Origin of the sequence: Palleronia abyssalis (genome assembly GCF_900302445.1) — a bacterium.
GTDB classification, from domain to species: domain Bacteria; phylum Pseudomonadota; class Alphaproteobacteria; order Rhodobacterales; family Rhodobacteraceae; genus Palleronia; species Palleronia abyssalis.
The window spans coordinates 608,023-664,117 of sequence record NZ_ONZF01000002.1 but is presented as its reverse complement, the minus strand read 5'-3'; the positions used below and the strand labels follow the sequence as shown (position 1 = coordinate 664,117).

The window sequence follows — 56,095 nt, the reverse complement described above, 5'->3', positions numbered from 1 at the left end:
GAATATGTGCCGACCGTCACATGGGTGCCGCGCCCGGTCCAGTACCACGTCCCGCGCCCCTTGCCCGGAATCTCTGCCGCACATTCGTCGCTGAGCAGGATGGTCTGCGACTTGCCCGACAGACGGCTGCCCGACGGGCCCGACGTCTCGGCATAGACTGTGCCGTCTTCGGCGACCAAGGCCCGTTCTGCATGGACCGGCCCAGCCAGAAAGGCGGCGGCGATAAGAGCTGCGAATCTTGCCTGCATATCGATGTCCTCGTGGTTTTTCCGGCACCGTTACAGCAAGTCGCTCTCGTGTCGTTAGTTCGCGCCCCGGCCGCGCCGCGATTTTGCCATCATCGTCGCGACACGATCACAGTGGCGGAACCTCGCCGAGGTCCACCTCCCGCCATGCGCCGGGGTCGAGCTTGCCCACCTCTATGCCCCCGATCGACCAGCGCACCAGCCGCAAGCAAGGCAGCCCCACGGCGGCGGTCATGCGGCGCACCTGCCGGTTGCGCCCTTCGCGTATTGTCAGGCCAAGCCACGCATCCGGCACGGATTTTCGTTCGCGGACCGGCGGATCCCGGGGCCACAACGCCGGAGGGTCCAGCCGCGAAACCTCGGCCGGTAGGGTCGGTCCGTCATTCAGATCGACGCCGGTGGTCAGAGCACGGAGCTGGTCGTCCGTGGGTGTGCCTTCGACCTGAACAAGGTAGGTCTTGGGCATCTTGTGCCTGGGATGCGTCAGCCGCGCCTGAAGTTTGCCATCATTCGTCAGAAGCAGAAGGCCTTCCGAATCGCGGTCCAGCCGCCCGGCCGGATACAGGCCTGGCAGATCCAGATGCCGCCCCAACCCAGGCCATTTCCCGTCATCGGTGAACTGCGACAGGACGTTCATCGGCTTGTTGAGCGCCACCAGCCGGGCGGGACCGGACTGTTTCGCGCGGGGGCGGGGGCGGGCTCTGGACACGGGGACAGCGTCGCGGGGGATCAGTGCGCGGCGGCCCAGTTGGGGCCCTGCCCCGCATCCGCGTCGAGCGGGACGGTCAGGTGGACGGCGGGGGCGGACGCGCTTTCCATCACCTCGCCGGCCGCGGCAATCAGGGCGTCCTCGTGGCCCGCGTCCACCTCGAACAGCAGTTCGTCGTGGACCTGAAGCAGCATGGTCGCTGGCAGGCCTTCGATGGCGGCCTCCATCCGGATCATGGCGCGACGGATGACGTCGGCGGCCGTGCCCTGGATCGGGGCGTTGATGGCCGCGCGCTTGGCGAATCCGGCGCCGGGCCCCTTGGCATTGATCTCGGGCGTGTTGATGCGCCGACCGAACAGGGTCTGGACGTAGCCGTGTTCCTTGGCGAAGGCCGTCGTCTCGGCCATGTAGTCCTTGATGCCGGGAAACCGCTCGAAATAGCGGTCTATGAAGCCCTGCGCCTCGTCGCGGGGGATGCGCAGGTTGCGGGCAAGTCCGAAGCCGCTGATCCCGTAGATGACGCCGAAATTGATCGCCTTCGCCTGGCGGCGGATGTCGGAGGTCATCTGATCAAGCGGCACGCCGAACATCTCGGACGCCGTCGTCGCATGGATGTCCTGCCCGTCCTTGAAGGCCTGCTTCAGCGCGTCGATCCCGGCGATATGGGCGAGGATGCGCAGCTCGATCTGGGAGTAGTCGAGCGACACCAGCGTCTTGCCCTCGGGCGCCACGAAGGCCTCGCGGATGCGGCGGCCTTCCTCGGTCCGGACGGGGATATTCTGCAGGTTCGGATCGGTCGAGGCGAGCCGGCCGGTGTTGGCCCCGGCAATGGAGTAGGACGTGTGGACGCGGCCCGTCACGGGGTCGATATGGTCCTGCAGCGCGTCGGTATAGGTCGATTTCAGCTTCGAGACCTGCCGCCAATCCAGGACCTTGCGCGGCAGCTCATGCTCGGTCGCGAGATCCTCGAGCACGTCGGCGCCGGTGCCGTAGGCGCCCGTCTTACCCTTCTTCCCACCCGGCAGGCCCATCCGGTCGAACAGGATGTCGCCCAACTGCTTGGGGCTGCCCACGTTGAACTCCTCGCCCGCAAGCTCGCGGATCTCGGCTTCGAGCCCGGCCATCTTCTGGGCAAAGGCGCCGGACATGCGCGACAGCGTTTCGCGGTTCACTGCGATGCCCGCCATCTCCATCCGGGCGAGGACGGGGATCAGGGGGCGTTCCAGCGTCTCGTAGACGGTGGTGACCTTGGCCCGGTGCAGGCGGGGCTTCAGCATCTCGTGCAGGCGGAAGGTGACATCGGCATCCTCGGCCGCGTAGCGCACGGCCTTGTCCACGGGGACCTTGTCGAAGGTGATCTGGCTTTTACCGGTGCCGATCAGCTCCTTTATGGGGATGCAGGTGTGGGTGAGGTAGCGTTCGGCCAGCGCGTCCATGCCGTGCCCGTGGAGCCCGGCGTGCTGCGCGTAGGAGATCAGCATCGTGTCATCCACGGGGTGCAGATCGATGCCGTTCCGGGCGAGGATCTTGTAGTCGTACTTGGCGTTTTGCAGGACCTTCAGCACACTCTCGTCCTCGAGAAGCGGCTTGAGCAGCGCCAGCGCGCGATCCATGGGCATCTGCCCTTCAGCCAGTGCGTCGGTGGCGAAGAGGTCGGCCTCGGCGTTCTCCTTATGGCCGAGCGGGATATAGCACGCCTCGCCAGGGGCGAGCGCGAGGGAGACGCCGACCAGCAGCGCCTGCATCTCGTTCAGGGCAGTGGTTTCGGTGTCGACGGCCACGATGCCCTGATCGGTCGCGCGGGCGATCCAATCCTCAAGCTCGGCTTCAGTCCGGATCCAAGTATATTCCTCGGGGAACGGCGGCTGTTCGGGGGCGTCCGGCGTGGCATCTGCCGTCGGCTCGGGCATCGCGGGGGCGTCGAACCCCAGCTCGCCCGACACGCGGCGGACGATGGACCGGAATTCCATCTGGGTCAGGAAGTCCAGAAGCGGTTCGGCCTCGGGGGGCTTCACCTCGAGGCTGTCGAGGTCATAGTCCAGCGCCATGTCGCAATCGAGCTGGACGAGCTTCTTCGACAGCTCGATCTGGGCGCGTTGCTCGATCAAAGTCTGGCGGCGCTTGGGCTGCTTGATCTCCTCGGCGCGGTCCAGAAGCTGTTCCAGGGTGCCGTATTCATTGATCAGCTGTGCGGCAGTCTTGATGCCGATTCCGGGCGCGCCGGGAATGTTGTCGACCGAGTCGCCGGCCAGCGCCTGCACGTCCACGACACGTTCCGGCCCCACGCCGAACTTCGCTTCGACCCCTTCGCGGTCGATGACGGTGTTCTTCATGGCGTCGAACATGACCACGCCGTCCCCGACGAGCTGCATCAGGTCCTTGTCCGAGCTGATGATCGTCACGCGCCCCCCGGCGTCGCGGGCCTTGCACGACAGAGTGGCGATAATGTCGTCGGCCTCGAACCCTTCCTGTTCAAGACAGGCGAGGTTGAAGGCGCGGGTGGCGTCGCGGGTCAGCGGGATCTGCGGGCGCAGATCCTGGGGCATCTCGTCCCGGTTGGCCTTGTAGAGGTCGTACATGTGATTGCGGAACGTGATCGACCCCTTGTCGAACACCACCGCCGCATGGGTCGGCGCGTCGGGGCCATTGTTGTCCTGAATCATCTTCCACAGCATGTTCACGAAGCCGGACACGGCACCGACGGGCAGCCCGTCGGACTTGCGGGTCAGAGGCGGCAACGCGTGGAACGCCCGGAAGATGAAGGCCGATCCGTCGACCAGATGCAGGTGGGATCCTTTGCCGAAGGCCATCGTCTCGATCTCCGCGGGTTGGTGCGCCGGGCTGGTGTCGCATGGAACGGCGCGGGGTTCCAGAGACGGGGAGCTTGGGGGCGCTGCCCCCGCCGCTTCGCGGCTCCCCCGGGGTATTTTTCCAAGGATGAAGGGGTCAGGCCGGGTCGCAGAGGCGTTCGCGGATGCGCGCGCCCCCTTTGCGGTCGGGCGTCAAGGGTGCGGCGCGGGGCGGCCCTTCGCCGAGGCGTTGCGCCAGGGGGATGTCCGCGACGATGTTGCCGAACTGCTGTCCGAGCTCCGGCCGACCGTCGAGGAGGGGATCCCGTGGGCCGGGCGGCAGGGGAAAGCCGAACGGGACCTCGGGGGCGATATCAGCCGTGACCACCCCGCGGGGCGGCTCTGGCGCTGGGTCTTGACGTGCGGCAAAGGTCTGGCACAGCGCAATGTCGGAGACTGCCCGCGCCATGCGATCCGGTGCGGTCAGGTCGATCAGGTGGCCCTTCTTGCGGGCGACGCCGGCGCTGAACGTCAGGGCCTCGGGCAGATCGACGACTTCGGTGTCGGGGCCGAAAAGCGTGTCTTCGCCCTGCCACTCCTCACCCATCGCGGCGTGCAGCGTGTACGTGCCGGGCGGCATCAGCAGGCGGAAGAAGCGGCCGCCTTCGATATAAGCAGTGACCGCGATCTGGCCCGAGTCGGCTGTGCGCAGGACCAGATAGACGTCCAGGCCGGAGTCGGTCTTGATCTGAAGCGGCAGGGTCAGGGGAAGACCGGTGCGGTTTTCGATCAGCCCATGGTTGGGCTGGGCCAGCACGGGCTGAGCGAGGCTGAGCAGAAAGAGAACGGCGAGGCGCAGGATCGTCATGCGATGACCTTAGACCCGGGCTTGGGACGGACCAAGGGGGGCCGCTTGACAAGACCGCGACCGCACGCACCTTTCCCGCCATGTCCATCGATCACATTCCGGCGGTGCTGACCGTCACTATGAACCCCGCGCTGGACCTTGCGACGGCGGCCGAGCGGGTCGTGCCGGGGCCGAAGCTGCGCTGCGACGTCGCGCGGGTCGATCCCGGGGGCGGCGGCATCAACGTAAGCCGCCTGGTTCAACGCCTGGGCGCCGACACCACGGCCTTCGTGGCCTTGGGCGGGGGCAACGGGCAGCGCTTGCTGAAGGCTTTGGAGCACGAGGGCATTTCGGTCCGCGTGATCCCCGTGGCAGGGGAGACCCGCGCCAGCCTTGGCGTCACGGATCGGTCCACCGGCGAGCAGTACCGGTTCGTCCTGCCGGGGCCGGACCTGTCCGAGAAGGAGTGCGAGGGTGCCATTTCCGCGCTGCTGGAAGAGGCGGCGCCGGGAGATTTCGTGGTTCTGTCAGGCTCTCTCCCGGCAACGGCCGTCCCTGGCTTTCCCCGCGACCTGGCATACGCCTTGAGGGAGGGAGGCACGAAGCTGGTGATCGACACGTCCGGCGCAGCGCTGGCCGACCTGCTGGCCCGCCCCGACCCCGATCACCGTCCAGAAGTTCTGCGCTTCGATCATCTGGAGGCGCAGGAAGCCGCAGGCCGCGCCCTGCCCACCCGGGATGATACCGCCCGGTTTGCCGCAGACATCGTTGCATCAGGGGCAGCGCGGTTCGTTGTCGTGGGGCGCGAGGCCGAAGGGAACCTGCTGGCTTCAGGCGACGGCGTGTGGTTCGCGCGCGCGGCGAAGGTTGAGAAGGTGGTCTCCACCACGGGCGCGGGCGACAGCTTTCTGGGCGCGTTGACCTATGCGCTGGCGATCGGTACGTCCGCGCCCGAGGCGTTGCAATGGGGCACGGCCGCCGCTTCCGCGGCCGTCATGACCCCGGCCACCGATCTGTGCGATGCCGAGACGGTCGAACGGTTGCGCCCTGACTGCACGATCGAGGACGTCGCGATCTAGGCGACCATCTGCTCGGCTCGCTTGAGGTCCACGCTGACCAACTGGCTGACGCCTTGTTCACCCATAGTCACACCGAACAGGCGGTCCATCCGGGCCATAGTGACCGCGTGGTGGGTGATGATCAGAAAGCGGGTGGCGGTCTGGCGCGTCATCTCGTCCAGCAGATCGCAAAAGCGGGTGACATTCGCGTCGTCCAGCGGCGCGTCGACCTCGTCCAGCACGCAGATCGGCGCGGGGTTCGCAAGGAAGACCGCGAAGATCAGCGCCATGGCGGTCAGCGTCTGCTCTCCCCCCGACAAAAGTGACAGGGTCGACAGTTTCTTGCCCGGCGGCTGGCACAGGATTTCGAGGCCGGCATCCAACGGATCGTCGGATTCGATCAGCTCCAGCCGGGCATCGCCACCGCCGAATAGGCTGGTGAACAACATCGAGAAGTTGCGGTTCACCTCGTCGAAGGCCGTCAGAAGACGCTCGCGCCCCTCACGGTTCAGCCCGGCGATCCCTTTGCGCAGTTCGGCAATGGCGGCTTCAAGATCGGCTTTCTCGTGAATCAGTGTGCCGTGCTCGTCCTCGACCTCCTTCGCGTCTTCTTCGGCGCGCAGGTTCACCGCGCCCAAGCTGTCGCGCTGGCGACGCAGGCGGGCGATCTCTTCCTCGATTTCCCGGGCTGGGGGCAGGTTCGCGGGGTCGGTTACCGACAACCGGTCGAGCAGGGCATCGGGCGCGATCCCGAGGTCGTCCTCGATCCGGTCGGCCGCGGCAGTAACGGCGGTTTGCGCGGCCTCGGCCTGGGCCCCGGCTGCCGCGCGGGCTTCGCGCGCGTCGCCCGCCGCGCGTTCGGTCGCGCGCTCGGCCTCGGCCGCGGTGTGCAGGGCGGCCTCTCCCTGGTCCAACGCCTGTTTCGCGCGGTCACGACGGGCTGCGGCTTCGGTCAGATTGCGCCCGGCCTTCGCCTGCTTCTCGGCAATGGAGCGGGGGGCGGCTTCGGCGTCGGCCAGCTCCCGCTCTGTCCGGGTGCGGCGGCCCAGCAGATCGTCCAGCCGGCCACCCGCGCTGTCCAGACGACCGCGCCATGACGCGAGGTCCTTCGCGATGGCCTGGCGACGTTTCGCGCGCGCCTCGCCCTCGCGCTTCAGTTCGTCATGGGCGGCGCGGCGGGCCATCGTGGTCATGCGCGCCGCCTCGACGGTCGTCTTCACGTCGGCCACGCGGGCGCGCAGGCTGTCCAGGTCGGCAAGCCCGTCCATGCCCTTCTCGGCCTCGAGCAGACGTTCGCGGGCGGACCTGGCCTCGGCCTCGTGGCGCACGACGGCGTCTTCCGCGGCCTCGCGCTTGCCCTGCGCCAGGTCGCGATCGGCCTCGGCGCGCGAGAGGGCGCGCGCCAGATCGGTGACGCGGGCATCGGCTTCGCGACGGGCCGTCCGGGCAGAGCGGTCGGCCTCGGTCAGGTCGGCCAGGCGCGACTGCAGCGCGGCGTGACGGTCGGCGGCGGCCTTGGCGCGGGCCTCGGTTTCGGCCAGTTCGCGCGACAATGCCTCCAGCCGGTTGCGTTGCTGAAGGCGCAGGGCGGCCTGGCTCGGGGCGTCCTGCGGCAGGGCGCGAAAGCCGTCCCAGCGCCACAGGTGCCCTTCGACGCTGACGAGGCGCTGCCCCGGCATCAGGTCGGGCTGCATCCGGTCCCCGCCCCCGGCCCCGACAAGGCCGATCTGCGCCAGGCGGCGGGCCAAGGCTGCGGGCGCCGAGACGTACTGCGCCAGCGGCGTCGCCCCGTCGGGCAAGGGATGGGCGCTGGCGTAGTCGGGCATCGCTACCCAACCCGTGCCTCGATCCACCAAAGGGGCGCGCAGGTCGTCGGCCAAGGCAGCGCCCAATGCCGTTTCGTAGCCCGCTGTAACGTCGATCCGGTCCATCAGGCTTTCGCCCTGCCCCGCATCGCGCGACACGAGCCTTTCAAGCGCGCGGTGTTCGGCCTGAAGCGCGCCCCGCTCGCCCTCAGCCTCGGACTTCGCGGCGCGCGCCTCGGCTTCCTCGGTCTGGGCCTTTGCGCGGGCCTGTTCGGCCGCGTCGAGCGTCTGTTCGGCGCGCAGGGCCAAATCGGCGGCGGCGCTGCTTTCGGACGTGGCAGTTTCAACGCGACACTGGGCATCGGCAAGGGCGGCATCGGCCTGCTCCACGGACGCGCGTGCCGTTCGGGCAGCCGTTTCGGCGCGGTCCAAGGCCGTGCGGCAATCGTGCAGCAACCGTTCGGCCGACTGATGACGGGCGGCCAGGCGGGCGACATCCTCGGTCAGGGTGGCCAGTGCGCCCTCTCGTTCCCCCAACGTGCGCGCAGCCTCGTCTGCCGCCGCCTTCGCGCCTGCCAGATCGTCGTCGAACCCGTCCTCGGCCTTTTGCAGATCGGCGTCTTCAACCACCAGCCGGGCGATGGACTGATCCGCGTCGGCGTTCAGCGACTCCTCGCGCTCGGCATCCCGGTCAAGCTGGCGCAGACGCCCCGAAAGCCGCTGGATCCGCTCCTCGGCCTGTCGGGCCTGATCGGCCAAGGTTGCCGCCTCGACCTCGAGGCGCTGGACGAGGGTTGAGGCGATGCTGTCCTCCTCACGCAGCGCCGGGAGGGCGGATTCGGCCGCCTCGCGCGCCTCCCCTGCAGCCGCGGCGTCACGTTCCGCGCCAGCGGCTGCGGACGACCGCTCGCGCAGCGTCACGGTGGCGCGGGCCAACGTATCCTCTGCCTCGCGCCAGCGGCGATAAAGCAGCAAGCCCTCGGCCCGACGCAAGCGGTCCCCAATCTCGCGATATTTCGCGGCCTGCCGCGCCTGGCGGGCCAGCGTGGCCAGTTGCTGCGACAAAGCCTCGACCGTATCGTCGACGCGGGTCAGGTTCGCCTCGGCCGCTTTCAGCTTCAACTCGGCCTCGTGCCGGCGCTGGTACAGGCCCGAGATGCCAGCTGCCTCTTCCAGGATGCGGCGGCGGTTCTTCGGCTTGGCGTGGATCAGCTCGGAAATCTGGCCCTGCCGGACAAGTGCCGGCGATTGCGCGCCGGTCGAGGCGTCGGCGAACAGCATCTGCACGTCGCGCGCGCGGACGTCCCGCCCCTGCGCCTTGTAGGCCGAGCCTGCATCGCGGGTGATGCGGCGGACGATCTCGATCAGGTCGCCGTCGTTGAAGGCCGCGGGGGCCAGCCGTTCCGCATTGTCGATGATGAGGGAGACTTCGGCGAAATTGCGGGCAGACCGGGTCGAGGTGCCGGCGAAGATCACATCTTCCATCCCGCCCCCGCGCATCGCAGTCGGGCGACTTTCGCCCATCACCCAGCGCAACGCTTCGAGAAGGTTCGACTTGCCGCACCCGTTAGGTCCCACGACCCCGGTCAGACCATCCTGAATGACGAGGTCGGTGGGATCAACGAAGGACTTGAAGCCATTGAGGCGAAGTCGCGTGAACTGCATTCCGGTCCCGATTTGCGTGATCAAGCCGAAATGATCGTAATGACGGGCGCCTGTGTCAACGCCCGTCCTTCAATATCAGGATTTGATAACAGCCTTATCCACAAGATATGGGAAGGCGGCCTACTCCTTGCCGTCGTGGGATTCCGGGCCCCGGATCGGCTTGTCACGCCGTTCGTCGATGGCGACATCCTCGTCCGGGGTCGAGGGCTTATCGTATTTCGTCTTTCCCTTGCCCTTGTCCACCTCTTCGGCGCCACTGCGACCGAAATCGGATTTCTTGCTTTTTTCGTTGTCGTGGGACATTTCGTCATCCTTTGAGAGGTCAACAGAGAACGTCGCTATGGGGATCGAAGTTTCGCGCGCGGATGTCGCAGATGAGGGCGTGCAGGCCTGCTTGGCCGAAAGTGCTGCCCTGATGGCCGCCCTGTTCCCGCCAGAGGACAACCACGGCATCGCCCCGGGCGCCGAAGACCCGGAGTTGTGCATGTTCGCCGCCCGGGAGGGGGGACGCGTGATTGGCACGGCTGCCATGGCCCCGCGGGACGGGTACGGGGAGGTGAAGGCGATGTTCGTCTCACCCGGCCTGCAGGGGCACGGCATCGGCGCACAGCTTCTGGCGGCGGTCGAGGACGAAGCACGCGCCCGGGGGATCGATTGCCTTCGACTGGAAACCGGGGCGCCCCTCGCCGCGGCATGCCGCCTATATCGGAAGGTGGGCTATCGGGACCGCGCGGCGTTCGGGGAGTATGCCGACGGCACAACTTCGATCTTCATGGAGAAAACGCTGACGCCCCTCAGCCCACCGTGAAGACCGGTTCGATCACGCGGATCAGTTCGACATACATGGCGGCGTAAAACAGCGACGACGCGACCAGGACGAACACGTGCCAGATCGCGGTGTTGAACGGCAGCCGCTCCCACAGGAAGAAGACGACCCCAACGGTATACAGCAATCCGCCCGCAACGATCAGGCCGACGCCACCGGGCGTGAGGCCGGCGAAGATGTCCCGGCCGAACCAGACGCCCACCCATCCCATCCCGAGATAGAGCGCAAGGCCCAGCCAGCGCAGCTTGTGTGGCGCAATGATCTTCAGCGAGGATCCGCCCAGCGCCACCGCCCACAGACTGGCCAGAAGCGCCATCCCGCCCCCGCCGGTCAGGGCGACCAAGGGCGTGAACGTCCCCGCGATCTTGAGGTATATCGCCGAATGGTCCAGCCGCTTGAAAACCGGAGTGAGCCGGTTCTCGGCCGTCATGTTGTAAAGCGCGGAACACCCAAGCATGCCCAGAAGCGTCGCCCCGTATACCGACACGGCCATCACCACGCCGACTTCGCCCCGCCGTTCGACGGACAACCAGATCAAGACAGGCACCGCCGCCAGCGCGAGGGATAGGCCCACGATGTGCACGGCGGCGTCGGATAGCCGTTCGGCCCGAGCGAAGCGTCTGGGGTAATCGAAAGTCATACCTGGAAGATAGCCCGGTTCGGTTACGATTTCACCAACTTCAACGCTGCGTCGTCGAGGCTTTTCGACGGCCCGAGTGTTCTTGGATCCAGCTTCAGCTCGATAACGGCCGGCACCCGGCTTTCTTCGGCGGCGCGGAACGCTTCCGGGAACGCGGCATCGTCGGTCACCACGGCGCCGTATCCGCCATAGGCCCGCGCAAGGGCCGCGAAATCCGGATTGGCCAGGTCCGTCCCCGAAACCCGGCCCGGATAGGTCCGTTCCTGGTGAGCGCGAATGGTCCCATATCGGCCATTGTTGGCGACGATGACGATGGGGGTCGCACCGAACTGGTGGGCCGTCGACATCTCGTTCAGCGTCATCTGAAAGCACCCGTCACCGGCAAAGCAGACCACCTGCCGGTCGGGGTACGCCAGGCTGGCGGCGATGGCCGCGGGAAACCCGTACCCCATGCTTCCGCTCGTCGGGGCAAGCTGGGTTCCGAGGCGGCGCCATCGGTAATAGCGGTGAAGCCAGGCGGCATAATTCCCCGCCCCGTTCGTCACGATCGCCGTATCTTCGAGGTGTTGCGCCAACCAAGCGACCACCCTCTCCTGCCGGACATCGCCGGGGCTGGCGATGGGGCTCTGCCACGCGTCGAATGCCGCGCGCGCTTCGGCCATACCACGCCCCGCCACCGGTTCGGTGCCCGCCAACAGCAGGGCCGCGTCGTCGGCCCGGGCCACCACTGCCAGATCGGCGCGGTGGACACGCCCGATTTCATCCGGGTCCGGGTGGACATGGATCAGGCGCCCAGCCGGACGGGCGGGGTCCAGCGCCGAATAACTGCCGCTCGTGATGTCGCCTAGCCGGGTCCCAAGGGCCAGGACGACGTCCGCCTCGGATAAACGGCGGAACAGGTCGGGATTGCCGCCAACGGACAAGTCACCCGCGTAACACTGGCGATGGTTGTCGATCCGGTCCTGCCGACGGAACGAGACTGCGATCGGCAGATTGCTGGCCTCTGCCCAGTCGGCCAGGGCATCGGCGGCCTTCTGACTCCAATGAGGCCCGCCGACGACGATCAACGGCTGTGAAGCCTGCGCGAGGGCTTCGCGAATTGAACCGATGTGACCCGGCTCTGATCGCGCGCGTGCCGTGGGGCGCAGATCGGGAATCTCAGCCTTTGCCGAAAGCATGTCCTCCGGGAGGGCCAGAAGCACGGGACCGGGGCGCCCGGATTGCGCGATGTGAAAGGCACGATTGATATATTCCGGGAGGCGCGCGGTATCGCCCACTTCGGCGGCCCATTTCACCAGGCTTCCGAAAACCGCGCGGTAGTCGAGTTCCTGGAACGCTTCGCGGTCGCGGTGCCCTCTCGCAATTTGCCCTACGAAACACACAAGCGGGGTGGAATCTTGCCGCGCAACATGGAGGCCGCTGGCCGCATTCGTGGCCCCCGGACCGCGCGTGACAAACAGAACTCCGGGGCGGCCCGTCAACTTTCCCGCGGCATCGGCCATCATCGCCGCGCCGCCCTCGTGACGACATACCACATTCTGGATCCCGCTTTCGTAAAGGCCGTCCAGCGCGGCAAGAAAGCTTTCCCCCGGGACCGAGAATACACGGTCGACGCCATGAACCCTTAACGCATCGACAAGAATTTGACCGCCATGTCGCATATGACTTCAGCCCCCCGGGTTGCCGCCCAACCTCGCACGAGGGCGCGTGCACCACGCTTCGCATCCCGTCCGCCGGGGAACAAGATGCCGGTGGGACGCGGCCTAGCGCCTGAGACTGTCGCGGATATCGATCAGGACGTCCAACTGCGACGGCCCGGTGTGAACCTCCGGCGCAATATCGTCGGGTTTCTCGGCTATCGATTTGATCCTGTTTACCGTTCTTACGAGGAAGAAGACCACGAGCGCGATGATCAGGAAATTGACAACGGCGGTGAGGAAAGACCCGTAGGCGAAGATAGCCGCCCCGGCATCCCGCGCAGCGTCCAAGCCGACGCCGGTCGGCACATCACCCGATAGAACGACGTACATGGACGTAAAATCGATTCCACCCAGTATGACACCTATCAGCGGGTTGATGATGTCCCGCACCAGACTGTTGACGATGCCGGTGAACGCAGCGCCTATAATGATGCCCACCGCCAGATCGATGACATTTCCCTTGGCGATGAAGTCTCTGAATTCCTGAATCAATGGTTTGGCCCCCTGAAGACATCTGTTTGGCTGGATAGATGGCAGAGGAAGACTACGGGTGGAAGCAGTGATGGCCGTCTATTCTATGCTTCCGGCACCGGCGCTCGTACTGTGATCACCGGGTGAATTCCGGAGACCACAGTACGAGCGAACAGCTTTGTCCGACCTAGGCACTGCAAGACAAACAGCGGCCCTACTTAGAACATCCGACCTTGTCATAGCATGAAATCATCAAGGTCCTCATCCGCGACCGCCTCACTTTCGGACTGTTCAGGAAGGCCGAGAGCATCCCGATGGACGACACGTTCCTCATCCATGGTGTATGTATCATACAGCCAAGTCAGGTCTGCCGACGTGACGACTTCAGTCGAACTCGGGGGCGGAAGCGAAGTGGCCAATTCGGCAACAGAGGCGGCTTGTTCTGCAGCTGCTTCGAAGGAATGGCTTGCCGCCGCGGATGCGCCATCGAGTCTATCGGCCAAGGCCAGAAGCTTGCGGCGGACTGTTCGCACATGGTCAATGGTTTCGGATTGCCTGGCCCCCTCTGACGCGGCGGCTCCCTGTAACTCGACCAAGGTTTCGAGATCACGGTTGAGGCTGCATTCGGCCAACGCTTGCGATGTCTTCTTGATGTGCGACAAGGCCCCGGTAACGTTGTGGATCAAGGTCGAAGTCTCGTCGACAACGTCCTTGACGGAACCGGCCAAGAATTTAAGAGGCGACGTCTGGGACCCGATCCGATGCGCGACAACCGAAGCATTGTGGACAGATGTCTCCAGTTCTGCGTTCAAGCGTACCGCGGACTCCAGATTTTCCTGTGTTTCATCAATGTGCACCGCCAGCCCATGAAGCAACTTCAAGGCCGCGTCGAACTGCTCGCGTGCGCGGGCAACCGAATCAAGCATCTGCTCATTCGCTCGGCTGCTCGCGGACATCCATTCATCAGAAGGATTGGTTGCTTCGCGCCGTTCGAATATCACCGGATTTTGCTCCAGCGAGCCCTTAAGAGACAGTAGAGATTCTTTCGCCGAGGAACACACCTCCGACAGTGACTTCGACATGGCCATCAGTTGGGCCGATACGACCTTGGCAAGAGCTGGAGCCTCATCCGGAGCGGTTTTCCCCAGCGCCGCGATAGCCGTTCGCATGTGCTCGGCTCGCTGCGCGAAACTGTCAGGGAACTGAAGACAGCCTATCAGTCCTGCAACCGACCGTCGAACATCGGCGTCCAATCGATGCGCGTCATCGCGAACCCGAGCCATGTGGGCATGATGCGCCTTTTCCAACGCATCGAGTTTGGCGCTTTCTTCCATCGTACTGTCCGACAGCGCTCGGAACTCCAATCCAATCGTAGTCAGGCGGTCACGAGCCAATCCGCTCTGCCGCTGTGTTTCACGTACGAGTTCGGTGGAGCGAAGTGCCGCCTCCTGAAGCTCCACACAACGACTGTCGAGAGTTTCGGTGAATGAGTTGAGACGCGCGACGGATTCGTCGACCCCGGTCTGGGTGATCTTGGTTAGATATGAAATCGTCGTAAGCGTGACCGTGTGCTTCTTCATCTCCATCAGCGAACCGGAAATCCGAATCAAAGCTCCTTGAAACTCACGATCCGTAAGAGACCCCGCGGCACTTTCAGCCGCGCCTGCCGCAGAAGAGGCGTTGCTTAAGAAGGCCTGAAACGTTCCACCAGCGGACTCACGCGTCTCAGAGGGCGCGATAGCAGTCAAGAGCTCCTCGACCGAAGCGGCGAACTCCTTCGCGGCATCCCGAATCGTCTCCAATTCAAAAAAGGCGACCGAAAAGGCGCCCGAGATCTCGGTCGCGAGACGCTCAAGGTTGTTATCGAGCGAGACGTGCACCGTCATGGAAGCCCCCTTTCCTACTCTGACTTTCGCTTGACCTATGCCGGAAAGGTTATCCGTTGATGAAGATCCACGGCCCAGTACTTAAAAACATGCAGAGATCCCGGGAAGTCGTTTACGAATAATTTCCGTTCTCTGAGCGATAAACCTGCAAAACAAGCCGAGAGGTGAATATGCCAGCCGCCAGCCCACGCGACGAGATCGCATTCAATTTCCCACCCGATCTGGACGCAGGAAACATATCGGAGATCTATTTGGAGCTCCTTTCCATATCACAGAAGGTAGAAGGAACAGATAGTGTCGTGACTTTGGACTTCGCTGACTCCGGCGAAAAAGTCAGTCCGCTTTCAATGCAACTTTTGGTAAGCGCGCAGCGAACCTTCGCGGACGGAAACCTAAAACTTGGCCAAAATGCTGAAGCCGTTATGTCGGAAATCGGTAGGTCCCGGGAGATTTAAGATGGCGAAAACAGTTCTTAGTGTCGACGATTCGAAGAGCATCCGCGATATGATCGGATTCACTCTTGAACCAAACGGGTACGAGGTAATCGGCGCAGGCGATGGACTCGAAGGCCTAGCGGCACTCTCCGAGAACAAAGTGAGTTTGGTCGTCTGCGATCTGAATATGCCCAATATGAACGGGATCGAGATGATAAAGAAAGTCAGGGAAGACCGTCGCTTTGACGGAATTCCTGTCGTGATGCTGACCACCGAGGCTCAAAAAGAGAAAATGCTCGAGGCGAAGGAAGCTGGTGCTGCCGGATGGCTCGTCAAACCGTTCAATGAGGAAAAACTCGTCGCTGTCGTGACCAAGATGATCGGGGCGGGCCAATGAATCCGGCAGCCGAGTCCTTTATTCAAGAAGCACGTGACATTCTTGATGAGCTAGAAGGAATTCTTCTGGAGCTCGAAGCTCAACCTCGCAACCCGGAAAAAATCGACGCGGTCTTCAGAGCTCTTCATACGTTGAAGGGCTCCGGGGCTATGTTCGGCTTTGTTACGCTTTCAGAATTCACGCATCACTTTGAAAATGCGTACGAAAAAGTTCGAACAGGCGTCGCGACAGTCACTCCAAAGCTTATTCAGCTCTCGTTATCATCTCGTGACCACCTGGAACGCATGCTCAACGACGGGCCTGACGAAGATGGCACGCCATCCCTGGATGATGAAACTAATGATCTCATCAAAAAGATTGAGACCCTTTATAATGAAGAGGGTGGAGAAGAAAGTGAAGCTGACAATCTTCAACGTATTAGAATACGCTTTAAACCCGACGAATCCGCCCTGCGCAATGGAATGCGTCCTGACCTAATTCTAGAGGAACTCGCAGATTTAGGCGAGTCCTCCGTAATCATGATCTACGATGATGTTCCGAACCTGCCGTCGCTTGATCCGACAGTCTGCCATATAGCGTGGTACGTAGACCTGAAAACTAGTGCTCCACGGAATGCGGTCGAAGACGTATTTATCTTTGCTTCAGATTGGGAACTATCATTCGAGCGAATCATAGAAGAGAGAAATAAGGGGTTAGTCGACGGGAAAGCGAAAAGCGCAAACTCTGAGCCACAAGCTGACGCAGATCAACCGGTATCAAAACCGAGCAAGACGCGAGCCGGGTCTCAAATGGAATCCGTTCGGGTTCAGTCTTTTCGCCTTGACGAATTGATGGACCAACTGGGTGAACTTGTGATTGCACAGGCCCGACTGAACCGGATCTCCAGTGAGCTCGGTGACGTTGGCCTAGCAGGAACGGCCGAAGAAGTTGAGCGGCTGGTTACCGGGCTGCGCGACACCACGCTTTCGATCCGAATGCTCCCTCTTGAACTGGTCTTCGGAAAGTTTAAGCGTGTTGTGCGCGACTTGTCCAACGAACTCGGGAAAAACGTCACTTTAAAGACCGATGGCGGCGAAACAGAAGTCGACAAGAACGTTATCGATAGCCTAACGGAACCGCTCGTTCATATCATTCGGAATTCAATCGATCATGGCATTGAAAGCCCTGATTATCGCAAAGCATCCGGAAAGCCAGAACTTGCTGAGCTGACAATGGCGGCGCGACAGTCAGGTGGTGAAGTATTGATCACCGTCAGCGACGATGGGCGCGGACTTGACCCCGACGCAATCAGGAAGAGAGGACTTGAGCGCGGCCTTATACCCGGGGATTCGGATCTTACTGAAGATCAGCTCTTTAGTCTTATTTTTGAACCAGGCTTTTCCACGGCGGAGACGCTATCAAGCGTATCTGGTCGCGGCGTCGGAATGGATGCCGTGCGACGCGTCATTGATGACCTAAGGGGAAGCGTTGAAGTCAGATCGAAGAGGGGACAGGGCACAGAAGTGACGCTCCGTCTGCCGCTCACCCTGGCAATCATTGAAGGTCTTTTGGTAAGGGTCGGCCGTAATTCATTTGTACTCCCATTGTCTAATGTCGAGGAATGCGTAGAGCTTCCTCCCTGTGAGGAACTACGGAAGAGCGGTCGCACTCTCCTTCGCATTCGGGAACAGCTTGTTCCTTTCCTCAGCCTGGATACGATGTTTGGATTTCCTCGCGAAGAAAGTGACGATCGGCGTGTGGTAATTACGAATGTAGAAGGCCGTCGAACTGGCTTGATCGTGGATGAGGTAATTGGGCAGCATCAAACTGTTATCAAGCCACTCAGTGCGTACCACAGAAACATCGAAGGACTTGCCGGCTCTACTATCCTTGGGGATGGTGCAGTTGCATTGATAATAGATGCCGCCGCAATCGTACGACGCGCACAAAGTAATCAGAGGACTGCGGCATGAGCAACCCCTTAGAGACGAGTGAAATAGCCCAAGCTCTTACTTTCTCCCTAGAGGACGAAACGTTCGCGATTCCGGTTGGGAACGTCAGTGAGATCATTGACCCGCTGCCAATAACCGCAGCGCCCAATGCGAACCGATCTGTTCCCGGGTTGGTGAACGTTAGAGGGGCAATTGCCCCGGTTTTAGATTTACGCCATCGATTAGGCATGATGCCCGGAAATATCAGTGAGTCTAGTCGAATGCTAATACTTGACTTTTCCGTGGAGGGAGAAACAACGAAGGTGGCAATTTTGGTTGATGATGTAAATGATATTACTGAGTCAACGCAGCATGATCTTGAATCTATCCCGCAACTTGGAGCCAAATGGCCAGCTGAATTAATCAAGGGTGCGTTTCGAATAGATGGTAATATAGCAATTCTTCTCGACGTAAATGCCGCTCTTGCGCCTGAACTGCCCGGTATCTAGGGAATACAATATTTCGAGAAGCAAGGAAATCCGTCTGCGCCGACCTCGTAGGGAACCGAGGGATATGAGGTTGCGCAATACACCCGACCAAGAAAAATAGCAATTATTGTGCGAGGCCTAAATGTTCGATGAAAACTCTCTGAATACATTCGACGATTCCTCCGGCCTGGAGCAATCGACAACGTATTTAACGCTTGATCTTGGTGGTCAAATTCTTGGCATCGAAGTCTGCTACGTTCGGGAGATACTAGACGAACAACCCATTACCAAAATTCCGAATGCCCCAATGGACGTTTTAGGCGTAGTCGACGTTCGCGGATCGAGTGTTCCTATTGTTGACTTACAGTCACGCTTAGGAATGGCACACGGCGAGAGCCGAGATGAGGCCAGAATTATTGTACTTGAGCTAATGAGCGAGGGAGAGACCTATCCCATTGGCATGCAGGCGGACAGAGTACATGACGTCGAACAAATCCCGGCTGAATTGATCGAACCGGTTCCAAGTCGCGGGTTCGGAGATTTTGATTTCGGCACATTGAAAGGTTTGTATCGAAAGAATTCAAATCTGGTAGTTTTAGTGGACTTGGAACAATTATTCTCTAGCCCGGCAACCGAGATGTTACTCGCCTGACCATTGCATAACGTTCTGGTCACCAAACCGATACTAGCTGCCCTCTTCTATCACCCCTTATTGCCACAAAAATGATTCCGCCAGAGAGTGCCCGCGATGCTTGATAGTTTAAACATGCCTAAATCTACGCCGCTTAGTCAACGGGATAGCTCGCAGCTGGTAAGCATGGCGCGTGATCTAGTTGGCATTTCTCTTGACGAACGGAAGACTGATTTCTTATTAGGTCGCCTGAATCGAAGACTCGCCTTCAACGGCCTCAATAGCTATAGTGAATACATTGAATTGGTCAAAAAAGACGCGGCGGAGAAACTGGCTTTTGCCGAAGCATTGACGACTCATACTACCAGTTTCTTTCGCGAGAAGTTACAGTACGACTGGCTTATGAATGAGGGATTGCCCGAGCTTTGCCGCGGAACGAAAAAGTCAGATGATCTTACAGTTTGGAGCGCTGCTTGCTCGACCGGCCAAGAAGGATACAGCGCACTTTTTGTCCTTCATCAGTTCTTTGATAACACGCCCCATTGCTCAAACTTTCGCGTTATTGGAACGGACATTTCTCGACCGGTAATTCGCAGAGCCGCTACGGCAGTATACTCAGGGCGCGAGGTCGCCGATATTCCCACGGAACTACGCAGAAAATTCTTAATGGAGTCGGTAAAATCTCCGGATGTCTTCAGGATCGTGCCTGAACTTAGGAAACAGACAAAATGGAAGAAAGCGAACCTGGCCACTACTGAAGGCCTGGACGGTATCTCAGCCGATATAGTTTTTCTACGCAATGTACTTATATATTTCGACCCTGGAACACGAGAAACGATCATCGATAATATTTATCGACGCCTGCGACCCGGTGGATTCTTTTTTACCGGCCACACTGAAGCATCTCAGGTTCGGCGTGAAGGTTTGGAAGTTATCCGCCCTTCAATTTTTCGGAAAGTTTCTTAATGCAACCTCCCTTTAAAGTAAAGCGGGTACTGCTCGTCGACGATAGTGCAGTTGTTCGCCAAACCCTTTCCGAAATTATTTCGGCTCATCCTCAGCTCGAAGTTATGGCAACCGCCAATGATCCTTTTCAGGCGGCAGAGCGTTTGCGCCGTGAGGTTCCAGATGTCGTGGTACTGGACGTCGAGATGCCCCGAATGGATGGGATAACCTTCCTTCGCAAACTGATGGCGCAGCGACCTTTGCCCGTGGTGATCTGCTCAACCCTCGTAGGTGAGGGGAGCCGGAGCTTTCTTGCCGCCCTGGAAGCGGGCGCTGTCGACGTAATCAAAAAGCCGAACATATCAACTCGCCAGTTCCTGCATGAATCGTCAATACGTATTCAGGATGCTGTCCTTGCCGCCGCGCACGCCCGGCCCCGACCTGTTAAACCGGCAGATACACCGTCGAAATTCAGCGCCGACGCCATTTTGCCTCCCGCTACGCAAGCAGCTATGGTGCAGACTACTCATAAAGTTGTTGCGATCGGAGCATCAACGGGCGGAACCGAGGCATTGCGGTGCGTGCTTCAAGCTATGCCGCGAACATCGCCACCAATCTTGGTGGTCCAGCACATGCCAGAAACCTTCACTGCAAACTTTGCGCGACGATTGGATGAACTGTGCCAAATAACCGTAAAGGAGGCTTCCGATGGTGACAGTGTACTGCCCGGGGAGGCTTTGATTGCGCCAGGTGGGAAGCACATGCTGCTTACGAGGAGCGGAGCGAATTATCGCGTGCAAGTGAAGGAAGGGCCTTTGGTAAATCGTCATCGACCCTCGGTCGATGTTCTGTTTAGGTCTGTTAGTCGCATGGCTGGCCGCAACGCTGTGGGGGTCATCATGACCGGAATGGGAGACGACGGGGCTCGCGGTCTGAAGGAAATGCGCGATCAAGGAGCGCGCACTATTGGGCAGGATGAAGCTAGTTCAGTTGTATATGGCATGCCAGCCGAGGCGATGAAGCACGGAGCTGTAGAAACCCAAGTATCGCTTTCGGAAATCCCGAATTCGATCCTGCGGATGATCAACGCGTCTAGTTCCACGCGTACCAAGGCATGAGTTGCCAGCCCTGAACTCATAGCCAATAGAGGACCGGCGCAGCGAGCGTGATTGCGTAGAGTAGGACTTTGGGCACGTGTGGTATCGGGTGCCGTTCGTCGCCAATCGCTGAATGCAAGGATGCTGTTCGTACCTGCGCCGGTAATACAGAATTGGCGTCTTCCGCCGTTTGCGGACGGAGATGCAGGCGCGTGTTTACGTGTCTTTCAGGGCTTCCCGGGACCAGTTGGATTTTTGGCCGCGTTCCAAAGGCAGCCAGTCGTTATTCAGCGTGCTAACTCATTACGCCCGCGCACCGAAAAGTCCCCGACTGGTCCTGAAGTCAACGAACTGGTTGAGGGGACAGCTCTGGGTATCGATATTGGCGTCTATTTTCTGGTTGCTGTCACACGAGGAGCGTCCCGTTAGGCGGTCACGCCCCCCCATTCTGGCTCCACTACTGCGCGCTGTGCGATACACGTTAAGGTAAGTTGCGTCTACCATTTCGACCGTCGCCACTTCTTTCAAGGTAGCCATTACTGTCATCATCTTCGCGTAGACATCACCTTCACAGCTTGCTGCCGTTCACCTTCGGGACCTTCAATGCATAGTAGGTGCCTTGTAGGGGGCATACTCTTTCGACGCGCGCTGCCTGCGCGACCTATCGCGGTTGCTACTAGTTATAACACTAAAGACGCATCGGTCATCGCCTCTCGCCGCGGCGTGGGACTTTTTGAGGTTGAACTCCCGACGCACCATCGCCAGATCGCTCAGCCAGAAAAAAGAGCGCCGTTCTGTTGCAAGAACGATAATTCGTGGACTTTGGCCGAAATCGATGGTGCCTAAGCCTAGCCCGCGGCCCAGTCTTCCAGCTTTTCCACCGTATTCTTCGTAATGGATTGCAGGTCCTCGGCCCGGGCAAGATAGGGGCAGGGATCCTCCAGCCGCTCCTTCACCGCGCTCATGGTGAAGGTGTTGGCGGCTTCCAGTTTCTTCAGCTCGGGCCACTCCACCGGAACGGCAACGGGAGCACCTTCGCGGGCCCGGACGGAATAGGGGGCGATGGCGGTCTGGCCACGCTCGTTCCTGGGCCAGTCGATGAAAATGCGTCCCTTGCGCTTGGCCTTCGACATGGTGGCGACAAAGCGGTCGGGCTCGGCCTCGGCCATGACATGCGCCAGCGTCTTGGCGAAACCCTTGACCGTGTCCCATCCGTGGCTGCGGCGCAGCGGCACCCAGACATGAATACCCTTCCCGCCCGTCACCATCGCGCCCGCCGCGATACCTAGGTCGTCCAACCGGTCGCGCAGATCGAAGGCGGCGGATTTGGTGTCGTCCCAGCCCAGCCCCTCATCCGGGTCGAGGTCGAAGATCATTCGGTCGGGGCGTTCCAGCTTGTCGGTTCGGCTGCCCCATATGTGAAACTCGATCGTGCCCATTTGCGCGGCGGCGACGAAGCTTTCAGGGCGGGTGGCGTACATGTAGGTTGCGGTTTGGCTGTCCTTCTCTTCGATCTCGATGTCCTGGATGGCGTCGGGGAAACCGTCGCTGGCGTGCTTCTGGAAGAAGGTCTGCCCGGACAGGCCCTTGGGTGCGCGCAGCAGGGACAGCGGTCGGTGGCCCGCGATCTCGGTCAGGCGCTCGCCAACCCGTTCGTAGTGGCGCGCAAGGTCCAGCTTGGTGCAGCCCGAGGTCGGGAATACCTCACGCTCGGGCGAAGAAATGCGCTCGCCGGCGACCCTGCCGTCATCCTTCGCCGCGCTGGAGGTCTTGGGCGGATCGGGGTCCTGCACCTTCGGCGTCTCCAGCGAGACGTCCTCGGCGGCCTTGTCGCCCCGTGTGCCCTGATAGGCGCCGTGCCGAATATGGCCGTCGGCGGTGAATTCGGTGAACTCGACCTCGACCACCGTTTCAGGGGTGACCCATTCGGCGTCCTGGGCGATGTCGTTCGGCACGTCCGTGAAGGGGGACGTCTTGCGGCTGTTGAAGCCCGAGGACAGCGCCTTCAGATCGTCCTGGCTGAACCCGGTCCCGACCCGGCCACGATAGCGCAAGCCGCCCTCGCCATATTCGCCGACCAGAAGGGATGAGAACGGGCGGTCCTTGTCGGACGGCGAGAAGCCGCCCACGACGAACTCCTGCCGCTTGGTGCACTTAACCTTCACCCACGCCTTCGAGCGGGTCGACTTGTAGGGTGACGACAGCTTCTTCGACACGATCCCCTCGGCGCCTTGCTTGCAGGCGGCCCGAAAGATCTCGGGGCCGTGTCCGACCACCTGATCGGTGATCCGCAGGGGGCCGTTCCCTGGCACGTCCGCGAAAAGCTTTTCCAGCGCGGCGCGGCGGTCGGATTGCGGCTGGCCGGTCAGGTCCTCGCCGTCCAGCGACAGGATGTCGAAGCAGTAAAACACCAGGTCGCCGCCATTCGACAGCGCGCGCTGCAAGGACGAGAAAGGCGAGCCCTTGATCTTCGCGGCCATGACCTCGCCATCCAGAAGGCAGGCATCGCAGGGCAAGGGGTCGAAGGCCCCGGCAAGTGCAGCGAACTTTTGGGTCCAGTCCTTGCCACCGCGGGTCCAGAGGGTGACGCCCCCCTTCCCCACGGCCGCCAAGGCGCGATAGCCGTCGAACTTGGTCTCGTGCGCCCAGTCGTCGCCCTCGGGCGCGTCGTCGACCAGCGTGGCCAACTGGGGCTTGCGGAACTTCGGCGCCTTGCGGTCCCGGTCTGGGCCGCCTTCGGCCAGTTCTTCGGCCTCGGCATCATGGGCGATGGCGTCCATGTCGCGCCCGGTCTTCACGCTGGTCCGATACTCAGCGGTCAGCGCATCGGAGTCGTCCTGCGTATGGTCATCCTTCTCCTTGATCAGAAGCCAGGCCCGATCCCCGCCCTTCTTGAACCGCACCAGCGCCCAGCCGCCCTCCATCCGATCACCCGACACGTCAAATTTCAGGTTCCCCTCCTCCAGCATCTGCTCCACGTCGCCGCGCGGGGTCCAGGTGCCTCTGTCCCACAGCATGACGGTGCCGCCGCCATATTCGTCCTCGGGGATGGTTCCCTCGAAATCGCCATAATCGTAGGGGTGATCCTCGGTCCGTTGGGCCAGCCGCTTGTCGCCGGTCTTCGGGCTGGGGCCTTTTGGGACGGCCCAAGACAGAAGCACGCCGTCCCATTCCAGCCGCAGGTCGTAATGCAGGGACGACGCGTCGTGCTTCTGGACCGAGAACCACAAGTCCGAGTCGCGCGTTTGCCCGGCCTTGCCCTGCGGCTCCTTCGTTTTCCGAAAGTCGCGCTTTTCGTTATAGTCCTTCAGCTTGTCAGCCATCACGATGCCTTCTTCTTGCTCCCGCCACCCTTCTTCTTCTTCGCGGAACCGCCCTCGTCCTCATCAAGGCTCTTTTTCAGCGCGGACATCAGATCCACCACGTTGTCGCCACTTTCATCGCTATCGTCGCCTGCCAGAACGCGGTCGGTATCCTCGTCCTTCCGCTTGGCCTCGATCAGCTTTTTCAGTGCCTGGTGATAGCTATCGGAATAAGCGCCCGCATCGAAAGGCTTCGACTTCTTCGCGATCAGCTGTGTGGCCAGTTCGAGCATATCCTCATCGACCTCTTCGTCCTGGATCTCGCTGAACATCGGCTCGGCCTCGCGGATCTCGTCGGCATAGCGCAGGGTTTCCAGCAGCAATCCGTCGCCACAGGGTCGGATCGCGGCCAGATGCTCTTTCCCGCGCAGTGTGATCTGGCACAGGGCGGCCTTCTTTTCGGATCGCAGCGCGTCGCGGATCACGCGATAGGCGTCCTCGGTCCCCTCGCCATTCGGGACCATGTAATAGGGCTTTTCGTAGTAAAGCGGCGGGATCTCGTCCTGGTTCACGAACTGCACCAGTTCCAGCCGCTTGGAGGTCTCGACCTTCAGCTCGTCCAGCTCCTCGGGCTCGATCAGGATGTAATCGCCATCGTCGGTCTCGTAGCCCTTAACGATGTCGTCGCGTTCGATCGGTCCCAAGCCCTTCACCGTCTTTTCGTAATGCACCCGCTTGCCCGAGGGCTTGTGGATCTGGCGAAACGAGATGCGCGCCCCGCTGGACGTGGCGGCATAGAGCTCGACCGCGATCGAGACGAGTGACAGCCGAAGCTGTCCGGACCAGACGGCGCGCGGGGCCATGGCGTATCCTCCTGTTTACCGGGGGACAACGACTCTGGGGCGCGCAGGGTTGCCGTGCCCTGACGCAGGGGTGACGCGAGGCTGTGGGCGCTTAGGTCCTGGGTCGAGTATGAACGGAGATTCCCATGACCGACCTCAGCGACTTTCCAATCACCCGTAAATGGCCGCCCAAGGATCCGGGCGTGATCCAGCTGTATTCCTTCCCGACACCGAACGGGGTCAAGGCCTCCATCGCGCTTGAAGAGCTTGGCTTGCCTTACGAGCCGCATCTAGTCCCATTGGGTGACGAGTACGTCAAAAGCCCCGAGTTCCTGTCACTGTCGCCCAACAACAAGATCCCCGCGATGATCGACCCCGACGGGCCGGACGGAGCACCCATCGACCTGTGGGAGAGCCACACGATCCTGACATACCTGTCGGAGAAGACTGGAAAGCTGGGCGGCACGGGACGCGACCGTTGGGAGGTGCAGAAATGGCTGTCCTGGCAAGTCGCGGGTCTGGGGCCGATGTTCGGGCAGATGGGCCATTTCGTGAAGCTGGCGAAAGAAAAGGTGCCCTATGCGCAGGACCGTTACATCGGAGAGGCCAAACGCCTTCTGGGCGTAATCGACCGGCAGCTTGACGGCCGGGAATGGGTCGCGGGCGATTTTTCGATCGCGGACATCGCCATCGCGCCGTGGCTGAACGCGCTGGAGTTCTACGAGGCGAAGGAGATGATAGACTGGACGTCGCACGAGAACGCGGTGGCCTATGTCGACCGATTCTATGCCCGCCCCGCGGTTCAGAAGGGGCGGCGAATCCCCGACCCGGACGGCTGAGGCAGGTGGCGGGGTGCGGAGGGGCCCTGCCCCGCCGCGTTCCGCGGCCCCCAGGGTATTTTCCCAAGGGTGAACCTACGGTGGAGGATCAGCGGAAGGCGGAGCCGGTCCAGCGGATCGACCAGCGTCCGCCGCCATGGCCGTAGCCCGAGATCACGGGGGACCGGTCAACAGAAACCGAGACGCCCCCTCCGAGCATGTTCGTCTTCTCGACCATCAGGTCGCCATCGCGCACGAAGATGAGGACGCTGCAGACCTGCGCTCCGCAAAAGCCGGAGCGGCCGCCGGACGCACATCTGATGGCCTCATGCGAGAGGATCAGGTCGTCGCGCCCATCGCCGGTCAGATCACGCTCAATGATCCCACCGGTGTCGAAGGTGCCGGGGCCGCCGCAGGCCTGAGCGATCTCGCGATCCGCGAGCCACTGCGCCGCATTCGAACTTTGCGCAGGCGCGGGACCCGGCAGCACGAAGGCCAGCGCAAGAAAAACAAAGAGGTATCTCATGGGGCGGCTCCCTTGTCGCAGGGTCAGGGTAGCCGTCGATGGTGCTTGAGGGAAGCTTTTCTTCGCGCCCGGAACAGGGTGAAGAGGCCCGCGCCGACCACGATCGCGGCACCGAGAATGGTCATCGGCTCGAGCGTTTCGCCGAACACCAGCAGGCCGATGGCGCTGGCAAAAACCAGCTGCAGATAGGCGAAGGGCTGCACGGCGCTGGCCTCGGCCATTTCGTAGACCTTGATCAGGCAGTAAAGCGCGAACGAGGCCGAGACGCACAGGAACGCCATCCAGCCCCAGTCGGCGGGGGACATCGGCTCCCACAGCCAGAGGCCCGGGGGCGTGAGGACCACGACGCCCGCAACGCCCGTCCAGAAGAACGACGTCGCCGCGCTGTCCTCGCGCCCGACATAGCGTGTCAGAAGGCCATAGAGCGCAAAGCACAGCGCCGCGGCCAGGGGGACGAGCGCCGCGGGCGCAAAGACGTGAAAGCCGGGGCGCAAAATGACGAGGATGCCAATGAAGCCCACCGCAATGGCCGTCCAGCGCCGCCAGCCGACGGATTCGCCCAGAACGGGACCCGAGAGCGCCGCGATCAGCAGGGGATAGCAGGCGAAGACGGCATGCGCTTCGACCAAACCCAGAAGCACGAAGCCCAGCACCATGATGCAGACCTCGGCCGCCAGCAGTACGCCCCGGAAAATCTGGATGCCCAGAAGCCGGGTGCGGGCGGCGGCGCGAAGACCCCCGGCGGACCGCATCGCCACCGTGATCACGAAGGCGGCGAAGAACCAATAGCGGATCATGATGATCATGATCACGTTGTAATTGTCCGCCAGATGGCGCGACACCGCGTCCTGCACCGAGAAGATAAAGGTCGTCAGGATCATCAGTAGGATCGCGGCGCGGGTGTTCTGTTCGGTCATGGCAGCCTGCCGTCGTTGCGCGACCGACGCAGATACCAGATCACGGGCGCAGTCCAGTGGGACTGCCATGACGAAACCGGGCAACCGGGTTGCACCATGGCGATGCGTCAGTCCAGTCGCCCGCGCGTCATGTGGCGTTTGCGACCGAAGCCCGGCACCCGCTCGACCGTGAAGCCCGCGGCGGCGAGGTCACGCCGCACCTGACCCGCCGCAGTGTAGGTCGCACAGGTTCCACCCGGTGCGGTGTGCCGGGCGACCTGGGCCAACAGGTCCGTCTCCCACAGACCGGGGTTTCGTGCAGGGGCGAACCCGTCGAGGCACCAGGCGTCTGCGCGCCCTTCCCAGGCGGGCAAAGTAGTGCGAGCATCACCCACGATCACGTGCAGGTCAAAGTCCGACAGTTGCGCGCCCTGCCCGTCCCACGCCGCAAGAAAATCGGCAGCGGTGTCGGCGATCTCGGGGAAGGCTGACAGGGCCTCGGCCATCTGGGGCTGCGTCAGAGGAAATGCCTCGAACGAGGTGAAGCGCAGGCGACCCTCGGCACGGCTTTCGCGGAGCGCATGCAGCACTGTGACCGCGGTCAGACCGGTGCCGAAACCCAGCTCGGCCACGTGGAAGCCATCGCCAAACCGGGTCCGCATCGCGTTGCCGTCGATGAAGGTGTGCCGCGTCTCGGCCAGGCCATCTTGCAGCGAGTAGTAGGGATCGTCGAACCGGCCCGAGATCGGCACCCCATCGCGCCAGTCCAGGCCACCCTTGTTTCCATCGTCGCTCATGCCGTCTACCTCCGGGGGTGCAGAACCACGGGAGGGGCTGGAATGGCAAGCGACGTCACCGTCAGGGGCGCAGGGATATACGGTCTGACCATAGCTTGGAATTGTCTGTCGCGCGGCGCCCGTGTCACGGTGATCGACCCGCACGGTCCGGGCGCAGGCGCGTCTGCGAACCCCGTGGGGGCGCTGGCCCCTCACGTTCCCGAAAACTGGGACGATATGAAGGGGTTGCAGCGCGACAGCCTGATTGCGGCCGAAAGCTTCTGGGCCACGGTGGCCAAGGCCGGGGGCGGCGATCCGGGCTATGCCCGCACGGGACGTCTGCAAGCGCTTGCCGACGATGTCGCGGTCGCGCGCGCGCGGGATCGGGCGCAAGGGCCGCTGAAGCATTGGCGGGGCCACAGGTGGCAGGTGATTGCCGCACCGGACGACTGGGCACCGGTCTCGCCCTCAGGCCTTGTGGTGCATGACACGCTGACTGCACGGCTCGACCCCGCGCGGGCCGTCGATGCGCTGGTCCGCGCCATCCGTGCATCTGGCGGGCGGATCGAGACGGACGCGCCTGAGCGCGGACCAGTGATCCACGCCACGGGGGCCACGGGGCTTGAGCAGTTGAGCGCCGAACAGGGGCGCGAAGTCGGGCGACCGATCAAGGGACAGGCCGCGCGGATCGCGCTGGATCGGCGGGGGGCGCCGCAGATCTTCGCGGGCGGGCTCCACATCGTGCCCCATGCCGACGGCACCACCGGCATCGGGTCGACCACCGAGCGGGATTTCGACTCGGACGCGCCCGATGCCCTTCTCGATGACGTGCTGACGCGCGCCGCTGCCGCGGTGCCTGCCATCGCCGGGGCGCCGGTGATCGCCCGGTGGGCCGGGATGCGGCCGCGCGCGCGGTCGCGCCAGCCGATCCTGGGCGCGTGGCCGGACCGGCCGGGGAATTTCGTCGCGAATGGCGGGTTCAAGATCGGGTTCGGCACGCATATCCCAGTGGCCCGGCTGATCGTGGACCTTGCCCTGGATGGACGCGACGCCATCCCGGCGGCACTGCGCCTCTGATCCCGCCGGTTCCCCGCCGCGCCAAGCTGGGCTAGCCTTTCCGGGAAATATCGGAAGGAACGGGACGATGTGCGGATTCGTATGCCTCTGGAGGGCCGGAGACGAGGCGCTGGCCAAGCGCATGATCGGCAAGTTGGCGCACCGGGGTCCGGATGCGGGCGGCGTCACGCGACTGCCCGAAGCGGATGTCGTCATGGCCCATTGCCGCCTGTCGATCATCGGCCCCGAGGATGGCGCCCAGCCGATCCTGCAAGGCGACGACCTGCTGGTCGCGAATGGCGAGATCTACAACCACGCCGACCTGCGCGCGATCCTGGGCGAGGCTCTGTTCCGCACCGCATCCGACTCCGAAACGATCCTGCACCTGTTCCGCCGCGCCGAAAGCCGCTGGGTCGCGCGGCTGGACGGGATGTTCGCCTTCGTGCTGGCCACGCCCGACCGGATCGTCGCCGCCCGCGATCCGCTGGGGATCAAGCCCTTGTATGTCGCGCGGATGGGCGACGGGTATGCCTTCGCGTCCGAACTGAAGGCCTTCGACGGGATCGATGTCGAACACATCGACACCATCCCGCCCGGCTGCCTTTATGACAGCCGCGACGGCTGGCGGACGTGGTTCCGGATGCCGCAGGGCGCGGCCGAGCCCGAAGACACGCTGGACGAGGCGCGCACCGCCGAGGAACTGCGCCTGGTGCTGGGACAGGCGGTCGAGAAATGGATGGTCGCCGATGTCGAGGTAGGCGCGTTCCTGTCCGGGGGCCTTGATTCCTCGATCATGGCGGCCATTGCCCAGCGTCAGCGGATGCGGCGCGGGATGGGGCCGCTCAAGACCTTCTCGGTAGGGCTGGACGGCTCGCCCGATCTTCTGGCCGCGCGGCAGGTGGCGGCGCATATCGGGTCAGACCACCGCGAATACGCGTTCACCGCGCAGGATCTGGCCGACAACCTGTCCCACGTGATCTATCACCTGGAATCGGCGGACGTGGATCTGGTGCGCAGCGCGATCCCCAACCTGTTTGCCGCCCGCCTGGCCCGGCGCGAGGTGAAGGCGGTGCTGACCGGCGAAGGTGCGGACGAGCTGTTCGCGGGCTACGACTATCACCACGCCTATGTGGACGCGCCCCGTGCGCTCGCTGACGAGCTGACGCGGGCGCTGGGGACCATGCACAACATCAACCTGCAGCGCGTCGACCGGATCACCATGGCCGAAAGCCTGGAGGCGCGGACCCCGTTCCTGGACCGCGATCTGATCGACTTCGCGCAATCCATCCCGGCCACGCTGAAGCTGCGGCGGACCGACCCCAACGACGCCGAGGCGACCGGCCCCACGACCGAGAAATGGATCCTGCGCAAGGCCTGCGCCGACCTGCTGCCCGCCGCGCTGGTCTGGCGCAAGAAGGCGCAGTTCGACGAAGGTTCGGGCACGGTCGAGGCGCTGCAAGGCGCGCTCGCCACGATCCTGGGGAGCGAAGGGCCGGTGGACCGCGCGGCCGAGGGCGCCCTTTACACCCGACTGCTGCGCGAACGCTACGAAAATCCCGACCGCATCCTGGCCCACGCGGGCACCTGGACCGACGCGCGCTTGGCGGTGTGATGTCACGGTTCCTGACACTTGGCGCGGCGCAATTCGCCTCGCAGACCGGAGATATCGACGCGAACATGGCCAAACACCGGGACTTCATCGCCCAAGCCAAGGGCGCGGGCGTCGATGTACTGGTTTTCCCTGAACTGTCACTAGTCGGGCACTACGGGGCCGACCGGCTTTTGGACGTGGCGATGCCCCGCGACGACGACCGGCTTCTGGCCCTCAGCCGCGAGGCCGGGGGCATGAAGATCGTGGTGGGCTTCATCGAAGAGGCGCGCGGCGCGCAGTTCTACAACGCCGCCGCGATCCTGTCGGACGGCCGGCTGCGCTATATCCACCGCAAGATCAACATCCCCTCCTACGGGCGCCTGATCGAGACGAAATACTACGCGCAAGGCCGCTATGTCGACGCCTACGCCCTGTCCGAGGACTGGGTGCTGGGGCTGCTGATCTGCGCCGATCTCTACAACCCCGCGCTGACGCATCTGGCGTTCCTGCACGGGGCGTCGGTGCTGCTGGCGCCCATCTCCTCGGGGCGCGAGGCGGTGGGGGACGAGTTCGACAACCCGTGGTCCTGGGCCACGACGATCCAGTTCTATGCAATGATGTATGGCGCGCCAATCGCGATGGCCAACCGCACCGGACGCGAGGGAGATCTGAGCTTCTGGGGCGGGTCGCGCATTCTGGACGCGACGGGGCGCGTGCGCGCGCAGGCGGGCGCCGAGGAAGAGCTGATCTTCGCGCGCATGGACTATGCCGAGACGCGGCGCGCCCGCGCCATGCTGCCCACCGTTCGCGACAGCAACATCGCGCTGGTCCAGCAAGAGACGAACCGCCTTGTGGACCGGCTGGGCGTGCCGAACCTGATCCGCGACTAGCGCAGCGCCCGGCCCTTGACGATGGCGTCGGTCCCGAACCGCGCGCGGATCGCGTCGGCGGCGCGTTCGGCCTTGGCGCGGATCGGTGCCTGCGGGTCCAGAAGGTCGCCCGACTGGTCCGCGTTGCCCGCGTCCGTCAGTTCGGACACGCCTACCCCCAGCAGGCGGAACGGCCCCTGGTCCGCGACGGGGTCAAACAGCGACCGCGCCGTGCGATAGATGCGGTCGGCGATCTGCGTGGGCTCGGTCAGGCTCAGCCGCCGGGTCAGAAGCGTGTGGTTCGCACGTTTCAGCTTCAGCGTCACGATCCGCCCGGCGATGTCCTTGGCCTTCATCCGGCCCGACACCTTCTCGGCCATGCGCCAGATATGACCGTCCAGCACGTCCGGATCGGCGGTATCCTCGCCGAATGTCGTCTCGTTCGACACGCCCTTCACGGGGGCATTGGCGGTCACGCGCCGCACATCCTCGCCCCGCGCCAGATGCCACAGACGCGCACCCATGCCGCCGAACCGGGCCTCCAGATCGCGCTTCTCCCACCGCCGCAGGTCGGTGAAGCTGCGGATGCCCGCGCGATCGAGGCTGGCCCTCGTCACCTCGCCCACCCCCCAGATCAGCGAGACGGGCTTGTCGGCCAGGAAGTCCATCGTCTCGGCTTGCCCGATCACCGAGAACCCGCGCGGCTTTTCCAGATCCGAGGCGATCTTGGCCAGAAACTTGTTGTGCGACAACCCGATGGACCCCGTGATCCCGATTTCCTCCTGCATCCGGCGCACGAGGCGCGCCAGCATCACCGCGGGGGGCTTGCCGTGCAGCCGCGCGGTGCCGGTCAGGTCCATGAACGCTTCGTCAAGTGAAAGCGGCTCGACCACCGGGGTTAGCTCCTCCATCATCGCGCGGATCCGGCGCGAGACATCCGAGTAGACGTCGAAGCGGGGCTTCACGATCACAGCCTCGGGGCACAGCTTCAGCGCCTGGAACATCGGCATGGCCGAACGCACGCCCTTGATCCGCGCGATATAGCACGCCGTCGTCACCACCCCGCGCGACCCGCCACCCACGATCACAGGCTTGTCGCGCAGATCGGGGTTATCGCGCTTTTCGACGCTGGCATAGAACGCGTCGCAATCCATGTGGGCGATGGACAGGTCGAACAGCTCGGGGTGGGTGCGGGTGCGCGGCGACCGGCAGGCGGGGCAACGGACCCCGCCGTCATAGGTGGTCAGGCAATCGCGGCACATGGACGGCATGGCCCCAATCTAGGGGGTGCGACCGTCGGGCGACAGAGGCAAAGTCACTCGGCGGCGAGCGACTCGTCGCGGCGCCCCGTCTGGCACAAGCGCGCGACCACCGCGGTCAGGCGCGCCTTCACGTCGGCAAAGCCCGAATGTGGGGTCAGTGTGGCCTCGTCCATGTAGCAAGCCCGGTCGAGCTCGACCTGTATGACATGCCGTCCGGCACGGGGGCGCCCGTAGTGTTGCGCGACGAAAGCCCCGGCGAAGGGCGAATTGCGCGACACGACAAAGCCCTCGCGGGCGAACTCGGCCTCGATCATGTCCGTGATGTCGCGCCCGGCCGAGGCGCCGAACCGGTCGCCCAACACCACTTCGGGGCGGCGGCCCTGCACCCGAACCTGATCCAGCGCCTCGTGCGGCATCGAATGACAGTCGATCAGGATGGCCTGACCGAACGCCTCGACGCTTTCGTTCATCAGCCGGCGCAACGAGGCGTGATAGGGCTGCCAGGCATGGCGCAGGCGATCGCGCACCTCGGTCTGGCTCAGCTTTCCCGAATAGATCGGCCGCCCGCCCGAGACGACGCGGGGAATGACCCCCAGCCCGGATGCGACGCGGGGATTGTGGGCGCCGCGGCGCTGACCCTCGATCAGGGCGGGGTCCAACTCGTCCGCTGCGCGATTCACGTCGATCCATGCGCGGGGCAACCGGGCCGCCAGCAGCGGGGCGCCGTGATTCGGAACGTCATCGAACAGGCGATCCACGAACGCATCCTCGGACGAGCGAAGCTGGTGTCCCTCAAGCTGCGACCGGGACACGAAGTCGGCGGGATAGTGCCTGCCGGAATGGGGCGATGCGAAGACCAACGGCGTCAAACGCCGCCCAGGCTGCATCAGATCGTATGCGCGCATCTCGGTCTCGGGATTTTCCATCCGCCCCTCCATGATATGAAAGATGGTCTTCGGAAAGCCCTTGAACAGGTCGCAATCACCTTTTATAGACCCCGCACCGACGCGGGACTTGATGTTCCGCGCGCTGTCTTTCTGGGGCAGGGTCCGCAAGGGTCGGGACATTGGCGGAAGGGCGATTAGCTCAGCGGTAGAGCACTTCGTTGACATCGAAGGGGTCACTGGTTCGATCCCAGTATCGCCCACCACCCGCCACCGAATTCACCGCCCTGGATCATCCCGGGCAGAACCGTAACCGAAGGCGCGAGCCCCGCGCCGCGACAGATGGGAGAGAGCGATGAAGGTCCGTAACTCGCTTCGTTCGCTGAAGACCCGCCACCGCGATTGCCGCGTGGTGCGCCGCAAGGGCCGCGTCTACGTCATTAACAAGACGCAGCGCCGGTTCAAAGCCCGCCAGGGCTGAGGTTCAGCGACCTCACACGGAAATGGCCGTCCTTCGGGGCGGCTTTTTCTTTGTTCGCGGTATCGTATGGTGATCCCCGCTGACAAGGGAGCTGCCATGAAGACTGTGCGCGCGGGCGTTCTGGATATTGCCTACCTGGACCACGGGCCCGAAAACGGCCCACCGGTCGTGCTGCTGCACGGCTTTCCGTATGACGTGCGCGCCTATGACGCGGCGGTGACGCAGCTCGCAGAGGCCGGTCTGCGGTGCCTCGTGCCGTGGCTGCGCGGCTATGGCCCCACGCGATTTGCGGATGTGGGCACGATGCGCGCGGGCCAGCAGGGGGCGCTGGCGGCGGATCTTCAGGCGTTCATGGATGCGCTGGGGATCGAACGGGCGATCCTCGGCGGGTACGACTGGGGTGGACGCGCGGCGTGCATCGTCGCGGCGCTGTGGCCCGATCGCTGCGCGGGGCTGGTCAGTGCAGGCGTGGGCTACAACATCCAGAACATTCCCGGCGCGGCGAATCCTCTGCCCGCGGCGCAGGAGGCGCGGTACTGGTACCAGCACCTGTTCAACACGCCGAGAGGCCCGTCCGTCCTGTCCCAAGCCCGCCGCGACATCGCCCGGCAATGCTGGACCATGTGGTCGCCCGACTGGGCCTTCGACACCGCCACGTTCGAGGCCAGCGCCCCCGCCTTCGACAACCCCGACTTCGTGGACGTGGTGATCCATTCCTACCGCCACCGCTACTCAGGCGTTCCGGGCGATCCGGCGTATGACGCGATCGAGGACGCTCTGGAACGCCAACCCGCGATCTCGGTGCCGGCGGTCGTGCTACTGGGCGCGTCCGACGCCGTCACGCCGCCCGGCCCCGAAGACACGACCCGCGCCAAGTTCACCGGCCCCTACGAGCGGCAGATCCTGCCCTACGTCGGCCACAACGTTCCGCAAGAGGCGCCCAAGGCTTTCGCCAAGGCGGTACTTTCCCTCAACTGAAGGCGCTTTGCGCAGGATCCGTGTCGCGGCATCGAGGTCGCACCGATAGCTCCGGGGGGAACAAGCCCGGAGGCCCGCCATGTCAGCAACATCCCCCGCGATCCACGCCAGCATGTCCCGCGCCGAATGGGCCATGCTGATCGCGCTGTCGATCCTGTGGGGTGGGTCGTTCTTCTTCGTGGAAGTCGCGGTCGCCACCCTGCCAACGCTGACCATCGTTGCCCTACGGGTGGGCCTTGCCGCGCCCGTCCTGTGGGCGGTGGTCGCGCTGACCGGGCGCGCCTTGCCCCGCACCGCGCATGACTGGGGACAGCTGGCTATCATGGGCGTTCTGAACAACGTGCTGCCCTTCACGCTGATCGTCACCGGTCAGCAGCAGATCGCCTCGGGGCTTGCGTCGATCCTGAACGCCACCACGCCCCTGTTCGCGGTGATTTTCGCCGGGCTCTTCCTGATGGACGAGCGGTTTACGGCGCCACGCGTTCTGGGCGTCGCCCTGGGCTTTCTGGGTACGGTCGTGCTGATCGGACCGGGGGCGATCCTGAATGCAGGCAACCATCTGGGCGCGCAACTTGCCTGCCTCGGCGGTGCGGTGTCCTACGCCCTGGCGGGGGTGTTCGGGCGGCGGTTCCGGCGCATGGGGATCGACCCGGTGGTCGTTGCCGCGGCCCAAGTGACCACGGCCAGCCTGTTTCTGATCCCCGCCGCGATGCTGATCGACCGCCCCTTCGCGCTGCCCTTGCCGGACGCGCGAGTCGTTGCCGCGGTCGTGGCGCTGGCGGTGCTGTCCACCGCGCTGGCCTATATCCTGTATTTTCGCATCCTCGCGACGGCGGGGGCGACGAACATCCTGCTGGTGACGTTCCTCATCCCCGTCTCGGCCATCCTGCTGGGCACGCTGGTGCTGGGCGAGGCCCTCGCCCCTACACAGATCGCCGGAATGGCGCTGATCGGGGCGGGGCTTCTGGCCATCGACGGCCGGGTCTGGCGGCGCCTACAGCACAGCTGAGGGATCGACCGCGTCACGCTCCTGCGCCGCACCCACGGCGCGGTTCGTCAAGGTTCCGGCCTGCACGTTCAGCCCGGCGGCCAGGTGCGGATCCTCGCGGCAGGCCTGCTGCCACCCCTTGTCGGCCAGCGACAGCATGAAGGGCATGGTCGCGTGGCTCAGCGCCTGGGTCGAGGTGCGCGGCACCGCGCCCGGCATGTTGGCGACGCAGTAATGCATGATGCCGTCCACCTCGAAGCTGGGATCCTGGTGGGTGGTGGGTTTCGACGTCTCGAAACAACCGCCCTGGTCGATGGCCACGTCGACCAGCACCGCGCCGGGCTGCATATCCATCAGCTGCGCGCGCGAGATCAGCTTGGGCGCCTGCGCCCCGGGGATCAGCACCGCACCGATCACCATGTCTGCGCGGGCCACAAGCTCGGCCGTTCCGGTCTTGGACGCATAGCCGGTCTTGAATACGCCCCCGAACACGTCGTCCAGATAGCGCAACCGCGGCAGCGACATGTCCAGAACGGTCACATCCGCGCCCATCCCGGCGGCGATCCGCGCGGCCTGCGTACCCACGACGCCGCCGCCGATCACGACGACCCGCGCGGGGAACACGCCCGGCACGCCGCCCATCAGCACGCCACGCCCGCCATTCGCCTTTTGCAGCGTATAGGCCCCCATCTGCGGGGCCAGCCGCCCGGCAACTTCGGACATGGGCGCCAGCAAGGGCAGACCGCCCATCCGGTCGGTCACGGTCTCATACGCGATGCAGGTCGCGCCCGAGGCCAGCAGATCGTCGGTCTGCGCCCGGTCCGGCGCAAGGTGCAGGTAGGTGAACAGAAGCTGGCCTTCGGACAGCATCGCACGCTCGTTCGCCTGCGGCTCCTTCACCTTCACGATCATCTCGGCCTCGGCAAAGATCTCCTCGGCCGTCTCCACCAGACGTGCACCGGCGATTTCGTAGTCGGCATCCTCGTATCCCGCGCCGACACCAGCGCCCTTCTGGATCAGGACTTCGTGGCCATGAACGATCGCCTCGGCGGCGGCGGTGGGCGTCAGGCCCACGCGGTATTCCTGGGCCTTGATCTCGGTCGGGCATCCGATCTTCATCGCGCACTCCTGTCGGCTTTCTGTTTGGCCGAAAATAGCCGCGATGCCGGGCAAGGCGAATGCAAACTGCCTTGCCGATCCGGTGCGATCTGGCAGGATCGTGCGCGAAACCGAGGAAACGCGGAAGGCCCTTCGACATGATCGACCTAGACGAGACCGACCGCCGCATCCTGCGCCAGCTTCAGCGCACGGGGCGCCTGTCCAACGCGGAGCTTTCCGAAGCGGTCGCCCTCAGCCCTTCGGCCTGTCACCGCCGGGTCGCGCGGCTGGAACAGGCGGGGATCATCGGCGGCTATGTCGCCCTTTTGGACCGCGCCGCCCTGGGACGCCGCGCCACCGTCTTCGTCGAGATCACGCTGGCCGGCCAGACGGTCGAGGCGCTGGACTCGTTCGAGGCCGCCGTCATGCGCATTCCCGAGGTTCTGGAATGCCACCTGACCGCCGGAGGGGCCGATTACCTTCTGAAGATCGTGGTGGAGGACAGCGAGGATTTCGCCCGCCTCCACCGCCAGCACCTGTCGCGTCTGCCCGGCGTGTCGCAGATGCAGTCCAGCTTTGCGCTCAAGCGTGTGCGCGAGACCACCGAGCTACCGCTTTGACTCTCAGCGCATGGCCGCGTTCAGACCCTTGCGGGTCTCGTTCGTGGCAAGCTGGTCGTGCAGCCGCTGGAACTCGTCCCGCGCCACGGTCCGTTCGCCCGCGTTCAGATAGGCATAGGCCCTGAGGATCGCCAGATCGCGCCGGATCGAGCCGTTCAGTTTCTCCAATGCGTTGAGATAATTGATCGCGCCGCGATAGTCGTCCTTCTGATAGGCTCGCACGCCACGCTGGTCCAGGATGATGGTCTCGACCTCGATCCGCTGCTTTTCCGTCAGGTTGGTGACGCTGGCGATGCGGGCAGCATCTTCGGTCATCTGGTTTTCCAGGAAGGCCAGCGCCATGCCGAACCGCGCATCGCGCTGGACCACGGCCCCCAAGGGGGCGGTCGAGGCGACGCGGAACGCCGCCAGCGCTTCCAGCGAGCGGTCCCGGTTCATCGCACACCACGCGCGTTCGTAAAGCAGATCGACAGACCGGGGATTCGTCGACCCCGCAAGGCAGCCTGTCCAGTTCCCCGCCCGTGCGGCGGCGCGCACGGCGCTGACCCGCCCGTCGCCAGTCGCAGGCAGATTCGATGGGGCAACGGCGCGCGCGGGCGTCGCCACGGCCACCGGGGCCGGGGTTGGCGCCTGCGGTTGCGATTGGACCTGAGTTTGCGGCGCAGGTGCGGCCGCGGTCCGGGGCTGCGCGCTGGTGGTGGCACCCCCGCGCCCGGCCATCAAGCGCGTCTCGACCGCCTCGACCGAAGCCCGAAGGCCCGGATGGCTTTGCCGCGCCGCGTCGGCCAATGCCGCCAGTTGACCATCGGTCGCGACCTCGTTCGCTTTTTCCAGGGTGGCAACGACGATCGACCCGTCCCCGCAAGAGCCCAGAACGCCGCGATAGGTGGTCAGAGCGCCCTGGGTGTCGCCGACCTTCTTCTGCATCGTCGCCAACTGCCATGCGTTGTTGACCCGGTCGCACCGCAGGATTGCCGGAGACGTGCGCGCCACCTGGATCGCGGTCGCCGCATCCCCCGAAGTCACGGCGGCGTCGAACTTCGACTGCGCCTCGCCCATGGCGATCAGGCGCACCATCTCGGCCGGGGGTTCCCAATCGGGATAGGTGGCACGAAGGTGGGCCAGCCGCCCGCTGGCCGCGGTCCAGTTGCCGACCTCGATCAGCTTCCAGACTCGGTTTTCCTCCTCACCCGGGCCGGCCTTCGCCTCGGTCATGCTACGCAACGCCTCGAGGTTCACCGGCGGCGTCCAGTCCGGGTGCAGCCCCCGCAGGCGACGAATTTCGGCCTCGGCCGAGCGTCGGTCGCCCTGTTCGACGTAATAGCGCAGCGCGCGCAGTTCGGCGGCGCTCAGCTCGGCGGCGGCCACGGGCGCGGCCGCGATCAGGGACGCCGCAAGCGCGACACCCGACAGAAGAAGCGGTTTCAGAGAGGGAAGCATTCGGGTGTCACCTCGATCTGGGCCACGAAGGAAAACATGTGAAGCGTGGCGGGATAGTAGTTCTGATTGGCGTCGAAGGGCGGCATCGCCGATCCCGCCTCGCCGCTCGCCAAGCAGGTCGAGAGCGCCGAAACCGCGCGATAGCCGGCTTCGGGCGACCGCTCCAGCACCTCACCGGTGTCGTAGTCGATCACGGTCGGCGTCGCCCCGTCCTCGCTGCGGCGGGGCCCGCCCGGACCGTACAGGGCCGTCACGGCGGGGTGTTCGGGCTTGCGCGACCAGATCATCCAGAGGGGCACGCGCATCGCCTCGTAACCCGAGTTGACCGAGAACCCCTGCGACCGGCGCAGGCCGCCCGGAGCGACCTCGATCCAGTCCGGGACGGGGCCATGCCGCGCAACTTCGGCCAGAAGGACATCGCCATTGGCCGCGGCGGTGGTCAGGCGCCCGGAACCATAGGCTTGGCCAAGCTCCTCCATCGCGCGGGGCATGTAGTATGACGGGTTGATGACGTATCCGTCCTGTTTCGCAAACCCCTGCGCGCCCGGCAGGAACAGGAAGGCACCCGCGTGGCCGGGAAAGTCGACGATGCACCGCGCCTCGAGATCCGCGACGATGGCGGCGGCACGCTGGCCCAGCTCGGGGCGGCCGAAGGAGGTGGCCGCGCGCATCAGCGACCAGGCATAGAACAGATCGCCGTCGCTTGCGTTGTTCATGTCCGATACCGGGATCGGTTCGTTCGGCGTCCAGCGCCAGGCCAGCAAGGCATCGGGGCGGACGGCCAGGTTCTCCTCCGTCCATGTGAACATCAGATTGAACGCCTCTTCGTCGCCCACCCGCTCGGCCAGAGTCATGCCGTAGCCCTGCCCCTCGGAATGGCTGACGCCGTTCTGAAGCGCATCGACGACGCGCCCCGTGGGGTCCATGTGCGCGGTCTTCCAGGCGTCCCATGCGCCTCTCAGAGGATGCGTCGCGAAGACATCGCCGCGGGTGCGGGCCAGGGCCGGGGCGGCCAAGGGCACTGCTGCCAGAAGGGCCAGAACGGAACGTCGGTTCATTTTCAGGTCTCCTGACGCGTGATGACGACGAGGCGAAGGGCAATCAACGCGGCGATCAGCGCGAAGCCGAAGATGATCGCGGTGAAGGTGACGGGCGACCACGAGGCATAATTGCCCAGCACCTGCCGGAAGTTTCCAAGGGTCAAGGGCTCCATCAGCATGGGGACGCGGCCTGCATCCGCCCAGCTGCGCCAGACCCCGTCATGGCCCAGAACCGAGATTTGACCGAATGGCCCGCCGATCGTCTGCCGCGCGGCCGAGATGGCGGCCGCGACCTCGGTCAGTCGGGTGTCGGGGCCCAGCACAAGTTCGATCCCACGCGGATCGGACGGGTCCAGGTGGGTCAACACCGCCAAGCCCCGCTGCTCGGCCAGCCAGCGCTCGGCATTGGCATCGACATCCGGAAGCAGCTTGGCGCTGACGGTCTCGACGCGTGCACCCACCTGGTTGGTATTGGTATCGAAAAGGCCGGTCAGCAGGCTGTCGGCGGCGCGCAGAAGCGGCCCGCGCCCGTCGTCCAGTGGCTCGCGTTCGATGGGGCCGAACAGGTCTACCGGAAGCTCTCCGATGCGGTCCTGCGGCGCCGGACCCGGCTCGGGGATGTCGGGCTGGCGCGTCAGAACACCGGCGATGTCGCCGCGATCGATATCATAGGCCCCCATCGGCAACGCGGCCAGATTGTCGAAGCTGTAGGCCGTCAGGTGACTGGCATTCGGGATCGGCTCCCCCAGTGTCGCAACCAGGGTCAGCCGGTCGGCCGGGGGAAGCTGATCCATACCCGCCCCGTCCAGGCTGATCGCCCCGGATCGCAGCGCATAGACCGGCAGGCGCAGCCCACTCAGGCGCAGCCGCGGCGAGGGCGGCACGGTCAGCGTGCTCGTGCCGCGGATTTCGAGCTTGGGGAACTGCCCCGGCGGGCAGGGTTCGTCTTCCGGGTCGCCGGGGATCAGCGCCTCGAACTGGAGAAGGTTCGGCCCCTCGCGCAGGAGGTTCGCGTAGAACTTGATCGGGAACTGCTCGATCAGCTCGCCGCCTTCGCCGCGCAGGGGCAGCAGGCGAACCGTCTCGCCATTCACCCGGATCAGAAGCTCGGACTTCTCGGGCAGGTTGCGGGCATAGATGTAATCGAGGTGCAGCGTCGCCTTCTGCGCGGTCAGCACCAACCAGTCGCGCGGCAGCGTGAAGATCTGGTCGCGCCTGAAGTAATGGCTGGTCGTGCGCGTCGTCGGCATACCCAAGCTGTCCAGCGTGACCGGCACCCCGGCCTGCATCCGCGTGCGTGGGTCGATGCCGGTCTGCACCGTCTCGGCGTCGAAGGTGAACCGCTCGCTGAGGATATCCCGCAGAACGGTATCAAGGAACGGCCCGGCCTCGGAGGCGGGAATGCCCTCGGGCGGGATAGCGAGGACGAGGACAAGCGCCCCGTCGCCGCCGCGCCGGAACTCCGCCGTGGCGGGGCCGTAGGTCGGCACCAGTGTGACCCGCGACATCCGCAGATCCGATTGGCTATCGCTGACACCGTAAGGATCGGTCGCCACATAGGACAGGACGCGACCGCGCAGGACCTCGGTCATCCGCTTGGCCATTTCGTCCAGCACGGGCTGCGCGGCGGGGGCGAGGCCCTCGGGATCTTGCAATGCGACGGGCAGTCCGATCCCGGCATCATGGGCGATGCCGGCCAGGAAATCGATTGCCCCCGGCACCAGGGGCTTGGCGGCCAGCACGGCACCCGAACTAGTTAGGTCAATATCCGTCCAAAGGTCGAACGCCGCCTCGGGGCCGCAGAACAGCCGGTGGACCTGTTCCAGCCGAATGACGACATCATTGCGGCCCGACTGCCACAGGCCAGCGGGCACCTCGAACAGCGTCGCCTCGTCGGGGTCGAAATTGCCAAGCTCCTGCTGGCCCACGATTTCGCCGTTCAGGGTGACCTCCATCACCGACCGCTCGGGCAGGACGTCCACCCCCGAGACGTGGGCGACACGCAGCTGCCCCGGCACGGCCTCGTGCGGCAGATAGATCGAGAAGCTGGTCTTCGGGTTTTCCCCCTGCATCCGGATCGACGGGCCGGGATTGGCCCCGGCGCGGTGCGACAGAAGCGGCGCCAGTTCGGGCATGGTCAGCCGCGCTTTTTCAGCCGCGCGCGGCTCGATCCGGGTGCGCTGTTGGCTGATCTCGTCGGCAGAGAACTCCGGATTGGCCGCAGGCTCTGCACCGTCGGGGGCGCTGGCCGCGGGTGCCGTGAAGGACGGGATAAGGATCAGCGGCGCGTCACCTTCCTGAGCATGGGCCGGGGCCTGGACCGCCACCGCCATGGCGACGGCACAAAGTGCGGGAAAGATCTTCATCATGCGCATCACTCTGTTCCGGTCCTGGACATCGACGGGGGAAGAACGAAGGTCGGATCGCCCGGCACGCCCCCCGTGTCGGAAGCACGGCGCGCCCGCTCGGCACGCGCGGCCCTGATCTTGGCGGCCACGGGATCGTTGTAGTCGCCGAACGCGGTTTCTGCGACGCGGCTGTCCTCTGGCAACACGATCGGCGCCGGCCCGGGAACGTTCGTCTTGCCACGGCGCCGGGCAGGCTCGGCCGCAAGGGCGCGGGCGGTGCGAACGACCCCCTGCCCGGACAGCTTGCACACATAGACCAAGCCGCCGATCAAACCCATTTCCTGGAAATAGCTCTCACGCACCTTGGCCCAGCGGGTGGAGCGGCCGTAGATCAGGTGTCCCACGGTCTCGGCGATGATCCAGGGTTGATCCCGGGCGATCTCGATCCCGATCAGGATCTCGGCCCCGTCGCGGCGGCTCCAGCGGACGGTGCCCTTGATCGGATGCGCCAGCGTCGGGGCGTCCTCCAACAGTGGGCGGAACGCGATGGGCGCGCCCAGAACGACCTGGCCCGGCCGGATGTCCTGCCCCATCGGCAGCGTCACGCACACGCCCGAGTTCGAGGCGTCGACGATCCGGCCGCGCATCAGCCGTTCGGGATTGCCGGCCAGCGCCACGTCGGCGGGTTCGGTCATCCGCACGCGCGGGGTGCCCCGGCGCTGCTGCTTCTCATGGATGCACTGCAACGACGCACCGACGAGGATCAGGTTGAACACCGCCCAGCCGCCGACAATTTGCAGAACCTCGCGGTCACCGGGGAACATGACGTACCGCATCCCGGCGACGGCGACGCCCACCGCCAGAAGCCCGAACACGGCCAGAAGCGGCCCCGCGATGGGCGAGATCAGATCCTCGTCCAGCGTCTCGTCCTTGGCCGTCACGTTGAACTTAGCCCCGCGCGGCTTGACCAGCGTCTTCATGACCGCGCCCGCCAGGTAAGGCGCCTGCGCCGTCTCGTAGAGCTCGGACATCAGCGGCCATCTGGAGCGGTTGAACAGGGCGTTCTGGACGATGAAGTTCACCAGGACATAGGTGACCATGTAGGCGATCACCTCGGAATAGGTGGCCACGAAGATCTCGAGCCCGAAGAACAGGTACAAAAGTGGCGCCATCAGGAAGGACAGCCTGACGACCGGGAAGAACCAGAACGCCATCGAGTTGATGTAGCACAGCCGCTGCGTCATCCCCAGACCGCTGCGCAGCAGGGGGTTCTTCAACAAAAGCATCTGGATCATACCAGATGCCCAGCGCCCGCGCTGCTGGATGAACGACACGAAGCTTTCGGGCTGCAGACCCGCGATCATCGCGCGGTTGACATAGATCGACTTCCACCCCGCGGCGTGGATGTCCAGCGCGGTCTCGGCATCCTCGGTGATCGTCTCGCCCGAGAAGCCGCCGACCGAATCCAGCGCCGCGCGCCGCATCAGCGCGGCCGAGCCGCAGAAGAACGTCCCGTCCCACCGGTCCAGGCCGCGGTGCACGTGGCCATAGAACATCTCGTTCTCGGGCGGGCAATGCGGCACAAGGCCGATATTGCGGTTGATCGGGTCGGGGTTCAGGAAGAAGTGCGGCGTCTGGACCAGGAACAGCTTGGCGTCATGGACGAAATATCCCGCCGTCCGGGCCAGGAAGTCGCGACTGGGAACGTGGTCGGCGTCGAACACGGCAACAAGTTCACCGTCGAGGCGCGCAAGCGCGGCCGACATGTTGCCGGCTTTCGCGTTCTCGTTCCGCTCACGCGTGGAATAGATCACCCCCAGATCGGCGCACAGCTTCTGCAGTTCGGCGCGGCGTTCCACCGCGGCCTTGGCGATGGACTGATCTTCGTGGTTGATCCTCTGGTCAGTGCCGCCATCGTCGCACAGCACGACCCGAAGCTTGTCCTTGGGATAATGCATGTTCTTGGCCGCCGACAGCGTGACCGCCAGCATCGCCGAAGGCTCGTTGTAAGACGGGACCAGGACGTCGACCGTCGGCAGCTCGCGCGTCGATACGGTGGGGGGTGCGGGCCGCGTGACCGGGTCCGCGGTCATGAAGCAGGTCAGCAGAAGGACGAAGATCGTGTAGGTTTCCGTCGCCAGCAGCATGACTGCGAACGTCATCGATATGGGCGAATCCCAACCCGGCAGCGTTTCGGTCGCGCGCCAGATCCAGTACCTCAGCACCATGGTGACCGCGACGGCCAGCAGGACGAAGCGCATCGGCGCCTTGTCGGACATCGGCCTGAGGGCGACGCAGATCAGGACGCCAGTGACGCCCAGAAGCGCCTGTGCCCAGGTCGAGATGGGCATCGCCGCAAGAACGATGACGACGGCACCGGTCAGGATCCACAAGACCATCCACAGGACCTGTTCCATCGGCGCCTTTCGGCGCGAGCTATAGGCGATCGAGCTCATCGGGACGCTCCTTCCGGGGCTGCAAAGGGCGACATGTTGCGAAGCGCGACCTGCCCGGCGTCAGCGCCACGCCCGACCGACCGGCCCAGGGCTTGGGCCTCAATGGGTGCGAGCGCGGCTGAAGCGTCGCCTGTGACGCAGTTGCGCATCAGCACATCCACCGCACTGGCCCCGCGCGGCAACAGCGACGCAGCCCCATCGATGGGCCGGACTGCCAGCACGCACGAGACATTCGGCCCCGCCGTTCGGTTCACGTAGAAATAGGGTCCAAGCGCATCCTCATCCCCCTGGAACTGCCCGGCCGACACGTCCGTGAACGGCGCGGCAAGCCCGCCTGCCGCGTGCAGGAACGGTTCGAGCTTCAGGCGATTGCCTCCCAGCCCGGCAGAGGCGCGCGTGCGCATCAGGATGAAGTTGTCGCCCGGGACCGTGGTGTCGTTCGGCAACGCGACACGCTGTTCGCGCACACCACCCAAGTCCCGCTCCAGCGTGACCAGTCCAGTAGGGACGTAAAGCCAGGCGCGGCCGGTCTCGACCATGGTATATGGGGTCTCGGCGATCCCGTCCGAGGGTCCGCCGACCCTGCCGGAATTGATCTGCCCGCAAGCGGCCGTCAGAAGGGCGAGCGCGCAAAAAGCAATCTTGCGCCCTTGGACCAGGTAATGAAATGCGACCTTGAAATCTGGCATGCCCGATCAGCCCCCGAATACTGGAGTTACGGGCCCCCGAACGGGAACCCATCATAATGCTTTTCATTCGAGGAACGCTCCCGTGCGCCCGCTCTGCGGCGGTGCTTCACGTGGATTCTGCTCGATCCCCATTTTGACGCGGCCGATATCGACCGCCGCCGGTTCCATGCCGGCATGACGTCAATAGGGACAAGATTTTCGGGATTGCGAGGCAATTTTGAAAAAGTACCGGGCCGCGATCACGCCGCGTTACCTTAATAACACGCCTTCCCTGACTTATTACACGTAAAAAGGGCGCCCCTCGGGGCGCCCTTCGCGCAATGGTTGAAAAGCGCTTTGAATACAGTCAGTAAGAAGATCGCCCTCAGGTCCGGTTGTCGTCCTCGTCGTCCCCGGACTCATCGGGAAGGTTGAAGAAGCTGTCCGCATCGCTGACGTCGCGGTCGTCGTCTTCCTCGATTTCCTCACCGGTGTCGGACAGGGTGAACTGCTCCAGCCCCGAAATCGACGACGGCATCTTGGGCTCGGTCTCACCAGCCAGGCTCTGCTCGGTCGAGACCAGCTTGCGCCGCTCGTCATCGGTCATCACAGCGCCCTCGCGCGCCCGCTTCTGCGCGGCCTTCTGCACGGCCAGGTCCAGCTCGGACTGCTTGCACAGGCCCAGCGCGACGGGGTCGACGGGTTCGAGGTTGTTGATGTTCCAGTGCGTGCGCTCGCGGATGGCCTGGATCGTCGGCTTCGTCGTGCCCACAAGCTTCGAGATCTGGCTGTCCTGAAGCTCGGGGTGGAACTTGACCAGCCACAGGATCGCCGCCGGACGGTCCTGCCGCTTGGACAGCGGGGTATAGCGCGGGCCGCGGCGCTTTTCCTCGCCCACGGACGCGGGATTGAACTTCAGCTTCAGTTTGTAGGCCGCGTCCTTCTCGGCCTTGTCGATCTCGTCCTGGGTCAGCTGGTTGTTTGCGATCGGGTCGAACCCCTTCACGCCCGTGGCGACGTCCCCATCCGCGATGCCCTGCACCTCGAGCTCGTGCAGACCGCAGAAATCGGCCACCTGCTTGAAGGTCAGCGTCGTGTTGTCCACCAGCCAGACGGCTGTGGCTTTCGCCATGATCGGTTTGTCCGCCATATCCTCGTCTCCTTGCTCGTGCGCGCATGGCCTGTCCGTGGCCCGGGACCGGGCCGACCCGGGGAAACGGGCCAAGTTCGCATTGTCGGGGAACTCGGGCTGCATATAGTGACCGAATTAACGCATGGAAAGGGACAAAATGCTTCGCAGTCTTGCGCTTCTGGCCACACTCGCCCTGCCCGCCGCGGCCGACGAAGCGGGCGAGTTCGACTATTATGTGCTGTCCCTGTCCTGGTCCCCCACATGGTGCGCCCTGGAAGGCGATGCGCGCGGGGCCCGCCAATGCGACCGCCCGCTGGGGTGGGTACTGCACGGCCTTTGGCCGCAATACGAGCGTGGTTGGCCTGAATACTGCGCCACGCCCCGCCGCGATCCGTCACGTTCGGAAACTGCGGCGATGTCGGACATCATGGGCGACGGGGGTGCTGCGTGGTACCAATGGAAGAAGCACGGCCGCTGTTCGGGACTGCCGCCGGAAGACTACTTCGCCGCCGCCCGGGACGCGTTCGAAGCCATGGACATGCCCGACCCGTTACAGGCGCTGGACGATCCCATCCGCGTCCCGGCCCGCGTGATCGAACAGGCGTTCCTGGCCGAGAACGACGCCCTGTTCCCCGATGCCATCACCATCACCTGTCGCGACGGCCGCATCCAGGAGGCCCGCATCTGCCTCGACCGCGACGACCTTACCCCGCGCCGCTGCGGGGCGGACGTGGTGCGGGACTGTTCCATGACGGATGCTTTGCTGGACCCGGTGGAGTAGGTCGGGGCGCTGCCCCGGAGCCCGGGGTACTTGCCGCAGGGGTACAGAGGGGCGGGGTCAAGCGGTCTGTCGCAGGCCGGCGCGGACGAGCTCCATCAGGTCACCGAAATACCCCTGGGACCGCGCGGGACGGTCGGGGTCGGAAACGATGGCCATGACCATGCGGGGGCCAACCGCGATCACCTGACCGCCATAGCCACGCGCGATGGCGAAATCCTGTCCGCCCTCCTGCCCCAGGAACCACCCCAGGCCATAGCCCAACCCCGACCAGGGGGATCGAGTGCAGGGCGTCCAGGCTTGGTCGACGAAGCTTTCGGGCAGAACCCGGGCGCCCTGCCACGTGCCACCCTGGCGATACATTTCGCCGAAGCGCAGCATCCCCTCGACCTTCAGGCCCATCTGGTTGCCGCCGAGATAGCGCCCTTGCGGATCCTGCACCCACGAGGGGATCTGGATGCCCAGCGGATCGCCCAGTCGCGCGCGCATCTGCGCAAGCAAGGACTGTCCGGTCGCCTCGGCCAGCACCGCGCCCAGCACATGGGTCGAGCCGGTGGAATAGAGCATTCGCCCCCCGGGTCGGGCCACCATCTCGCGCCCCAGCGCGTCGGCCACCCAGTTCGCGCTGGAAATCCAGGCGCCGTAATTGCCGCCCGATGTCCGCTCCAGGCCCGCCTGCATTGAGGCGAGGTTGCCCACCGTGATGTCCGTGACCTCTGGCGCGGCGCCTGCGGGGATGAGAGTCGGCGCGGCCTCTCCGATCGCCGTGTCGAGGCTGGCGATGTCCCCGCGTGCGATTGCCGCGCCCAGAAGCGACGCGACCCAAGTCTTTGCCACGGATTTGACGTTGTGGATCGCCCCTTCCCCCGGGCCGCGGATGAAGCGGCTGAGGACCGGTTCGCCATCGACCCAGGCGACCACCGCCCTAAGCTGATCGAACCCCGCGGCCCGGTCACCGATCGCGCCCCATCCCCTTGTCTGTGCCGCAAGGGACTGGCCGAGAAGACCCGCGGCGCCGGCGGCGAGAGATGCGGTCATAACGTGGCGGCGGGTCTGCATCGGCAGTCTCCGGTCAGGGGCGGTTCGCGGAGGATATGGATCGGTGCCCGCTGCCGGCACCGGACGCTCACCGGATCGTCAGCACAGCGGTGTCTGTAGGGGTGCTTCGGCGGCGATAACCGGCAATGACCAAACACACGCCCGGCGGGTTCGGACGGGATTTCGTCGCCTTAGCCCCCCGCAACCTTCAGCGTGATCTTCCCGATATGGGCCGAGGATTCCATCCGCGCATGCGCCTTGGCAGCCTCGGGCAGGGGAAAGCTCTGATCCATGATCGGCCCCACCTTGCCGACCTCCATCAAGGGCCAGACGTTTGTCTTCAGGGACTTGGCGATGTCAGCCTTGGCGGCGTCGGACTGCGGCCGCAGGGTCGAGCCCGTGATCGTCAGCCGCTTGACCATCACTTGGGCGAAGTTCAACTCGGCCTTCGGACCGCCAAGGAAGGCGATCATGACCAGCCGCCCATCTTCCTTCAGAAGCTTCACGTTTTCAGGGATATAGCGACCGCCTACCATATCCAGGACAAGGTCCGCGCCACCGACATCCTTCAGGATGGCGCCGAAATCCTCGGTCTTGTAGTTGATCGCCCGTTCGGCCCCAAGCCTTTCGCATTCCGCGCATTTCTCATCCGACCCCGCGGTCGTGAACACCCGTGCGCCCCATTCGCGCGCAAGCTGAATCGCCGTGGTCCCGATTCCGGACGAGCCGCCATGGACCAGGAAAACCTCCCCCGCCTGCAGGCCGCCGCGATCGAACACGTTGGTCCAGACGGTGAAATACGTCTCGGGCAGGGCGGCCGCCTGTTGCAGGCACATGCCCTTGGGAACGCTCAGACAATGCGCACCGGGGGTGACGACGTATTCGGCATATCCGCCCCCCGGAAGTAGCGCACAGACCATGTCGCCCACGCGCCACGATGCCCCCTCGCCCACCGCGACGACCTCGCCCGCGCATTCCAGGCCCGGCAGGTCCGAAGCGCCCGGTGGCGGCGCGTACATCCCTGCCCTTTGCAAGGCATCGGGCCGGTTCACCCCCGCCCATGCGACACGGATCAGGACTTCGCCCGCCCCCGGGTGCGGCACCGGACGGCGGGCGGGCGTCAGAACCTCGGGGCCGCCCGATCCGGCGATCTCGACCACCTCCATTTCGTCCGGAAGGCTCATTGCCCCCCTCCCGAGACGGAGCCGGGGAACCCTTTGGGCGGTTTGATCGGCGCACGCATCTTCGAGATCAGCCAGTTCGGGCCGACCATCACCGCGCGGCCCAGCGGATTGGCGTTGACCGCCGATTTCATTCTCTCGATTCGCATGACGTCGTCGATCCGGCGGGCGATGAAGTCGCGCGTGTCCGCATGGTCCATGGAATCGTCACCCAACCAGAACAGCACGACCGAGGCATAGACCCCCGACAGCGTCGCGCGCTTGGAATACCAGTTCCCGTCGGTCGACCTGTCGCCGAGGGCCGTCCAGATCATGTCCGCCGTCTCCCAGATCGCGCGGGCGCCGTCCGTGGCATAGATCGGCAGGGCGAACAGCGTGGTCCCGCGCCGGACGGCTTCCTTGTCCACTGCGTCGAGTCGCAGCCAGATCGCCCGCGCTACCTTGTCGCTATAGCGCATCTCGCTCATGTCCTCGGCGGCGATGCGGCGCGCGGCCTCGGTGTCGCCCATGCGGTGAAAGGCCAGCGCCAGATCGACAGCGCCACGCGGAAACAGTGCGCGCGCTTCCTCGATGGGAACGTCCGCGTCCGAGGCGGCCCTTTTCAGCGTCGCCTCGCTCCAGCCATCGAAGGGCACATGGGCAAGGGCAGCAGTCAGAATGCGGTGTCTTGGATCGTCCATCGGAACCTCCGGGCGGGTCGTTGCGCTGGACAACCTAGAGACGCTCGTGTAGAAGGCCACTTCCTGCACGAAATTGAAACTCTAGACTTAGAAAGGTGGTGAAAACCACATGCAGGTCAGCGTTCGCGACAACAATGTCGATCAGGCGCTTCGCGCTCTCAAGAAGAAACTCCAGCGTGAGGGTGTCTTTCGCGAAATGAAGCTCAAGCAGCATTTCGAGAAGCCCTCGGAGAAGAAAGCGCGCGAGAAGGCCGAGGCCATCCGCCGGCAGCGCAAGCTCGCCCGGAAGAAGGCCCAGCGCGAGGGTATGATGTAAGACCCTCTCGGCATTGCCGAACCGATACGAACCGAAGCCCCCGGACTGCCGTTCGGGGGTTTTTCTTTGTCCGCCCCTTGGACAAAGACTGTCCCCCTGACGGGTGGGCGCATTGCGACATCGCCAGCATCTTGCCCGGCGCCCCCGCTGCCTGTAGTCCGGCGCCGCAGCCCGGCCCGAGGATCCCATGGACCATTTTCTGTATCGCGACGGACACCTCATGGCCGAGGACGTGAGCCTGGCCGAGATTGCGGCCGCCGTGGGCACCCCGTTCTATTGCTATTCCACCGCGACCCTGCGGCGGCATTTCCAGCTGTTCGACGATGCGCTGGCGGGGATGGATCATCTTGTCTGCTTTGCGATGAAGTCGCTGTCGAACATCGCGGTGCTGAAGGTCTTGGGCGAATCGGGCGCGGGGATGGACGTGGTTTCGGGCGGGGAATACGCCCGCGCCCGGGCCGCTGGCATCCCGGCGGACCGCATCGTGTTCTCGGGCGTCGGCAAGACGCGCGAAGAGATGGCGATGGCGCTGGACGGCGGCCTGCGCCAGTTCAACGTCGAAAGTGAGCCCGAGCTGCGGGCCCTGTCGCAGGTCGCCGCGGGAATGGGCGCCACCGCGCCGATCACGCTTCGGGTCAATCCGGATGTCGATGCCCGTACGCACGAGAAGATCGCCACGGGGCGCAAGACCGACAAGTTCGGCGTCCCCATCGACCGCGCCCGCGACATATACGCGCTGGCCGCCACCCTTCCGGGGATCGAGGTCGTCGGCATCGACGTCCATATCGGATCGCAGCTCACGTCCCTCGACCCGTTCGAGCAGGCCTATCTGAAGGTCGCCGATCTGACCCGCGAGCTACGCGCCGATGGCCACGACATCCGCCGCCTGGACCTCGGTGGCGGTCTTGGTATTCCCTATACACGCGGGAACGACGCCCCGCCGCTGCCCAGCGATTACGGCGCTCTGATCCGCAGGACCGTGGGCGATCTTGGTTGCGAGATCGAGATCGAGCCCGGCCGCCTGATCTCCGGCAACGCGGGCATCTTGGTCAGCAAGCTTCTGTACGTGAAAGAGGAATCGGATCGCCGCTGGTTGATCGTCGATGCCGCCATGAACGACCTGATCCGCCCGGCGATGTACGGCGCGCATCACGACATCGTCCCGTTGACCGAACCCGAAAGCGGCGTGGGACAGACCGAGGCGGACATCGTCGGCCCCGTCTGCGAAAGCGGCGATACTTTCGCGCGGTCCCGGCCTATGCCACCGTTGGCCGAGGGCGACCTGATCGCCTTCCGCTCGGCCGGGGCCTATGCTGCGGTAATGGCCAGCGAATACAATTCGCGACCGCTGGTCCCCGAAGTGCTGGTCAACGGGGATCAATTCGCCGTCATCCGCGCACGTCCCACGATTGACGAGATGCTGTCGCGGGATACGATCCCGGCATGGCTCTAACGCGGAATTCGCCGTATCGGGCCACCTGAACGGGTTTCGCCCCGGAGGGTCATGACCTCGACCGCACGCCTTCCCACCGCCGCCCGCAAGGGCCTGCGCCGTCCGCTTGCCCTGACGCGCGCCGGCATGGCGGCCGAACGTCTGTCGCGGGCTTTCTGGCCCGTCTGGTCGCTTGTGCTTCTGACGCTGGCGGGTCTGATGCTGGGCGTGCAGGACGTTCTGCCCCTGGAACTGGCGTGGGCCACCGCACTTCTGGTGATTGCCGGCGGGATTGCGGGGCTGATCCGGGGGTTTCGCGTCATGCGCTGGCCGTCCGAGGCCGATGCGCTGGACCGGCTGGACCGGACGCTGCCCGGACGCCCCATTGCCGCGCTGTCCGACGACATGGCCATCGGGGGGAACGACCCCGCCTCCCGCGCGATCTGGGACGCCCATGTCACCCGCATGGCCGACCGTGTACGCGACGCCCGCGCGGTGCAGCCCGACCTGCGCCTTGCCGCGCGCGATCCCTTCGCGCTGCGCTACGTGGCGCTTCTGGCCTTCGCCGTGGCCCTTCTGTTCGGCTCGTTCCTGCGGGTGGGATCCGTCACCCAGATCACCCCAGGCGGGGGGCAGGCGGTTGCCGGCGGCCCCTCGTGGGAAGGCTGGATCGAGCCGCCCGCCTATACCGGTTTGCCGTCCCTTTACCTCGCCGACCTGCCCGACCGCGCGGTCGAGGTGCCCGAAGGCAGTCAGGTCACCCTGCGTCTATACGGAGAGCTGGGCGACCTGACGGTAAGCGAGAGCGTTTCGGCCACGACCGATCCCGCCCCCGCCGCCGAACCGCAGCAATCCTTCCCCGTGAGCCAATCGGGAGAGATCGAGATTGACGGCCCAGGCGGGCGGGCATGGCAGATCGCCATGAGCCCCGACGCACCGCCCGCTGTCGAAGTCACCGGAGAGCCCGAACGCGCGATGGAGGGCGAGTTCCGCCAAGGCTTCGCCGCCTCGGACGATTTCGGCGTCACCGCGGGCGAAGCCCGGATCGCCCTCGACGTGGATCGGATCGACCGGCGCTATGGTCTCTCCATCGAACCCGATCCGCGCGAGCCCCTGACCGTCGACCTGCCCCTGCCCATATCCGGTGACCGGGCCGAATTCACCGGCACCCTGGTCGAGACGTTTTCCGAACACCCATGGGCCAACCTGCCCGTCACAATCACCTACGAAGTCACCGACGAGAGGGGCCAGACCGGCCAGTCCGAGGCGCAGGAAACCGAATTGGCCGGGCAGCGCTTTTTCGACCCCCTGGCCCAGGCCATCGTCGAACAGCGCCGCGACCTTCTGTGGTCCCGCGACAACGCGCGGCGGGTCGGGGACGTGCTGCGCGCGGTCTCTTGGCAGCCCGAGGGGCTGTTCCCGTCGGACACGCTCTATCTTCGCCTTCGCGTCGCGATCCGTAGGCTGGAAGCGGGGCTGGATGTCACCCCCCTCTCGGCCGAACGCCAAGACGAGATCGCCGCCGAGCTTTGGGCCATCGCGCAAGAGATCGAGTTCGGCGACCTCAACGACGCCCGCGAACGTCTGCGCCGCGCACAGGAACGCCTGTCCGAGGCGATGGAGAACGGCGCCGATGAAGCCGAAATCGCCGAACTCATGCAGGAACTGCGCGAGGCGATGAACGACTACATCCAGCAACTGGCGCAGGAAGGGCAGCAGGGCGAAGACCAGCAGCAGGCCCAGGGCGAGATGCAGGAGATGACGGGCGACCAGCTTCAGGAGATGCTGGACGAAATCCAGCGCCTGATGGAGGAAGGCCGCATGGCAGAGGCGCAGCGGCTGATGGAACAGCTCAACCAGATGCTGGAGAACATGCGCGTCACCCAAGGCCAGCAAGGCCAGGGCGAGGGTCAACAGGCGATGCAGGACCTTCAGGACACCCTGCGCGAGCAACAGGACCTGTCCGACGACAGCTTCCAGGACATGCAGGAAGGTCAGCAGGGCCAACAGGGCCAGCAGCAGGGACAGCAAGGCCAGGGTCAGGGCCAACAGCAGGGTCAGAGCCAGCAGCCCGGGCAAGGACAACAGGGCCAGGGTGCGCAGCCCGGTGAGGGCCAAAGTCTAGCCGACCGTCAGCAGGCCCTGCGCAACGAATTGAACCGCCAGCGCGGCAACCTGCCCGGCGCGGGCACGGACGCCGGGAACGCCGCTCGCGAATCGCTCGACCGGGCCGATGACGCCATGGAAGGGGCCGAAGATGCGCTACGCGAGGGCGACACGCCGCGCGCGCTGGACCGGCAAGCCGACGCGATGGAGGCCCTGCGCGAGGGGATGCGCAACCTCGGCGAAGCCATGGCGCAAGAACAGCAGAACGGTCAGGGCCAAAGCCAGGCGCAGGGCGACCCGAACGGCCAATCCCGCGATCCGCTGGGCCGTCAGGCCGGCGAGACCGGCCAGATGGGCTCGAACGAGCAGTTGCTGGGTCAGGACGACGTGCGCCGGCGCGCGGAAGAGCTTCTGGACGAGATCAGGCGTCGGTCGGGCGAACAGGGCCGTCCCGAACAGGAACTGGACTACCTGCGCCGCCTTCTGGACCGGTTCTGATCCGACGAACCGAAACGGGGGCATTTCGACCGCGGGGCCGAATCCCCTAGTCGAACGTCCCCAAGGCGCGCCCCAACAGCATGAAGGCACGCGCCGTCCGGGTTTCGGATAGCTGCGCAAGTTCACCGTCGGACAGGCGCGGCTCGACCCGCGCCAGAAGCTGGTCGAAGACGCGCAGGAAATGCAGAGACGCGTCGCGGAAAATCGTGTCCACCCGCAGGCGCTGCGTGACGAGGGCCAGAGGCTCCTCCTCGCGGATTCCGCCGACAGCACCGATCCGCGCGCCGCGCTCACCGGTGGCGAAGCGCCGCCACAACTCGGGGCGCGCGCGCTCGACCGACAGATCGTCTGTATATATCCCGTCCTGACTGAGCAGGGTCAGAACGTCCTGTGCGGCGGTCACGACGATCTTGCCATGGTGATCGGACAGGGCGCGCCGCAGGGCGCGGAACCCCTCGCGGTCGTCGGCATCGGCCGGGAACTGAAGCGCCGAGATCAAGTCGCCGACCGACAGAGGCTCGACCTCGGCATCGGGCTTGGGGTCCAGCCGCAATGCGGCCTGAACGCTGGCGGGTTTGGGCTGCGCGACCGTGGTCGGCGTGGTGTAGGTCGGGCGGCTGATCGCGGCCAGAGCGGTGTCGAGCTTCTTGGACATCTCGGCCAGGTCGCCGGGCGCACGCACGCCCGATAGGCTGCGCGCCAGCGCGTCCATCCGTTGCGACAAGATCGCGGCGATCCAGATCAGCGCGACGGGGCCCAGAACCGCGACCGGGACCATCAGCACGCGCAACGGATCCAACGCTGCCTCGCCCCCGGAAAATCCGAAGAACACGAGAGCCGAGATCGCCAGCCACAAAACCGTGCCGATCCAGGCCAACCCCGTCCCAATCGGCCGGGGGGGCACTGCGGGAGGGGTGTTGTTCGACATGATACCCTAGATGTAATCGACGGAGAGGATCTCGTAGGACTTCTCGCCCCCGGGGGTTCGCACCTCGACGGAATCGCCTTCTTCCTTGCCGATAAGCGCGCGCGCGAGGGGCGACTTCATGTTTAGCTTGCCGTTTTCCAGGTTGGCCTCGGGCTCGCCCACGATCTGATAGGTCTTTTCCTCGTCGGTATCCTCGTCCACGACCTTGACCGTGGCGCCGAACTTGATCGGCCCCGACAGCTTGGACACGTCGATGACGTCCGCGCGGGACAGGATCCCCTCGATCTCCTTGATGCGGCCCTCGATGAAGGACTGCTTTTCCTTGGCCGAATGATACTCAGCATTCTCGGACAAATCGCCATGCTCGCGCGCTTCCGAGATCGCCTGGATGATCTCGGGGCGATCCTTCGATTTCAGGCGCTTGAGTTCGTCGTTCAGTGCGGTCTGGCCGTTACGGGTCAGCGGAATCTTTTCCATGTGTTCATCCTTCGGCCCGGAAAGGCCGTATTCTCGTCAAGTCTTCG

Annotated in this window: 49 protein-coding genes and 1 tRNA gene (1 of these 50 cut by a window edge); 21 read left to right on the top strand and 29 right to left on the bottom strand. The window is 64.5% G+C overall.

All coding sequences use genetic code 11. The annotated features are described in order from the left end of the window. The 4 genes from PAA8504_RS07010 to PAA8504_RS06995 all read right to left on the bottom strand — a co-directional run. A protein-coding gene (locus PAA8504_RS07010) for a hypothetical protein (protein WP_108893425.1) crosses the window boundary here: on the bottom strand, positions 1–248 show its 5' portion. Its footprint begins 55 nt before the window's first position; 248 of the gene's 303 nt are visible here — the first part of the coding sequence; it begins with the start codon at positions 246–248; its stop codon lies off the left edge, out of view. Positions 249–354: 106 nt separating this feature from the next. After that, a complete protein-coding gene (locus PAA8504_RS07005; RefSeq protein ID WP_281259937.1) occupies positions 355–954 on the bottom strand; it encodes a pseudouridine synthase in 600 nt (199 codons plus the stop codon). 20 nt (positions 955–974) lie between these two features. Beyond that, complete coding sequence (gene polA, locus PAA8504_RS07000) at positions 975–3,764, bottom strand: DNA polymerase I (RefSeq protein WP_108893423.1); 2,790 nt, start codon at positions 3,762–3,764, stop codon at positions 975–977. Positions 3,765–3,900: 136 nt separating this feature from the next. Then, positions 3,901–4,611 carry a hypothetical protein gene (locus PAA8504_RS06995; RefSeq protein ID WP_108893422.1) on the bottom strand — a complete coding sequence of 237 codons (711 nt, stop codon included), beginning with the start codon at positions 4,609–4,611 and terminating at the stop codon, positions 3,901–3,903. 80 nt (positions 4,612–4,691) lie between these two features. Here PAA8504_RS06995 and PAA8504_RS06990 point away from each other — a divergent pair, with 80 nt between their 5' ends. Further along, positions 4,692–5,669, top strand: coding sequence for a 1-phosphofructokinase family hexose kinase (locus tag PAA8504_RS06990; protein WP_108893421.1), 978 nt, complete (start codon positions 4,692–4,694; stop codon positions 5,667–5,669). Here PAA8504_RS06990 and PAA8504_RS06985 read toward each other — a convergent pair. Both PAA8504_RS06985 and PAA8504_RS06980 read right to left on the bottom strand, forming a co-directional pair. Beyond that, positions 5,666–9,118, bottom strand: coding sequence for a chromosome segregation SMC family protein (locus PAA8504_RS06985; protein WP_108893420.1), 3,453 nt, complete (start codon positions 9,116–9,118; stop codon positions 5,666–5,668). The genes PAA8504_RS06990 and PAA8504_RS06985 overlap by 4 nt on opposite strands. 120 nt (positions 9,119–9,238) lie before the next feature. Then, positions 9,239–9,421, bottom strand: a complete 183-nt coding sequence (locus PAA8504_RS06980) for a hypothetical protein (protein ID WP_108893419.1) — start codon at positions 9,419–9,421, stop codon at positions 9,239–9,241. Between the two features lie 37 nt (positions 9,422–9,458). On the opposite strand from PAA8504_RS06980, the gene PAA8504_RS06975 reads away from it, so the two are divergent. Beyond that, entirely contained in the window at positions 9,459–9,926 is a 468-nt protein-coding gene (locus tag PAA8504_RS06975) for a GNAT family N-acetyltransferase (protein ID WP_108893418.1), read from the top strand. Here PAA8504_RS06975 and trhA read toward each other — a convergent pair. The 4 genes from trhA to PAA8504_RS06955 form a co-directional block, all read right to left on the bottom strand. Next, positions 9,913–10,584, bottom strand: coding sequence for a PAQR family membrane homeostasis protein TrhA (trhA, locus tag PAA8504_RS06970; RefSeq protein ID WP_108893417.1), 672 nt, complete (start codon positions 10,582–10,584; stop codon positions 9,913–9,915). The two genes, PAA8504_RS06975 and trhA, sit on opposite strands and share 14 nt — an antisense overlap. A gap of 23 nt (positions 10,585–10,607) precedes the next feature. Then, complete coding sequence (locus PAA8504_RS06965; protein ID WP_108893416.1) at positions 10,608–12,245, bottom strand: thiamine pyrophosphate-dependent enzyme; 1,638 nt, start codon at positions 12,243–12,245, stop codon at positions 10,608–10,610. A 102-nt stretch (positions 12,246–12,347) separates the two neighbouring features. Then, positions 12,348–12,776 (bottom strand): large conductance mechanosensitive channel protein MscL, encoded by a 429-nt coding sequence (mscL, locus tag PAA8504_RS06960; protein ID WP_108893415.1) that lies wholly within the window; start codon positions 12,774–12,776, stop codon positions 12,348–12,350. 215 nt (positions 12,777–12,991) lie between these two features. Further along, positions 12,992–14,641 carry a hypothetical protein gene (locus PAA8504_RS06955; protein WP_108893414.1) on the bottom strand — a complete coding sequence of 550 codons (1,650 nt, stop codon included), beginning with the start codon at positions 14,639–14,641 and terminating at the stop codon, positions 12,992–12,994. A 456-nt stretch (positions 14,642–15,097) separates the two neighbouring features. Between PAA8504_RS06955 and PAA8504_RS06945 the strand changes: the two genes are divergently transcribed. From PAA8504_RS06945 to PAA8504_RS06920, 6 genes are all read left to right on the top strand, one after another. After that, positions 15,098–15,472: a response regulator gene (locus tag PAA8504_RS06945; RefSeq protein ID WP_108893412.1), complete on the top strand. Its 375-nt coding sequence runs from the start codon at positions 15,098–15,100 to the stop codon at positions 15,470–15,472. Further along, positions 15,469–17,424, top strand: coding sequence for a chemotaxis protein CheA (locus tag PAA8504_RS06940; RefSeq protein WP_108893411.1), 1,956 nt, complete (start codon positions 15,469–15,471; stop codon positions 17,422–17,424). The genes PAA8504_RS06945 and PAA8504_RS06940 overlap by 4 nt, the downstream gene beginning before the upstream one ends. Further along, complete coding sequence (locus PAA8504_RS06935) at positions 17,421–17,891, top strand: chemotaxis protein CheW (RefSeq protein ID WP_108893410.1); 471 nt, start codon at positions 17,421–17,423, stop codon at positions 17,889–17,891. Before PAA8504_RS06940 ends, PAA8504_RS06935 begins: the two co-directional genes overlap by 4 nt. A 121-nt stretch (positions 17,892–18,012) precedes the next feature. Continuing rightward, entirely contained in the window at positions 18,013–18,522 is a 510-nt protein-coding gene (locus tag PAA8504_RS06930; protein ID WP_108893409.1) for a chemotaxis protein CheW, read from the top strand. Positions 18,523–18,618: 96 nt separating this feature from the next. Continuing rightward, positions 18,619–19,467: a CheR family methyltransferase gene (locus PAA8504_RS06925; RefSeq protein ID WP_108893408.1), complete on the top strand. Its 849-nt coding sequence runs from the start codon at positions 18,619–18,621 to the stop codon at positions 19,465–19,467. Beyond that, positions 19,467–20,564 (top strand): protein-glutamate methylesterase/protein-glutamine glutaminase, encoded by a 1,098-nt coding sequence (locus PAA8504_RS06920; protein ID WP_108893407.1) that lies wholly within the window; start codon positions 19,467–19,469, stop codon positions 20,562–20,564. The genes PAA8504_RS06925 and PAA8504_RS06920 overlap by 1 nt, the downstream gene beginning before the upstream one ends. A gap of 827 nt (positions 20,565–21,391) precedes the next feature. Here PAA8504_RS06920 and ligD read toward each other — a convergent pair. Beyond that, entirely contained in the window at positions 21,392–23,866 is a 2,475-nt protein-coding gene (ligD, locus tag PAA8504_RS06910; protein WP_108893405.1) for a DNA ligase D, read from the bottom strand. Continuing rightward, a complete protein-coding gene (ku, locus tag PAA8504_RS06905) occupies positions 23,866–24,708 on the bottom strand; it encodes a non-homologous end joining protein Ku (protein ID WP_108893404.1) in 843 nt (280 codons plus the stop codon). The genes ligD and ku overlap by 1 nt, the downstream gene beginning before the upstream one ends. A gap of 125 nt (positions 24,709–24,833) precedes the next feature. On the opposite strand from ku, the gene PAA8504_RS06900 reads away from it, so the two are divergent. Next, a complete protein-coding gene (locus PAA8504_RS06900) occupies positions 24,834–25,526 on the top strand; it encodes a glutathione S-transferase family protein (protein ID WP_108893403.1) in 693 nt (230 codons plus the stop codon). Between the two features lie 88 nt (positions 25,527–25,614). Here PAA8504_RS06900 and PAA8504_RS06895 read toward each other — a convergent pair whose 3' ends face one another. The 3 genes from PAA8504_RS06895 to mnmC2 all read right to left on the bottom strand — a co-directional run bounded on the left by PAA8504_RS06895 (position 25,615) and on the right by mnmC2 (position 27,724). Beyond that, positions 25,615–26,031, bottom strand: coding sequence for a hypothetical protein (locus PAA8504_RS06895; protein ID WP_108893402.1), 417 nt, complete (start codon positions 26,029–26,031; stop codon positions 25,615–25,617). A 23-nt stretch (positions 26,032–26,054) separates the two neighbouring features. Then, positions 26,055–26,948, bottom strand: a complete 894-nt coding sequence (locus PAA8504_RS06890) for a DMT family transporter (RefSeq protein WP_108893401.1) — start codon at positions 26,946–26,948, stop codon at positions 26,055–26,057. A gap of 107 nt (positions 26,949–27,055) precedes the next feature. After that, the gene (gene mnmC2, locus PAA8504_RS06885; RefSeq protein ID WP_108893400.1) at positions 27,056–27,724 is read right to left on the bottom strand and encodes a tRNA (5-methylaminomethyl-2-thiouridine)(34)-methyltransferase MnmC2; all 669 of its coding nucleotides are present in this window, start codon (positions 27,722–27,724) and stop codon (positions 27,056–27,058) included. A gap of 42 nt (positions 27,725–27,766) precedes the next feature. On the opposite strand from mnmC2, the gene PAA8504_RS06880 reads away from it, so the two are divergent. From PAA8504_RS06880 to PAA8504_RS06870, 3 genes are all read left to right on the top strand, one after another. Beyond that, positions 27,767–28,780 carry an NAD(P)/FAD-dependent oxidoreductase gene (locus PAA8504_RS06880; RefSeq protein WP_108893399.1) on the top strand — a complete coding sequence of 338 codons (1,014 nt, stop codon included), beginning with the start codon at positions 27,767–27,769 and terminating at the stop codon, positions 28,778–28,780. 67 nt (positions 28,781–28,847) lie between these two features. Further along, a complete protein-coding gene (asnB, locus tag PAA8504_RS06875) occupies positions 28,848–30,371 on the top strand; it encodes an asparagine synthase (glutamine-hydrolyzing) (RefSeq protein ID WP_108893398.1) in 1,524 nt (507 codons plus the stop codon). After that, positions 30,371–31,240 carry a nitrilase-related carbon-nitrogen hydrolase gene (locus PAA8504_RS06870; RefSeq protein WP_108893397.1) on the top strand — a complete coding sequence of 290 codons (870 nt, stop codon included), beginning with the start codon at positions 30,371–30,373 and terminating at the stop codon, positions 31,238–31,240. Before asnB ends, PAA8504_RS06870 begins: the two co-directional genes overlap by 1 nt. On the opposite strand, the gene PAA8504_RS06865 is transcribed toward PAA8504_RS06870, so the two are convergent. Both PAA8504_RS06865 and PAA8504_RS06860 read right to left on the bottom strand, forming a co-directional pair. Beyond that, positions 31,237–32,490 (bottom strand): DNA polymerase IV, encoded by a 1,254-nt coding sequence (locus tag PAA8504_RS06865; RefSeq protein WP_108893396.1) that lies wholly within the window; start codon positions 32,488–32,490, stop codon positions 31,237–31,239. The genes PAA8504_RS06870 and PAA8504_RS06865 overlap by 4 nt on opposite strands. Positions 32,491–32,534: 44 nt before the next feature. After that, complete coding sequence (locus tag PAA8504_RS06860; RefSeq protein ID WP_245897546.1) at positions 32,535–33,407, bottom strand: N-formylglutamate amidohydrolase; 873 nt, start codon at positions 33,405–33,407, stop codon at positions 32,535–32,537. Positions 33,408–33,556: 149 nt separating this feature from the next. On the opposite strand from PAA8504_RS06860, the gene PAA8504_RS06855 reads away from it, so the two are divergent. The 4 genes from PAA8504_RS06855 to PAA8504_RS06840 all read left to right on the top strand — a co-directional run bounded on the left by PAA8504_RS06855 (position 33,557) and on the right by PAA8504_RS06840 (position 35,833). Beyond that, positions 33,557–33,631 (top strand) — tRNA-Val (locus tag PAA8504_RS06855). A gap of 89 nt (positions 33,632–33,720) precedes the next feature. Further along, positions 33,721–33,846: a type B 50S ribosomal protein L36 gene (ykgO, locus tag PAA8504_RS06850; protein ID WP_085854111.1), complete on the top strand. Its 126-nt coding sequence runs from the start codon at positions 33,721–33,723 to the stop codon at positions 33,844–33,846. Positions 33,847–33,942: 96 nt separating this feature from the next. Next, positions 33,943–34,824 (top strand): alpha/beta fold hydrolase, encoded by an 882-nt coding sequence (locus PAA8504_RS06845; RefSeq protein ID WP_108893395.1) that lies wholly within the window; start codon positions 33,943–33,945, stop codon positions 34,822–34,824. 79 nt (positions 34,825–34,903) lie between these two features. Beyond that, the gene (locus tag PAA8504_RS06840) at positions 34,904–35,833 is read left to right on the top strand and encodes a DMT family transporter (RefSeq protein WP_245897545.1); all 930 of its coding nucleotides are present in this window, start codon (positions 34,904–34,906) and stop codon (positions 35,831–35,833) included. Here PAA8504_RS06840 and ald read toward each other — a convergent pair. Then, on the bottom strand, positions 35,819–36,931 hold the full coding sequence (gene ald, locus PAA8504_RS06835; protein WP_108893394.1) for an alanine dehydrogenase: 1,113 nt from the start codon (positions 36,929–36,931) through the stop codon (positions 35,819–35,821). The two genes, PAA8504_RS06840 and ald, sit on opposite strands and share 15 nt — an antisense overlap. 140 nt (positions 36,932–37,071) lie before the next feature. On the opposite strand from ald, the gene PAA8504_RS06830 reads away from it, so the two are divergent. After that, complete coding sequence (locus tag PAA8504_RS06830; protein WP_108893536.1) at positions 37,072–37,530, top strand: Lrp/AsnC family transcriptional regulator; 459 nt, start codon at positions 37,072–37,074, stop codon at positions 37,528–37,530. A 3-nt stretch (positions 37,531–37,533) separates the two neighbouring features. Here PAA8504_RS06830 and PAA8504_RS06825 read toward each other — a convergent pair whose 3' ends face one another. The 6 genes from PAA8504_RS06825 to PAA8504_RS06800 form a co-directional block, all read right to left on the bottom strand. Next, positions 37,534–38,970 carry a hypothetical protein gene (locus tag PAA8504_RS06825; protein WP_108893393.1) on the bottom strand — a complete coding sequence of 479 codons (1,437 nt, stop codon included), beginning with the start codon at positions 38,968–38,970 and terminating at the stop codon, positions 37,534–37,536. Then, on the bottom strand, positions 38,955–40,028 hold the full coding sequence (locus PAA8504_RS06820; protein WP_108893392.1) for a family 8 glycosyl hydrolase: 1,074 nt from the start codon (positions 40,026–40,028) through the stop codon (positions 38,955–38,957). The genes PAA8504_RS06825 and PAA8504_RS06820 overlap by 16 nt, the downstream gene beginning before the upstream one ends. A 2-nt stretch (positions 40,029–40,030) precedes the next feature. Continuing rightward, on the bottom strand, positions 40,031–42,379 hold the full coding sequence (locus PAA8504_RS06815; protein ID WP_181375719.1) for a cellulose biosynthesis cyclic di-GMP-binding regulatory protein BcsB: 2,349 nt from the start codon (positions 42,377–42,379) through the stop codon (positions 40,031–40,033). Positions 42,380–42,384: 5 nt separating this feature from the next. Then, positions 42,385–44,814: a UDP-forming cellulose synthase catalytic subunit gene (bcsA, locus tag PAA8504_RS06810; RefSeq protein WP_245897544.1), complete on the bottom strand. Its 2,430-nt coding sequence runs from the start codon at positions 44,812–44,814 to the stop codon at positions 42,385–42,387. Further along, a complete protein-coding gene (locus PAA8504_RS06805) occupies positions 44,811–45,503 on the bottom strand; it encodes a hypothetical protein (RefSeq protein WP_108893390.1) in 693 nt (230 codons plus the stop codon). The genes bcsA and PAA8504_RS06805 overlap by 4 nt, the downstream gene beginning before the upstream one ends. A 364-nt stretch (positions 45,504–45,867) precedes the next feature. Next, a complete protein-coding gene (locus PAA8504_RS06800) occupies positions 45,868–46,632 on the bottom strand; it encodes a DUF1013 domain-containing protein (RefSeq protein ID WP_108893389.1) in 765 nt (254 codons plus the stop codon). 139 nt (positions 46,633–46,771) lie between these two features. Here PAA8504_RS06800 and PAA8504_RS06795 point away from each other — a divergent pair, with 139 nt between their 5' ends. Continuing rightward, complete coding sequence (locus PAA8504_RS06795) at positions 46,772–47,395, top strand: ribonuclease T2 family protein (protein ID WP_245897543.1); 624 nt, start codon at positions 46,772–46,774, stop codon at positions 47,393–47,395. 57 nt (positions 47,396–47,452) lie between these two features. On the opposite strand, the gene PAA8504_RS06790 is transcribed toward PAA8504_RS06795, so the two are convergent. From PAA8504_RS06790 to PAA8504_RS06780, 3 genes are all read right to left on the bottom strand, one after another. Beyond that, positions 47,453–48,451 (bottom strand): serine hydrolase domain-containing protein, encoded by a 999-nt coding sequence (locus tag PAA8504_RS06790; RefSeq protein ID WP_245897542.1) that lies wholly within the window; start codon positions 48,449–48,451, stop codon positions 47,453–47,455. 170 nt (positions 48,452–48,621) lie between these two features. Next, the gene (locus tag PAA8504_RS06785) at positions 48,622–49,614 is read right to left on the bottom strand and encodes an NAD(P)H-quinone oxidoreductase (protein WP_245897541.1); all 993 of its coding nucleotides are present in this window, start codon (positions 49,612–49,614) and stop codon (positions 48,622–48,624) included. After that, a complete protein-coding gene (locus tag PAA8504_RS06780; protein ID WP_108893387.1) occupies positions 49,611–50,291 on the bottom strand; it encodes a COQ9 family protein in 681 nt (226 codons plus the stop codon). The genes PAA8504_RS06785 and PAA8504_RS06780 overlap by 4 nt, the downstream gene beginning before the upstream one ends. Positions 50,292–50,400: 109 nt before the next feature. Here PAA8504_RS06780 and rpsU point away from each other — a divergent pair, with 109 nt between their 5' ends. From rpsU to PAA8504_RS06765, 3 genes are all read left to right on the top strand, one after another. Further along, the gene (rpsU, locus tag PAA8504_RS06775; protein WP_007426337.1) at positions 50,401–50,607 is read left to right on the top strand and encodes a 30S ribosomal protein S21; all 207 of its coding nucleotides are present in this window, start codon (positions 50,401–50,403) and stop codon (positions 50,605–50,607) included. Between the two features lie 187 nt (positions 50,608–50,794). Then, the gene (gene lysA, locus PAA8504_RS06770; protein WP_108893386.1) at positions 50,795–52,060 is read left to right on the top strand and encodes a diaminopimelate decarboxylase; all 1,266 of its coding nucleotides are present in this window, start codon (positions 50,795–50,797) and stop codon (positions 52,058–52,060) included. Positions 52,061–52,111: 51 nt separating this feature from the next. Then, the gene (locus PAA8504_RS06765; RefSeq protein WP_108893385.1) at positions 52,112–54,643 is read left to right on the top strand and encodes a TIGR02302 family protein; all 2,532 of its coding nucleotides are present in this window, start codon (positions 52,112–52,114) and stop codon (positions 54,641–54,643) included. Between the two features lie 46 nt (positions 54,644–54,689). On the opposite strand, the gene PAA8504_RS06760 is transcribed toward PAA8504_RS06765, so the two are convergent. Next, on the bottom strand, positions 54,690–55,571 hold the full coding sequence (locus PAA8504_RS06760) for a hypothetical protein (protein WP_146190459.1): 882 nt from the start codon (positions 55,569–55,571) through the stop codon (positions 54,690–54,692). 6 nt (positions 55,572–55,577) lie between these two features. Next, the gene (greA, locus tag PAA8504_RS06755) at positions 55,578–56,048 is read right to left on the bottom strand and encodes a transcription elongation factor GreA (RefSeq protein ID WP_108893383.1); all 471 of its coding nucleotides are present in this window, start codon (positions 56,046–56,048) and stop codon (positions 55,578–55,580) included. Positions 56,049–56,095: the final 47 nt, after the last annotated feature.

What these genes read in the sequence shown, in the direction of transcription:
- greA (WP_108893383.1), bottom strand. Translation starts at nt 56,048, where the DNA reads ATGGAAAAGATTCCGCTGACCCGTAACGGCCAGACCGCACTGAACGAC.
- PAA8504_RS06945 (WP_108893412.1), top strand. Translation starts at nt 15,098, where the DNA reads ATGGCGAAAACAGTTCTTAGTGTCGACGATTCGAAGAGCATCCGCGAT.
- PAA8504_RS06870 (WP_108893397.1), top strand. Translation starts at nt 30,371, where the DNA reads ATGTCACGGTTCCTGACACTTGGCGCGGCGCAATTCGCCTCGCAGACC.
- rpsU (WP_007426337.1), top strand. Translation starts at nt 50,401, where the DNA reads ATGCAGGTCAGCGTTCGCGACAACAATGTCGATCAGGCGCTTCGCGCT.
- PAA8504_RS06940 (WP_108893411.1), top strand. Translation starts at nt 15,469, where the DNA reads ATGAATCCGGCAGCCGAGTCCTTTATTCAAGAAGCACGTGACATTCTT.
- trhA (WP_108893417.1), bottom strand. Translation starts at nt 10,584, where the DNA reads ATGACTTTCGATTACCCCAGACGCTTCGCTCGGGCCGAACGGCTATCC.
- PAA8504_RS06825 (WP_108893393.1), bottom strand. Translation starts at nt 38,970, where the DNA reads ATGCTTCCCTCTCTGAAACCGCTTCTTCTGTCGGGTGTCGCGCTTGCG.
- PAA8504_RS06795 (WP_245897543.1), top strand. Translation starts at nt 46,772, where the DNA reads ATGCTTCGCAGTCTTGCGCTTCTGGCCACACTCGCCCTGCCCGCCGCG.
- PAA8504_RS06965 (WP_108893416.1), bottom strand. Translation starts at nt 12,245, where the DNA reads ATGCGACATGGCGGTCAAATTCTTGTCGATGCGTTAAGGGTTCATGGC.
- PAA8504_RS06805 (WP_108893390.1), bottom strand. Translation starts at nt 45,503, where the DNA reads ATGCCAGATTTCAAGGTCGCATTTCATTACCTGGTCCAAGGGCGCAAG.
- PAA8504_RS06900 (WP_108893403.1), top strand. Translation starts at nt 24,834, where the DNA reads ATGACCGACCTCAGCGACTTTCCAATCACCCGTAAATGGCCGCCCAAG.
- ligD (WP_108893405.1), bottom strand. Translation starts at nt 23,866, where the DNA reads ATGGCTGACAAGCTGAAGGACTATAACGAAAAGCGCGACTTTCGGAAA.
- bcsA (WP_245897544.1), bottom strand. Translation starts at nt 44,814, where the DNA reads ATGAGCTCGATCGCCTATAGCTCGCGCCGAAAGGCGCCGATGGAACAG.
- PAA8504_RS06995 (WP_108893422.1), bottom strand. Translation starts at nt 4,611, where the DNA reads ATGACGATCCTGCGCCTCGCCGTTCTCTTTCTGCTCAGCCTCGCTCAG.
- PAA8504_RS06980 (WP_108893419.1), bottom strand. Translation starts at nt 9,421, where the DNA reads ATGTCCCACGACAACGAAAAAAGCAAGAAATCCGATTTCGGTCGCAGT.
- PAA8504_RS06930 (WP_108893409.1), top strand. Translation starts at nt 18,013, where the DNA reads ATGTTCGATGAAAACTCTCTGAATACATTCGACGATTCCTCCGGCCTG.
- PAA8504_RS06955 (WP_108893414.1), bottom strand. Translation starts at nt 14,641, where the DNA reads ATGACGGTGCACGTCTCGCTCGATAACAACCTTGAGCGTCTCGCGACC.
- ku (WP_108893404.1), bottom strand. Translation starts at nt 24,708, where the DNA reads ATGGCCCCGCGCGCCGTCTGGTCCGGACAGCTTCGGCTGTCACTCGTC.
- PAA8504_RS06840 (WP_245897545.1), top strand. Translation starts at nt 34,904, where the DNA reads ATGTCAGCAACATCCCCCGCGATCCACGCCAGCATGTCCCGCGCCGAA.
- PAA8504_RS06975 (WP_108893418.1), top strand. Translation starts at nt 9,459, where the DNA reads ATGGGGATCGAAGTTTCGCGCGCGGATGTCGCAGATGAGGGCGTGCAG.
- PAA8504_RS06760 (WP_146190459.1), bottom strand. Translation starts at nt 55,571, where the DNA reads ATGTCGAACAACACCCCTCCCGCAGTGCCCCCCCGGCCGATTGGGACG.
- PAA8504_RS06920 (WP_108893407.1), top strand. Translation starts at nt 19,467, where the DNA reads ATGCAACCTCCCTTTAAAGTAAAGCGGGTACTGCTCGTCGACGATAGT.
- lysA (WP_108893386.1), top strand. Translation starts at nt 50,795, where the DNA reads ATGGACCATTTTCTGTATCGCGACGGACACCTCATGGCCGAGGACGTG.
- ykgO (WP_085854111.1), top strand. Translation starts at nt 33,721, where the DNA reads ATGAAGGTCCGTAACTCGCTTCGTTCGCTGAAGACCCGCCACCGCGAT.
- PAA8504_RS06785 (WP_245897541.1), bottom strand. Translation starts at nt 49,614, where the DNA reads ATGAGCCTTCCGGACGAAATGGAGGTGGTCGAGATCGCCGGATCGGGC.
- PAA8504_RS06800 (WP_108893389.1), bottom strand. Translation starts at nt 46,632, where the DNA reads ATGGCGGACAAACCGATCATGGCGAAAGCCACAGCCGTCTGGCTGGTG.
- PAA8504_RS06925 (WP_108893408.1), top strand. Translation starts at nt 18,619, where the DNA reads ATGCTTGATAGTTTAAACATGCCTAAATCTACGCCGCTTAGTCAACGG.
- PAA8504_RS06935 (WP_108893410.1), top strand. Translation starts at nt 17,421, where the DNA reads ATGAGCAACCCCTTAGAGACGAGTGAAATAGCCCAAGCTCTTACTTTC.
- PAA8504_RS06845 (WP_108893395.1), top strand. Translation starts at nt 33,943, where the DNA reads ATGAAGACTGTGCGCGCGGGCGTTCTGGATATTGCCTACCTGGACCAC.
- PAA8504_RS06880 (WP_108893399.1), top strand. Translation starts at nt 27,767, where the DNA reads ATGGCAAGCGACGTCACCGTCAGGGGCGCAGGGATATACGGTCTGACC.
- PAA8504_RS06815 (WP_181375719.1), bottom strand. Translation starts at nt 42,379, where the DNA reads ATGATGAAGATCTTTCCCGCACTTTGTGCCGTCGCCATGGCGGTGGCG.
- asnB (WP_108893398.1), top strand. Translation starts at nt 28,848, where the DNA reads ATGTGCGGATTCGTATGCCTCTGGAGGGCCGGAGACGAGGCGCTGGCC.
- PAA8504_RS06895 (WP_108893402.1), bottom strand. Translation starts at nt 26,031, where the DNA reads ATGAGATACCTCTTTGTTTTTCTTGCGCTGGCCTTCGTGCTGCCGGGT.
- polA (WP_108893423.1), bottom strand. Translation starts at nt 3,764, where the DNA reads ATGGCCTTCGGCAAAGGATCCCACCTGCATCTGGTCGACGGATCGGCC.
- PAA8504_RS06820 (WP_108893392.1), bottom strand. Translation starts at nt 40,028, where the DNA reads ATGAACCGACGTTCCGTTCTGGCCCTTCTGGCAGCAGTGCCCTTGGCC.
- PAA8504_RS06990 (WP_108893421.1), top strand. Translation starts at nt 4,692, where the DNA reads ATGTCCATCGATCACATTCCGGCGGTGCTGACCGTCACTATGAACCCC.
- PAA8504_RS06860 (WP_245897546.1), bottom strand. Translation starts at nt 33,407, where the DNA reads ATGGAAAATCCCGAGACCGAGATGCGCGCATACGATCTGATGCAGCCT.
- PAA8504_RS06985 (WP_108893420.1), bottom strand. Translation starts at nt 9,118, where the DNA reads ATGCAGTTCACGCGACTTCGCCTCAATGGCTTCAAGTCCTTCGTTGAT.
- mnmC2 (WP_108893400.1), bottom strand. Translation starts at nt 27,724, where the DNA reads ATGAGCGACGATGGAAACAAGGGTGGCCTGGACTGGCGCGATGGGGTG.
- ald (WP_108893394.1), bottom strand. Translation starts at nt 36,931, where the DNA reads ATGAAGATCGGATGCCCGACCGAGATCAAGGCCCAGGAATACCGCGTG.
- PAA8504_RS06765 (WP_108893385.1), top strand. Translation starts at nt 52,112, where the DNA reads ATGACCTCGACCGCACGCCTTCCCACCGCCGCCCGCAAGGGCCTGCGC.
- PAA8504_RS06890 (WP_108893401.1), bottom strand. Translation starts at nt 26,948, where the DNA reads ATGACCGAACAGAACACCCGCGCCGCGATCCTACTGATGATCCTGACG.
- PAA8504_RS06865 (WP_108893396.1), bottom strand. Translation starts at nt 32,490, where the DNA reads ATGCCGTCCATGTGCCGCGATTGCCTGACCACCTATGACGGCGGGGTC.
- PAA8504_RS06780 (WP_108893387.1), bottom strand. Translation starts at nt 50,291, where the DNA reads ATGGACGATCCAAGACACCGCATTCTGACTGCTGCCCTTGCCCATGTG.
- PAA8504_RS06790 (WP_245897542.1), bottom strand. Translation starts at nt 48,451, where the DNA reads ATGCAGACCCGCCGCCACGTTATGACCGCATCTCTCGCCGCCGGCGCC.